We start from the raw sequence: 55,555 nt of genomic DNA, 5'->3' as shown, positions 1-55,555 counted from the left end.
GAACCGATCTGGCTAGGCCCGGCTCTGCAGCTCATCACTGCGTGCTGCACCGCGTCCGGGGCACGAGAAATCATCGCACGGCGCGCGATCGCGCCGACCGCCCGGAGGAACTGACATGACCACGGTCGTATTCAATCGCCGCAATCTCCTCGTCGCCGGTGGCTCCGTTTTGGCGGCCGGCGCATCCGGCCTCCTGCTGCCGGCCCGTGCGGCAGGCCTCGCGCCGACCGAAACGATGTCGGGCGGCGCCAACAACTACCGCAAGGGTGCGGCGATCGTGGATCGGATCGGCAAGGGTGGTTTCTGGATGAGCGGCACCGTGCGCCGCGCCGGCGACGGCGCTCCGCTCGCGGGGCAGCGTATCCAGATCTGGGCGCACACGACCGAAGGCCAGGAGCACGAGCCGCAGAGCCACGGCGCCACGCTCACCGACAAGGACGGCAAGTTCCGGCTCGAGATGCCGCAGATCATTCCGATCTTCGGCCAGCCGCATGGTCACCTCGCCTATGACAGCGGCGAATTCAAAACCGTCTTTCTGCGGCCGGTGATGCGCAGCGCCAAGGAAACCAGCCTCGAGGCGCACTTCGTCCTGCAGCCGGCCTGATCGGGCCAGCGAATGACGGGGTGGAGATCGGCCCGGGCGATCCTGATCTGGGTTGCCCTCGCGCTGGCCATCGGCGTGCCGATCGCTGCCGCTGCGACAAGCGAGCAGCTCGCATGGCGCGGTCCGGTCTACATCCTCGCCGGCTTCGCCGGGATCATCGCGCTCGGTCTCGTGCTGGTTCAGCCTCTGCTGATCGGCGGATATCTGCCTCCACTGTCGGCCTATCGCGGACGGCGTGCCCATCACTGGATCGGCGGCGCACTGGCCTTCGCGGTGCTGATCCACGTCGCCGGCCTCTGGATCACCAGTCCGCCCGACATGATCGACGCGCTGACCTTCTCATCGCCGACGCCATTCTCGCCCTTCGGCGTGACCGCGATGTGGGCCATCTTCATCGTTGCGCTGCTGGCGTCCCTGCGCCGGCGGTTGGAGCTGCGACCGCGCACCTGGCGCATCATTCATATTCCCCTCGCGATCGTCATCGTCGCGGGCAGCGTGGTCCATTGCCTCCTGATCGAGGGAACGATGGAGACGATCTCAAAGGCCGTGCTGTGCGCGGCCATCCTCGCGGCGACGATCAAAGCCATGATCGACCTGCAGGTGTGGCGAAAGCGAAGGGAACTGCGCGGGGAGAGCGCTGCGCGGCAGTGAGCGGCGATTTGCGAGGCATTGCGAGGAGCTCGCGATAAAATTGCGAAGCAATTTTGCGCCGATGCGACCAAGCAATCCAGACTGTCGCTGCGGACCGATTCTGGATTGCTTCGCTAGACTCGCAATGACGGAACACGCCGCTCTGCTTGCCGCAGATAGCGGTGGGGCGTATCCTAGCGCAATGGTTGTCACGGCCCCCGATCTGGAAGCGTTCCTGCTCGCGACGCCGTTCTTCGGCGGCCTTCCGGAGCCAGGTCTCGACCTGCTGATGTCGATGCTGGTCGAGCGCCGCTTCGACGCGGGCGCAACCGTCGTGGCGGAGGGCGAGCCGGGCCGCTCGCTGTTCATCGTCAAATCCGGCCGGCTCGCGGTGAGCAAACGGACGAATGCGGGGAGCGTCATCCCGATTTCCGTGCTGGAGCGCGGCGACTTCTTCGGTGAGATGACGCTGATCGAAATGCAAAACCGCTCGGCAACGGTTGTCGCGGAGGCACCGACGGTGCTGTACGAGCTGACCGCCCAAAATCTCTACGCCTGCTACAAGGCCGACATCCACGCCTATGTGATCGTGCTGCAGAACATCAACCGCGAACTGTGTCGACGGCTGCGTCGGGCAGATGATCGGTTTGCGAGGCGTGCTGCGGGTAACGACAATTGATCGTGCGTAGGATGAGTAGAGCCCTTGCGAAACCCATCATGTTTCGTCACCGCCTCGAAAGGACTTGATGGGTTTCGCTTCCGCCTTCGCTCATTGAGCCACGGCGCCGGCTACAGCAACGCCATCGCGTGCAGCGAGTTTCTATGAAAGCCGAAGGCAACGATGCCGGAGAGAAGCAACGCAATCCCAGTCACGATCAGGCAACACGCAAACACTATCCAAGCCTCTGGTTCGTCATCCACGGCAAACACGATAATAGATAAAACTTTACCGACAATCGAAAGGAAGGATTAACCTTACCTGCGCGCCCAATCGCGACCCGTCGGGCAAAACACCCCAGACCCCGTCAACCCCTCCTCGCAAAAATATTCCACTTTACCGAAATTCGGATTCGCGGCATATTCCCGCCATCCCGGCCCGATGGAGAGGGGCGATCGTACGTCGCAACGAACGTGGGCTGGGGTGCGGTGGACGCGGCTGCGTCGGGCACGGGAAGGCGGGACCAGGGCGGGTGAACCTCGTGAGGTCCTTCTCCGTGTGACGAACGGCGCTGCTGCGTACGGCTAAACCATGTGGTCCTGGCTGTCGTTGCTACAGCCAAGCTTTCGCGAAGATGCATCGGCCAACCGGACGCGGTGCGTCGGTTTTCGCGAGGTGACGGAGGCCAGAGGGAACTCGGCTCCGGGGAGAGCAGGCATAGGCCGTCAACCCATCGCGCAGGGAAGGCCGGGTGTTTTCCGGCCCACCTGTTTTCCGCCTGCGCATTTGCGTGTGCAAATTCTTCGCGCAGCGGGTCATGGGTGCCAGCCGGCACCCGGTCTTCCCTGCGCCCTCTTCAAGGAAGAGGGTCAAGGAATACAGCAAAACTCGGACGCTTCGCGCCGCGAGAACGTTGCTTGATGTGCGAACACTGGAATGACCGAGCGCTCTCGCCTCGCCCGTGTAGATCAGCGGCGGGCGGCGATCGCCGTCAGCTCCAGCCTGACGCCCGGGCCGAGATCCGCAACGCCAATGGCCGCACGCGCTGGCAGATTGTCGGCAATGAAATAGCGCTTCCACACCTGATTGAACGCCGCCTTGTCGGCGAGATCAGCCATAAAGATCGTCACCTGCAGAACGCAGGAGAGATCGGAGCCGGCCCCATCGAGCAGAGTCTTCAACTGGCGCAGCACATCGTCGGCCTGGCCCGCCATATCGAGCCCCGCATTTTCAGGGACGATGCCGCCGAGATAAAGCACGCCATTATGCTCGACGATTTCGTGGAGCAGTCCTTCATAGGGCAGGGAACGTGTGATCACGATCGCATCCGTGGGTGTTGCGGGCTCGCTGCCAAATGGGGCTGCCAAGTGGGGCTACCAAGTGGAGGGCTCGCTTCAATGGGGAAAAATGGTGCTGCCAGACAGGATTGAACTGTCGACCTCTCCATTACCAAAAGTGTGCTTGATCTACTAGTGATTCCGCGCAAGCCCGCGCATCTCCGAAAGCGCTGGGCAATCAGTGACTTCCGTGAGACACTAGCCCGACGTAGCCCGCTTGAGCCCGCAATTGCGTGATTCCGGGGTGCTTCCGGCGGATAGGGGCAAAGAAAATGCAGAACCGCGTGAATCTCACGGAAGAGCGCATCAAGGCGCTCAAGCCAGAAGAGGGCCGGGAAGTCGTTCTTTGGGACTCTGAGGTTCGCGGTTTCGGCGTGCGCTGTTGGCCATCTGGTCGAAAGATTTTCATTTTGCTGTACCGAGCCGGCGGCGGTGGACGAAAGGCGCCTCAACGGCGCATGACGCTGGGTGAGGTCGGCTCCGTGCGATTGGCCGATGCCAGAACGGCGGCGCGCAAGTTTGCCGGCCAGATTGCGGGCGGCCTCGACCCCCAAAGTCAACGTAAAGAGGCCTTGCGCCGCGATGCGGCGCGCCTGGACCGGGCCATCGATGCATACGAAGAGCATCTTAAAGGCCGGCATGTCGTCAACACCGTGCACATAATCTCGCTTCTCCGGCGCGAGCTCCTAGGACCGCTGGGGAAGGTTGACGTCCAGACGATAGATAGACAATCCGTTGCGAACCAGGTTGCCAAGCTCGAGGAGCGAAAGAAGCCCGGGGCCGCGCAAGATCTTCGTTCCAAAGCCGCGACGTTCCTGAACTGGTGCGTCAATCGGGGCCTGCTGCACGCAAACCCGCTGGCCGGGTGGCGCCGCGATCGCAAGACGCGAGCTCAGTTCACGTCGCGGACCGGTCGGGCGATTCCCGAGGCCGAGCTCAAACATATCTGGCGAGGCTGTAGCGCGGTTTCGGCGCCGTACGGTGACTATGTGCGGATCCTGTTGCTGTTGGGCCAGAGGCGGAAAGAAACCGCCTTGATGAGGAGATCCGACGTCGACTTCGTCAAAGGCGTGTGGACCATTCCAGGCCCCCAAACTAAAAACGGTCGAGAGCATCGCGTCCCGCTACCGCCGTTCGCCATGGCGATTCTGCAGCGTCAAAAGAAGTGGGCGAAGAGCGACTACGTTTTTGCGGGCGCCGGCGGCAAGCGCATGACGGGCTGGTCAAAAAGGCAGCCCGACCTAGTCAAAAAGTGCGGGGTGCCGTTTCATCTGCACGATTGCCGGCGCACTTTCCGATCGGGACTTTCCGCCGCCGGCGTAGAGGAGGAGGTCGCTGAAATGATGCTCAACCACACGCGCGAAGAGCTCTTAGAAACATACGATCGCGAACCGCGATGGAAAGAGCGCGTCGATGCGGCAGACCGCTGGGCCAAATACGTCGCGCGAGTTGTTGACGACGCGATGGTCACAGATCTCGCCGCGAGTGCGTGACGTTGAATTCCACGCTCGGGCGCTGAATTCCGAGTTCAAAAGTCCCCTTGTCGATCGTGTTTTGTCGATATTGTCGATTTTAGCGAGGTGACGTTTTCAACATCGCAGGGGATATTCCCGCCATATCACCTCTTTAGGAGAAACTGGCCCCATGGATGCGACAAATGACCCCCGCTTCTGATCCCGTCACTGGAAAGCTGACACTCGAGGCCGCGCGTCGGCTAGGACGCGACGCGCTTTTGACCAGAGTAGAGGCCGCCGAAGTTCTCCGGATAAGTTATCGAACGCTTGAGCGATATGACTCGCTGGGAAGCGGCCCCAAGCCTACCAAGATTGGGCCGCGTCGCGTTGCCTACACCGTCGGCGCCCTGCTTGATTTCGCGGGCGTCGCGGCCTGAGTGGTCGCCGCGATCTGCAACGTAATCTGCCCGCGGCCTCGGTCGCGCTCATTCCAGTCTCACATTTCATTCGGCAGTCCTCCCCAACCAAGTCCCTCGCGGTTCGGTCGAAGCACTTCGGCCCCCGCACAGCGTGTCCAGCGCTGAACGAGGGCCGAAGGAATGCTTTGAATGAGCGTACAGTCTACCACGCGACGCGTGGGTTTTCCAGCGCATCTGATGTCGACGGATGAAGGCAACTACCACGCGCCTTGGCGCGACCAGGCGCCCTGGCCCGGCCGATCAATGCTGAAAGTTTACGAGCCGCCGCCGGACGCATGTTCGTCGGATTTGGACGAGCACGCAAGCAGCGTCATTCTTTACCTGGGACCTGGGGTGCGCGTCACCACTGCGACGAAGCGCCTTTTCCATCAGTACGTCGCCAAGGCGCTTCCCGACCGCGTCGAAATCGAATTCTCGAGCCCAGCCTGCGGGCTATCCACCCCAAGCGCTTTCAAATCGTCGGCCGTAGAGTGGGCTCTTGGCGAATGCGACGAAGTCTTGATTGCTGTCGATCATGAGCGCGGGCTGGCAACGGGCGAGGCGCACCGCGTTCTGGCACTAAAGCAAGTCGTGTTTCGTTGTCGGGAGCGGGAAGTCGACGTCTGGGTCGGCTATCTGAAACCACGCCTTAAGGGAAGGCATCGGCTTACCGTCATCCATCTCGCCGCGGGCCGCGCATGACGGCTGGCAACGTGACGGTTCTAACCTCGCTTAGCCGGCCGCTGACAAAGACGATCGTCAGAGGCAGCGCCGGCGCGATCGAGACGCGCACTCAGCAGAACGTCAAGTTTTATAGGGGCGAGGAGTTCAGCGTTTCGGGCTTGCGCGCTTTGGCCGATCTTCTCGAAAGCGTCTCGGCGGATCCGCACAAGTGCGTTGTCCGTGGGGCAATCGGCCCCGGCATCGACCGCGAGCGGATGCTGCGCCGCAAGTTTCCAAAGGATGATGGGCCAGCAACATTGGTCGAGGAGCCCCGCCGGTGGATCCTGTTCGATATCGATGGCGTTGCATTGCCTGACGATTTCGATCCGTTGGCAAGCCCTGCGGATACCGTGAAATTGGTGCGCGCTAAGCTGCCGCGCTGTTTTCACGATGTTGGTTGTTGGTACCAATTCACTGGCAGCGCGGGCATCAAGCCTGGCCTTCACATTCGGCTAGGTTTTTGGCTCGATCGCCGGCTCGGTGAAACAGAATTGAAGCGCTGGCTCGGTCAAAAAGTGCCAGAGCCCGGGAAGGCCGCAAAAGCATGGTTTCGTGAATTTCCCGTCGATCCGGCGGTATTTACCACCGTTCAGCCGATCTATGTAGCGGCGCCGATAGTTGAGGAAGGCGCTCAAGATCCATTGGCCGGTCGATGTGCGCGATCCGGTCTGATCGAGGGCACTTCGGACACTGTAGCCGTCCCGCGCTTCGACGACGCGCGCCCGGTTGAACGGAACGTTGCCTTGGGCGCGCCGGGCGGGGCCGTCGGTGCGACGTTTTCGGAGTGTTTGGCGGCAATCGGCGACCACGAAGGCGGCGCCGGCTGCCATGGCGCTCTGAAACACTGCGTGGCGGTGTATTGGCGCCGGCACGGGTCCAACGCGAGCGCCGAGAAGCTGAAGCGGCTGCTTTCTGATAGGGTTGCCGCCGCGGAGTGGGACGCTGCAACTCATCCGCCGGCCTATCTCCGAATGGAGCTCGATCGCATCGACACACTTATCGATTCGGTGCGAGGCCAACAGCGCGTGTCGGAAGAAGCCGAGGAGGAGCGCCGCTCGCGAGCGTCGTGTCCTTGGCCGGACAAGGGAATGCCCCTGGCGGAGGCGCAGCCGTCTCTGCAAGCGGCCGTCGCGCGCTTTTTCGACGAGGCCGTGCCAAAGGGGCTCGCCGACGGCGGGGCATACGAAGACGCCCTTGAGGCGCACCGCGCGGCTGCGGGGGAGCTTTCGGCCGAGGTCGATTTTGGTGAATTAGACCCGGAGAGTATCTTTGCATCCGATGCCGAACCCACACCGCCAGAATACGCTCAGTGGGGCATCAAGATAACGCCCGGCGCTGGAAAGACTCACACCACGATCGGGCGGATTGTCCGCTATGTGAAGGAAACCGGCAGCGGCGTTGTTTTTGCCGTGCCGACGCACTCCAAAGCCGAAGAGATCGAAGCCGACATCAACCGGCTCGCAGGAGAAACGTTGGCGGCCACATGGCGCGGCATCGATCGAGAAGATCCAGCGCGGCCCGGCGTGAAGCTCTGTCGGCGCGGCGAATTGGTCAAGGCGGTGGTCAAGTCGTCCGGCTCAATAAACGACGTCTGCGGTTCTCCGAGCCGGGGCTTCTGCCCCTTCCGTGGCGATTGTGGCTACCGACAGCAAGCCGACATGACGCCGCGCGTGTGGGTCACGACGCATGCGGCCCTGGCGACGAAACCTCAAGGTTCGATGAAAGAAGCCGTTGCCTTGATCGTCGACGAGGCTCTGACCTTGGGTAGCGCTCGCGAAGATGACTTGCCGCTCTCCGACTTCTCCACGTCTCGTGCGAAACATGCGCGCCTTGAGGGCTGGTTACAGCGGGCCGTGGCCGCCGTGGAGCGGGTAGCGCCCGGCAGCTACCTGCCGCGGGCCTCGTTCGAGGCCGAAGGGTTTGGTGACGCCACTTGCGCGGCCGTGAGAGCTGGGGAAGCCTACGGTTACACCCCCGTAGCCAAGGCTTTCGACCCTCGCGCGGACGACGACACGATCCAGGCGATTATTGAGCCAGTCACCGCTTCAAACGGATTGGTACGCGTCCGACAGGCCTTCTGGCAAAACCTTGGCGAATTGCTGCGGAGCGAAGGGGCCACGTCGGCGCGCATGAGGCTTCTTGCCGGTGATGAGCCGGCGATCCGCATTACGACACCGGCGCGCCCGCATCCGGATTGGCTCAAGCGTCCGGTTCTCCATTTGGATGCAACGCTTAACGGAATTGTCGTCTCGAATTGGCTCCCGCGGTTCGAATTGATCGCGGACATCCGGGTTGAGCGGGGCGAGAGCGTTTACGTGCACCAGGTAACCGACCAGGCAGTCAGCTACGGAAAAGTGGTGCCTGGCGCCGGTGGTGATCAAAGCCCCCATAAGCGCTCGGCGCAGGAGAATACAGCGCAAGATTTCATGCGAACGATTGAGGTGAAGGCGGCCGAAGACCGAAGGTCGGACGGTATAACTGGCCTGATTGTCCCAAAAAGCCTTGAAGACTACATGGAGGCGACTTGGCGGTCGTGGAAGTCGCGACCTCCAAATCTGATCCTGAATCACCTGGGGAACATCAGGGGCCTGAATAGCCTCGAGGACTGTCTGCGGTTGGTCGCCGCATCGCGTATGCAACCCGCGCCTGCCGAAATCGAACGCGCGGTTAAGGTGGAGTTCGGGCAGCATCCTACCGCTTCGATAGGGACGGACTTCTACCCTACCCGAACCATCGAGTTGCGGAGTCCTGGCAACTCCCTGGCAACCGTGGAGCGGCCGTATCATCCGGACGCCAAAGCTGACGCACTTTTGGAGCAGATCCGAGATGCGGAGCTAACGCAAGCAGTGCACCGCGCGCGACCGGTTAGGCGCGGAAAGGACCGGCCACTACGCATCGAAATTGTGACCGGGGTCGCGATCGATATCACGGTGGACAGCACCGGCACGTTCGAGGAGTGGCTTGATGTGTCTCCCACCGCTGTCCTCTTGGCTCGAGGCATGTGGCCGCTGAGCTGGGAAGACAAGCAACTCGTCATGCCGGACCTTTTCCCGACCGCGGACGCGGCGCGAAAGGGGTTTGGCCGAGATCGACCCGCTTCTGAGATGCGCCGGTGGTTGGATGGGCGGCTCCGCGGCAAAAGCGGACAACGTCCTTATAAGGACTCTCTTATAAGGGGGTTGTCCGCTTTTGAGGATGCTCAGGCATGGCCGGTGTACCGGTACAAGCCAATTGGAGCGGACCGGAGTCATTTGGTCGCCATCGACCCGGTTCTACACCCCCAGCCGCGGGAGGCCTGGGAGGATCGCCTTCGGCGGGCGCTTTTCAGCTTCCAACGGATCGACCGGCCAACCGCAGGGAAGTCGGACGAAGCCTGCCCCCCGCTTGTCCTACGGCTCCCGCGGGCGCCGTCTATCGTGTCCGACATCTTCGGCACCGATCGCCGAGATCCCGCCGCGGCGCCGTTCCCTACGGCACCCTTGCATGTTCGGACGGCCGCCGGAGACGTCCGCTTCTGGCCGGCGGAGAATGAAGGCCGGCCTATCCTAGCGCGCACGCCGCCACCGCCTCCTCAGGCGCCCGCGGTCGAACCGGTGCTCACGGTCGAAAGCATCTGCGATCACCTCGGTATTTCCCGTTTCGCGCTCAAGAACCACATGGGCAAGTCGCGGTTTCGGAAGCTGCCCGGCGCCGAGCGGGAGCGAGCTGCAATCCGGTGGATGACTCTCAAGGTCGGCCACGAGCAATTCATCGGTGCCGTGCGTGCCCTCGCGCAGCAGCTGCGCCAGCCGGAGCGCGAGTGAGTGCGGCCCGCGGAGCACTCCTCCGGTTGCGACTCGGCTGCGGAGGTCGGCAAACTCATGGTGAACGTTGGGGGTGTTCGATGAGAAACGTTGGAATTGGCATTGCCGCTGTTATCGCAGTTTCGTGCGCCAGCGCCCCCGCGACGGCTGGCGAATGGGTGTTCCACCCGATCGAGCAAAGTGCGAGGGTCACAGACGACCACCTCCAAACGCAAGCGGAGCTGGCGACCGCGCAATGCGATTACGAGATCAAGCCTCTGATTGTGATGCGACACCTGGACCGGGAAGACGGGTTTGCGTTGTTCGCGGCTTGCATCAGGTCCAAAGGCTTTCACTTGTACACCCCGCAACAGCACCGATCAGCTGCTGACGCTTGGAACGCCACGCATCCCGGGCAAAAAGCCCGGGGTGTCCTTTTTACATTCAACGATTGAGAGCGGACGGGAAAAGTCACGTTTGCTGCGCCCGACGCAGGACGGTAGCCCGCATCGCCAAACTCCCATCCGCGAATCCAGCCTCAAGCGTCACAGTAAACTCGATCAAATCACCAAAATCGACAAAACGGACCGCCGCCCCATGCCGCCTGACACCTCAGCCGCCGTAATTACGCTCCGCCAAGCGCCGAAGAAGGCCATGACCGGCGCCGAGCGGGCTAAAGCCTACCGGGATCGAAAGAAAGCAAAGGCCGCCACCGAAGCTATCCGGCCGCCGATGGCCGCGCCCACGTTCGGCGATCATTACACTCTCAGTACGGAGCCAAGTCGCGTAGAACCGTCCATGGCGCCAACCCCCGCCGCCCCACCCCCCGCCTGCGCAGAAACCGTCACGCAGACTGATACTCACCGCGCCGCGTCACTCGTCACGCCGACGCCCGCGCCCGTCAACCTCTTGCCCGTGACGCGGCTCATCCCGCTGAGCGTCACGCCGTCACGGCTTAACCTTGCATCCGCAATCCTCATGGTAGCAGCCGTGGCTCTGGCTGGCGTGGGAGTGGCGGTCAACGGATGGTTTGCTCGGTCTCTTGGCTCGAGCGATGCCGCGGGTTGGCTCTTCCTGGCCCTTGGCATGGCCGCCGATCTCATAGCGCTCGGGATGCCGTCTTGTGCCGCCAACCTATGGCAGATCGGGCGCCGCGGGAGCGCACTGCTCGGCTGGGCTCTTTGGCTCCTGACGTTCGTCTTTGTCGTAACGGCGGGCCTCGGCTTCGCGTCGACGAACATCAGTGACGTGACGCTTGCGCGCGCGTCACGCGTCACGCCGGTCGTTACTGGCGCGCAGGCCGCGCTTTCTGATGCGATGGCCGCCCGAGACCGCGAATGCAAAGGTGGGGTGGGGAAGTTTTGCCGCGAGCGCGAAGCGACCGTCTTGGAGCGACGGCAAGCCCTGGAGACCGCGGTCGCAGCCATTGGTCGGGCAGCAGATCCACAAACGGATGCCGCAGTAAAACTCGTCGCCTGGGCAACCTTCGGTTCGCTCCGGCCCGCCTCGGAGGACTTCGCGATGCTTCGGCTCGTGCTCTTGGCGCTACTCCCGCAAGTCGGCGGACTATTGATGCTGGTGGCGCGCGGCTCCGCGAGATGACAACCTACCCTGCAAGAATCGAGGGTGCCCTCCGTATCAGAGGCAAATCAGATCGTACTCGGGTCTGCTGATGCCGTGCGGGAAAGCTCGCAGTAGGTCCCACAGCATGCGTCCTCCACTTGGCCGTCAGTTGGTAGCGCTGAGACAAGACCGCGAATGACCGAAAATTCGGCGAGCTGGCACTGCAGAAGTGCGACCTAGAGGCTTCGAGCATCTCAGAGCTGATGCGCGTCGCCCGGTGCTGTGAAAAGCAAGAGGAAATCACCTCACGGCTATCCTGGCGGGCTCTGGTGATCCTGTCGGGTTCAACGCTCTCGGCGCCAAAAAGGCGGGCCCTCGAAAAGCGCATCCTGGCTGGCGAACGCATCGGGGATGTGTCGTCAAACGGCGGCATGGGCAAATCAGCATAGTCGCTTTGATGATGTGGTGTCCTAATTCCCCTTTGCGGGCATCCTAATTAGGACAGCACCGTCCGGCGCCGCCGCCCCCTTGACCGAATTGCGGCGTGCCGCCCTTAGCGCGGCCCAAGCCCTAGCGGCTTGCCTCTGACCGCCCACCGCGGAATCAATGGGAGCGTACTCCACCGTTGATCTGCATGGTCATGCCCCACCCCGCCCGGCGCCACACGCCCACCCACCCCGATGGCCGGCCGATGAAAATCACTTTCGGCCAGATGCGCGGGATGGGCCTGACCGGCATCCTGGTCTATTGCCACTGCGGCCACCACGTCGCCCTGGAGGGGGCCCCGTGGCCGGACGAAGTGCGGCTTTCGGACATCGAGCCGCGTTTCGTGTGTCAGGGTTGCGGCGCCCGCGGCGCCGATGTCAGGCCCGACTTCGAGCGCGGAGATCCGCGGCTTGCAATCACGGGCCATCGAACACGATAGCCGCAAAAAAAACGGCCCCAGCCATTTGGCGGCGACTGGGGCCGTTGGACTTACTCCGGCGCGCACGGGGGGCATGGAGCCGGAGCACAGCACTAATCAAAGCGCTTGCTACTGGTTCCTAATTGGGGATTGAGGCGGCGTTACTCTTTCGGTGGCTGTAGTTCGCTGTGGATCAGGTTCTGGATGTCCTCGCGCAGCATCGGGTCTTCGGCCGGGAACGGCTCTCGCGTCTTGCGGCCAGCGAATGTGTCCGGCTTAGGCTGGCTAAGCAGCTCCTCGGAGCGCTGCGCCATGTCGCGGGCGCGCCTTATCTGCATAGAGACTTGCTGAGAATGCAACTGATCTGAAGCCATGTCGGGGCTCCTAGTGCCTTGCAGGCGGGAGCGCCATCGGTCTCTCAGCCACCGACGCCTACGGGCAATGCCTCGGCCGGTGATAGAGTGGCAATAAACCTTTCTACGATTGCTTGCTATTGATTCAGTCGTCCCAAACGCGCTCACCGCACTCGCAACGAAAGAGCCGCACGGTACGACCCCTGATCGGGTCCAAGAGGGATTGCGTCAACTGGGGGAAGGCTGCGCAGGTTGGGCATCGTGGGCCATGGTCCTGCGTCTGTTGCTTGGGTAGTTCGGCTTCTTTCTCGTCCGTCACAGCCCCGACTCCTCCAGAGTCGGGCTCTAAAGCGCCAAAGTGCACAATTGTTCCAGTCGCGAATTGCAGTACCTCCGGTTAGGAACGGGCGAGCCCCTCACAGCGCTTTACCTGCACATCTGCCGAAGAACAGGCGAGCTCTCTTGGTTGACGCCCCAGCCGTCCAGACAGCGGCTGAGGCTTTTTCGTCACCCGCCCCTTCGGCGGAGCGCCGCGCCGAAATCCTCTGTCACTTATCGTGATTGAACCTATTAACTATTTAATATATTTAATTTCCGATTAAATATTATATTGGCTGCGGAACTCTGGAGGTGGAAATGACAAAACAAGAAGATGACGATCGGCGGGAATTTCTGAAGACCTGCGGCAAGTTCGCCGTAGTAACTCCGCCTACCATCACAGCATTGCTATCGACGTCCCTGACCAGCACAGCCATCGCGCATTCCGGCGGCGGCTTGAAGCATGGCCCTCGTGGCAACAATGGCTACGGCAATGGCGGGGGTGACGGCACCCCCAACGGCAAACCCGACAAGGACCGGTGACCTGAGGCAGGGCTGGGAACGCTTGGCAGATTGCCTAATCTTCCCGATCCCCTTCCCCAGGGCACCCCGGCAGGCCCCAGCTCCGGCACCCTGCCCCACGGAGCTGGGGCCATTTTTCCCGACCGAATTTAAAGCGCGGCCTCCACCGAGAACTTTGGCTGCGTGCCATGTTTTCCCGGCACGATTCACATACGTGAATGAAGCTACATAGATGAATGCGCTCCCCTGCTAAGGGCTGGGCACCTCGGGAGCACGCTTCATTGACTGACGAAACGCCGTCGCCGAGCCGATTTTTCGTCCGAATCGGAGGCAAGGGCTGGATGGTCTACGATCGCGAACGCAAGGGCCCAGCATTGATCGGGAGAGCTTGGGCGGCCAGCTTGACCAAGGAGCAAGCTGAACAAGCGCTACGTTCGCTTATTTCTTCGCCTGCGGACAAGCCGCCCCTCTGAAACCGACAAAGGCTCGCCGGGCATGAACCGGCGGCAATAATGTACAGTTGGTCCAAGTATTCCTTGCGAATCCGGCCACGGTCGGGAAAAATAAGCACCGCGCGCCTATTTTCGAGGCTGCGCCGAACGGCCTCAGCATCCGAGCCAGCCCCGGAACTGCTCGAGGCCGTTTGCTATTTCCTGTCACAAACCTGTGGCACGGTCATTGCTAGACTAAGTGCAACTGGGATTTCAGCGCTCAGTTCGAGAATAAATGCTGCCGGGACATTCATTTCGAGCCCGGCAGCGTTCTACTTCGAGACGCGCGGGACAATTGCCAGCGTAAACTAATGAACGGCCTCGGCTCGGCGGGAGCTGAGGCCGTTGGGGTCTGCACCGGCTTCAGGGGGCTGTTGGACACCGGAGCGAAGATCCATCTCCGCCAATCCAGTCCCGAACGGGCCGGACTGGATTCATGAGGTGAAGCACTACGGCTACCGGATGCTAATCATCAGGGAGGTCGAACGCGTGCGCCTCCTCTCTCGAAACGGCACGGATTGGACGAAGCGCTATCCCTGGATCGCTGAAGCGGCCTTAAGAACCCGCAGAAGCGCTTCGTGATCGATGGCGAGGCTGTGATCCTTGGGGTGGACGGGGTCTCCGACTTCAACGCACTGCACAGCCGCAAGCATGATCACGAAGCTCAGCTTTACGCCTTCGACATTCTTGCGATGGGGGGCGACGACGTGCGCGGCGAGATCGTGCCCGATCTATTTCGAGCCGCCTGCTTCAAGGGCGTGCGCGAGGACCTGCAAACATCGCCCCGCTCACACCCGCCGAGCAGAACGAGCAGAGCTATGTAGAGGGGTCATCGGGCACTCACTGGCGGTTGATCCGTTCCGATCGCTCTAGCGCACCGACCAGGGCCATGCCAATGATGTTTGCGGCTTTTTGACTTGCGGCAGCGCGGGGGTTGGCGCCGGCTTTTGCGTTTGGGCGACATTGGCCGACTGCCGCGGACGCGGCAGTGGTATTTTGGACATCGTCTTTGGCTCTTCGGGGCTCACCTTTGGCTCTTCAGGCATCACATTTGGCTCTGAGGCGTTGGCGATGACCTGGGCGAGTTGTTCCTGGCTTGCGTTGAGCCGCTCGGTGAGCGTTTGGCTGTCGCGCGACGTCTGAATCTGGGTCGCCTTGATCTGGTCGATGGTAGCGTTGTTACGCGCCATTTCTTCCCGGCTCGCCTTGATTTGGCTCACGAGATTTTCATTGTCGCGTACCAATTGCTCTTGTCTCACCTCGAGCTGTTCGACCGTTTGCCTCAAGGCAGCGAAATCGCGCGCCATCGGTTGGAGCTGCCGCGCAAGTTCGGAAGACAGGGCAACTGCAGTCGGCGCGGCGGCGTGCGGCGCGGCCTGTGTCAAAGGTGCCGGGTCTGAGGGGGGCACCATCGCCTTATCAACGGAGGGTGACCACCGCCAGGCAGCCGCACCGATGGATGCCGCCAATAGAGAACCGAAAACCAAGTAGCGCCAACCCGCCGAGCGATGAATCGTTGCTGGCGTGGCGCGAGACATCTTCCTCTTGGTCGGCGGGGCCAAAGGACCGACTTCCTCTTCGCGCGCTGGGTTGACCAGTGTAGAAAACTGCTCCTCCAAGCTTTTTGTGATCTGCTCTTCCGCGAGCTTGTCGCCCAGCGTGGAATCCATTTGACGCTCCATATCAAATGCAATGGCACCCGCCTGAGAGCGATCCGCATCTGCGCTAGGGCGAGCTAACATTCAACGGGACTGAGATGGCTTTTGAGCCTGCGAAGCTTTGCTATAGGTGAGCATGGAGCAGCACGTCACGTCGTCTTGTTACCAGCTGACCCAGAACTCTAATGGCGTGTTTAACGCAGTCGTGGAGGCGGAAGTATGTTCAGAACTCAGGGAACGACAAGGACGATGACCAGAGTGGCGTGCTTTTTGCGATGATAGCCGGATAAGCTTTTGGAGCCGGCCCAAAGCCTCAGGCGCGACCGGTGGATGCCTCCAGGGCGAGAAGGTTCCGCACCCGCGCCCGCGGCTGCGCCGCGACAGTCCGCACGATCGGCGCGGCACGTCCAGGCCAGCACAGAGGCCCGGCGGCGTGAAACTGGCGGGCCTGTTCGCTCATTGCGCGCGCCTCATCCATCCATACATCGGCACTTCGTCCCAAATAACGCCGGTTGCGCGGTCAGCTAGGGTTGCCGCGCCATCGTCAAAGATCGCCGCGTCGAGTGACCATGGCGCCTTTGATGTCCCCGTACGACTTAACGGATTCTCGCGATAGGAAGGCAACTAACGCAGAGTGCGCCCCAGTTCATGCACGGCCTCGACGACCTCCTCGTCATCCAGCACAGTAAGCAAGGCGTCGATCGTAGCTCTTTCGTCGAGGCCGCCCGGCTCGACGTGGCGTGCCAGGATGTTCTGCGCACCCCGCATGGCGAGCAACACCCGCTTCTCCGAGCGAAGCTTGGGGCCGACGCGGGTCATAAGTCCTCCCGGAGGCCCTTGAAGAAGGGATGCCGCACCTTGCCTTCGGCTGATTTGGCGCGGTACTCGATCTCAGCGAGCAGCTTCGGTTCGACCCAAATGCCTTTGTGAGCAATGCGCTTTGTGTAGGGTTGGGTTTTACGGACCAGCGGCTGCAGTCGCTTGCGCAGTTCGTCGGCTGATGTCTTGTCGAAGCCGTGGTCGACCTTGCCAGCATAGATCAGATCGTCGCCCTTGCGGCGTCCGAGATACACGCCGTCCCATTTGCCTTCGTCCAGTGCGAAGCCGGCGATGGTTAGCGTCTCTCGCTGCGCGCAGGTCGTCTTGACCCAGTTGTGGCCCCGACCGCTGTTGTAAACGCTGTCGCGAACCTTGGAGACGACACCCTCAAGCCCAACCTTGCAGGCATGCGCGAACATCTCGCGCCCTTCCATCTCGAAGCTCTCGCTGAACTGCACGTCGGTGCCGGAAATAATCCGCTTCAGCTCAAGCTTGCGCCGATGGAGCGGCAGTCTCCGTAGGTCTCGTCCATTCAGATAGAGCAGGTCAAAGGCGACCAACACGATCTTAGATGAGGTGCCTTTGAGCTCGTTCTGAAGCACCGAGAAATCAGTCGTCCCGTCAGCAGCGGGGACGACAACTTCGCCATCAATGATCGCCGAGCCCGCCTTGATGTGCCAAGCGTCATCGGCGACTTTCTTGAAGCGCCTGGTCCAGTCGTGGCCGCGGCGCGTGTAAATCGTCACGGCCTCATTCGCGAGGTGCACCTGAACACGATAGCCGTCGAATTTGATCTCGTGAATCCACCGCTCCCCGGATGGCACTCTCTCGACGGAGGACGCCAGGGCCGGTTCGATAAAGCCCGGGAAGGGCGCCTTCACGCCGATTGCCACCGACTTCCGCTGCCGCTGCGACGCCACAGAACACTCCACGCAACTCACACTTTGACTCGAATCTTTGTGCGCGGATTCGTTCCGGTCCTGCCCGGTAGTGGATGGCCGATCAGGAACCAACTGAATCTCCATGCGTTTCAGCAGCGCATGGAGGTGCAACATGGCTAAGGCGAAGAAGCAGACCGCTCGCGGTCGTAAGCAAGACCGCGCTCGCGTGGCGGGTGGACAGAAATACGAAGTCGGCTACGAGGCAAAGAAGATGGGGCGCTCCGCATCCGCGGTTAAGAAGGCGGTCAAGAAGGTCGGCAGCAGCCGCAAGAAAGTAGAGGGGCGGTTGCGGTCTAAATAGCTACTTCGCGCTCATTCCAGGCTGCTCGCTCGGGCCATTGGCAGGGTTGGGCCTGTCCGCGATACCGCAGCGTGCAAAAGGCTACCTCGCTGGTGCGGGATCCTCCTTCACGCCGCGGGCAACAATGCGCAGTGCGCCGTCAGGAAGCGGCCGTTGTAGCTTTAGCGCTTCATCCGCAGGCGCGTTCATCCAGATCTCCACCTCATCAGCGGTCGTCAGGATCACGGGCATAGCCTTCGGATGGACGGCACCGACTTCGGCATTAGGCTCCGTCGTCAGGAATGCGTAGAGGTCGTTGGTGGTTTCGCCCTCCTTGACCTTCCGGACGGACGTCCAGTTGGTCCAAATGCCGGCAAAGCAAAGGAGGGGCCGGGCCTCGTTCAACGCGAACCAGATGTCGCCGCCTTCGGCCTTGTTGAACTCACTGAACGAATTGAATCGTACCACGCAGCGGTTTTCGACACCGAGCCAACGCGTCCAATGCTTGGAGTTCACATTGCGAATGTTGGTGGTGCCGGAGTCCGGCTCCATCCGGAGCAGTTCTTTGAAATCCACCGCCTTACCCTTGGCTTGCAGCTTCTCAGCTCTCTTCTTGGTGGCGTCCATGAGCGCTTTAGAGGACGACGGCATGCCCCAGCGAGCAAGCGCAAGCTCGCGACCGTCGGCGCCTGTCCGGACGATCGGAGCCTTGTAGTCAGGAAAAACGCCCGGCATCGGCGGTAGGTTGCCGGCATATTGGTTGACGACGCGGAACAGCGCCAGGATGGCGGCCTGGTTGGTGGTGATGCTGTAAAGATTGCACATTCTTCAAAAGGCCATTCGTGTGCTTCTACGATGGATGACGGCTTTGAGATTGACGCGTTAGGCACCGATACTTGATCCCTGCGCGTGAAGCTTGGTACGGTCGCCGGTCATTTCTTCCACATAGTCATCGATGGCCCTCATCAGCTTATCGCGGTCGGCGCGGACGTCTTTCCTGCCGAAAACAAGATAGTGGCGTAGCCGGCCCAGCTCGGCGAGGTCTGCTGCAACTGCCTCGGCCCGAGCGTCATCCGCGCGCTGGCGCATGCGTTCCTTGTGCCATGCCTTCGCTGCCGTTCTGTTCTCCGCCTTGGTCATGGTCCGAAAATAGATGCGAGTTGGAGACGTGACCAGCCGCTGAGGCTTGTGGGTCCGAGGAGATTAATCGCAACCGATTGGTCAATACTAACCAAAGGCTCATCTTGTAAAATTTTGAAATACCGAAATTCCGCTTGCTCCGTCGGGCAAAACAGTGGTTCATAAGGCGCTGGCTTTAATAGTGAGGACCAGCGTCAATGGCCGATGAGATCCAGACATCTTCCGAGCTGTCAAAGATTGCAAAGCTCAATGGTGACTTTAAGAGGAACTACGGCACACTGCTCGGTGCGTTTCTTTATCTGCGGTCTATTAGCGTTGTACGTGGCCGCTCTTGGATTTGGGCTGGCTTACTCTCGGTTGCTTGCTCATCGGCGCTGGTGTGGCTCGGGAAGGCGTTTTCCTGGTTAACCTCCTGGTGATCGCGCGAACGAGGGCGTCAGCCGTTTTGAAGCAAGTGATTTCGTGACGTTCGCGGGCCGCCTCTGAGAACCTTATGGTTCTCTTGACCTTGCCATCGGTAGGCAACAACACGTAATCGAGGATATCCTTGTTGTGTTCCGATAGTCGTATCGCGGCAATCCATCCTGCGGGCACATGCGAGTCGCACTGAATGGTCCAGTGTGGAGAATGCGTTTCCTCCTTTCGCGGTGTCCAGCGCGCCGCTCTGACAGAAACGCACGTGGTGCCGTTGACGCGCAATGAGTCTGTCCATCCCCCGGTGCTCGTGCGGCAGCCTGCGCGTCTAGCGGCGCTTCTGATGCGAGACGCGAGCATCGTCTTTTGCTCAGACCAAAGCGGACGTGATTCCAGAAATTCGTAGTTCCGTTTCGGAGTGTAGCCGAGCAACCGGTAAAGGTTGCGAATGCTGCCGAAATGGGTCTGACACGTTGCAACACAGGGTAAACCCGGCGTGCGGTCTATGATGCTTATGCTCAAGCGACCCTTTTCAAGCAGGGTTCGACGCAAGCGAACAATCATTTCTTCTTCAGATAAATCAACACGCCGTTCGTCGATGAATTTGTTGGCTCGCAAAAAGAGGTCGCGATCAACTGTCGGCTCAAGGCAACCTTCCGCCCGAATCCACTCTCCAGGGGGATTATAGGTGCGGGTCTGCCGCAGCTTCCACGATCGCCGGTTGAAGACCAGATTGCCTATGTAAGTTTCGTCCCTGAGAATTGCGCCAACCATGACACGCGTCCACGGTTTCCCCGTTCTGGTCGGCACCGCATTCTTGTTGAGCTCCCATGCCACCACGGTTTCGCATTTCACCTCCAGGAAGCGAGTGAATATCCATCTTACGATTGCTGCTTCGCGCGGATCGCCTGGGCGAACCCGGATGTGGTCGGTCGTAAGATACTTGCGGTCACCGTTCTTCATGATGCCCTTTGATTGGTCCTTCTCGTCAACTAGCTCTCGGACCAGCCCATAACCAACCTTGCCGCAAGGCTTGTAGCCGAGACGTGCATACCGACACTGTCCGGCGTAGACCTTTGCGGAAAGCTCTCGGCTGTACTCGGCAGCCATAACTCTTTTGATGTTTTTGACGATGCTCGCCAGCATACTGCCGTCGTTATCGAATTGTTCGGCACAGTAAGCGATCTTGATGCCGCTACGCTTGCAGACAAATTCGTAATGTGCGCTTTCGTCCACGTCCTGAAATCGACCCCAGCGGCTCACATCATAAACCAGGACATGGCCAAAGTCCGCTTCACCTGCCTGAACGTCTTCGAGGAGCTGAATGAGGCCAGCTCGATTCTTGATGAGAAGGCCACTCTCTCCTTCATCCCGATAGGTGCGGACGATCGTCAAATTGTGCGCGTGGGCATAGGCGGCAATGACCGCAGCCTGGTTCTGAATTGAGTATTGCTGCCGTTCTGTAGACATCCGAACGTATTGGGCAGCTCGGCGCATCTTCTGAACTGTCGGAAACGTCGACTTTCGGACGATCAGCTCGTTGCCCATGCTGGCTCTCGGGCGGTACCGACCACGTCATCAAATGCCACCTTCCGCCTATAGGCAAGAGCGTGGATGCGGGTATTATGTTGTTCTACAACTAACGCTTGCTATCAAGCAGGAGTTGCGTCAAACGTTGGTCCTCATGCTTTGCCTGGGGTGGGCGACCGTTGAAAACATCAAGTTTTCGCAGTGCGTTACTAGGACTGACTGTTGCGGCTGGCTCAGTCGCTGTGCTGGCGCATGGCCTGCTCGGCCTCGGCACCAAGTTCACGGGGCTCGCCTTGGTTGTGCCGGTAGGGCTACTGATCGCGATGGCGCCCTGGCGTGAGATTCGACCCAATCTTTGCGACGGGCTTGCCGCTGCGCTGGCGGTCTGTATCGCGGTGTCGTGCCTCCTGAATGGTTTTTCGGACTTGAAGGAATTGGTCCTCCTCAGCGTGACACTGACGCAATATGCCGCGGGCCGACTTGCGCCGGTGCGCGATGCGCGTCGAGGTGTGCTGACAGTCGGCGCGATTGTCGTCGCGATCGGGGCGCTTGCGACGACGGTTGCACTCACTGAGCAATGGTCGGACCATCACGGCAAGCCCTATGTGTTCGGCGAGTTCGATGCGGCGCCGGCGCAGTTCGCCATGCTGCTTGGCGTCGTCGTGATCGCCGCCGTGACGTCCGACCGGCTGCCGCGCATGGCGTTCGCTGGGATTAGTCTGCTTGCGGTGCTGGCTGCGGCAGTGTTCGCAGCGTCCATGGTGCGGTTCTCGCTGCTCGCCCTTGAGCTGGCTGCGCTCGCCGCCGCGCTTCTGTGCGAGGGCGCGGCGCGGCGGCGTGGTCTGGTGTTAGTGGCGTTGCTCGCCGTTGCGATAGGCGCGGGTGCCGCCGCCCGCTGGAGTGCGGCCTCAGTCTATGGGCGGCATCTTTTGACCGCAACGGGCGTTACCGCGGTTGCGCCGGACGCCCGAATGCTGGCTCCGGTGGCAGTTGGCTGCCCTGCGGTCGATTTCGACAACTCGATCGCGATCCGTAAGCAGTTGCTGGCCGACGCTTTGCGGATCTTGCCTGACGCAGGGCCATTCGGCATGGGCGCCGGAAGCTTTGCCATGCGCAGCTGCGTGCCGGGCCTCGGCGCGCATAATAGCTTCGTCGAGGTCGCCATCGAGTTCGGCTGGCTCGCGGGCGTGGTCCTCATCGCGTCGGTCGCAGCCGCCTGGCGCTCAGTGACTCCACTCGCCCGCGTGCTCGCGGATTACCGCTTCGTGGCCTGCATGACGTTGTTCGTTGTGCTGCTGAGCCTGGCGCATGGACGTATCAGTCACGATTTCGTTCTGCTGCTCACGCTCGGCCTCGCCGGGCATCTGCGGGCCACCAGGAGCGCCGTCGCGCAAACTTGGATGCTGCGCGGCCTTGTAACGTGGCCATTGCGGAGGCCGGTCGGTTGAGGCGTGTGGACCCTGCGGCCGAGGTTGCTCTGGTTATCTTGTTCGCTTGTCACCTCCTGTTTACGCCAATTGCAGTCTGGGCTGCGCTGAGCGCTTCCGGCCCGCGCCCGCATGGGCGTATTGTCGAGATGCTTGATTTCGAACCGGTCGACGGCAAGCTGAGGGCGCAGACCTTTCGGCTGATGCGCAGCAACTCGCGAGCGGCGGATGACGATCGGGCCATCCTCGTCGAATTGTCTGGAGGTCGGTTACGCCAGCTCGAACGGTCGCTCTGGTCGCTCAACGAGCGTGCATCTCACAACCTCTATCGCTTTGTCATCATGACGCCGCCGCAGGACGGCATTGTCGGCAAGCGCTACTGGATCGTGGTGCCGGATTCCGGGAAACCCTGGGGATGAGCAGATTACTCTTGGCAAATTCAATCGTCGATTACCAACGATGGCGTGTCAGCCTTCCGCCGCGGATGTGATCGGTATGAGCGAGCGGCATCGACCTCTTTGAGTCTCAGCTTTTCAAGAGACCTTGGCGGCCCAACTGGGCACTTTCGCGCCCTTCTTCATGATCCCGATAAAATAGAACACGCTCTCCCGTGTAGGCTCTTTGTGGTCGCCGTGAGTGAACACAATTTCAAGGCCCGCTACGTCGATCATCTCGCCGAAGGTCTCAACGGTCGAACCGCGATTGTTCTCCTGAAGAACGATCACGCCGTCGTCGGCTAGGTACGGGTGTATCGTGTTGAAGAACTCCCGGTGGATGGCCCAATCAGGGTCGTGAGCGCGGATATCGCCTTCATACTGGTCAATGAAGTGGGGCGGATTGCTCACCACCAAATTCCAGCGTTCGCTTTTGGGGATGTTCCGAAGATTGTTGGATTCGTAAACCGAGACCCGATCTTCCAGATGGTTTAGCCTGACGGTGCTTTTGCAACGATTCACCGCCGCGGGATTGATGTCAGCCAGGCATAGCGTTTCGCACAACTCGTGGCCCAGCATCGAAAAGCCAATAAATGCCGGCCCAGCGCACCACTCGAAGAGGCGAGGCTGTTTAGGCATTCCGCGGGAGCGCAAAAATGGAATGAAGTCTTGGCCGAACTCGATGCCGCCTCCATCGAGCTCACTCTTATAATCGACTGTAATCCCGCCTAGGACGACGCGCTTTGAGGGCCTTATTCGACGTAATGCAGGCCGCACCAAGCCATGCTCGATTTTGTGCAGAACGCCCATTGCTATCCGCCAACTGAAGAGAGCCCCGACATGCTGCCCGAGGTTTGGTCGCATGTCGCACGAGTTGATTGAAAAAAGTCCTCGCCTTCTGGCTGTACATTTCTAAATGTTTCTGATTGTGTCAACTGGGTATCCTGCCAAGCACCGGGTCGATCATGAGTTTAATCGAGAGGCTCCGAAGGCGGCTCGCTCCACCGCGCGGCGCGATCGAAGGCTACGAAAGCGAGGAGTTGGTCGACACCATCTATCGTAAAACCGTCGCTTATCAGGGACAGGCCAATTGGCCGTTGGTCGAAGGTTTGGAAACGGTGCTGGATTTCGGTGGAGGCGCCGGCGTTCACTACAAGACCGCCCGCCGGCAATCGCCAGATATCCGATGGGCGGTTGTCGAGACGCCGGCCATGGTGCAGCGCGCCAAGGAGCTCGCGACTGACAGGCTCAAGTTTTTCGAACGCATTGATGAAGCGGCCGAATGGCTCCGCAATGTCGATCTTGTCCACTCGAACGGAGCCATACAGTACGTGCCTGACGCTTTTGGGACCATTCAGGCGCTTTGCGCAGTTAGGGCGGCCAAGTTGGTCTGGCATCGCGTTCCTATCAGCGACGGTGACGCCAGGCGAGAGGTCCAGACGTCGTACTTGAGCGATAACGGACCGGGGAAGGTATACTCATCCGCGGAAAAGCTAGTGAGATACGAGAGGACCTGGTTTTCCGAACGGGCATTCATCGAGGCTCACAACGGCTACCGGATAGCTGAACGCAGCCCTGACCCTGGTGAGCACGGGACCCAGCAATTTAGATTTGTGCCGCGCTAGCGAGCCAAAATGGCTAGGTCTAGACCCGACTGGTGTCCACGAAAAAAGACCCTCTCCGTATGTCGGAACTTGGGCTCCCCGTTCGTCTTGAATCGGAGCAAACTAAACGGAGTACCGCGTAAATGGCCCCTCGCGCCAACTGGAAAGGCTTTCTGCGCCTATCTCTGGTGACTTGCCCCGTCGCGCTCTACCCAGCGACGTCGGAGAGCGAAAAGATAGCGTTTAACCAGCTCAACCGGTCGACCGGACATCGCATAAAGTACCTGAAAGTCGACGCTGACACCGGCGACGAGGTGCCCAACGAAGACATCGTCAAGGGCTATGAGCTCGAAAAGGGACAGTACATCGAAGTCTCGAAAGAGGAGCTCGAGGAGATCGCGCTGGAGTCCACGCGGACCATCGAGATCGACGAGTTCGTCGACAGGTCGGACATCGATCCGCGTTATTTGATCCGCCCCTATTACATCCGGCCCGACGGCAAGGTCGGCCACGACGCCTTTGCAGTCATCCGGGAGACAATCCGGGAGATGAACAAAGTTGCGATCGGCCGGGTTGTGCTGACCAACCGCGAGCACATCATCGCGTTGGAGCCGATGGACAAGGGTCTTGTCGGCACCCTGCTGCGTTACCCCTACGAGGTCCGCGGCGAACAGGAGTACTTTGACGAGATCCAGGACGTGAAGGTCACCAAGGACATGCTGGACCTCGCCAAGCACATCGTGAACCAGAAGGCGGGGCGTTTCGATCCTGAGAAGTTCGAGGACCATTACGAAACAGCGCTGATCGACCTCATCAACCAGAAACGTGCCGGGAAGGTCATCCGGCCGAAGGAGCGGCCGAAGGGCGAGAATGTGGTCGACCTGATGGAAGCGCTGCGGCAGAGCGTCGGTCGGGAAGCTGCGCCGGCGAAGGAGGCAAAGCCCGCCAAGAAGCCAAAGAGGGCGTCAGCTGGCCAGAAGGAAATGCTGATGCCCATCGCCGGCAAGAAGCCTGCGAAGGAAGCGGCGGCGAAGAAGCCTGCAGCAGGGGCGCGGCGGAAGTCGGCTTAAGCGTGAAGCATCCAGTGACGCCCGATAGCCGGTACTTCGTCGGCCCGCAGTTCAATGCAGCCTCACCCCCTCCATCCGGCCTTACCCAGACCGTCGACGAGATGCGCGTGGTCTTCTGGACGAAACCACGGAGCTCTGTTGCGGACATACATATCTAATGCCCCCGGTGCGCGCGAGACGGCCTTTTCCAGTTCTTCCTTCGCTTCCGCTATGCGCCCAAGCTGGCCCAGCGCCGCCGCGGACCAGCGGTAGATCATCGGAAAATTCGGATACGACCGGATCAGGCGTTTTGCGGCCTCGATCGAAGCTTCGTATTCGCCGCAGAAATATAAACCGCACGCAATGTGCAACAAGCGGACTGCCAGATAGGGATCGCGGGGATCGAGCCTGATACACACGTTGAGAGACGTGACCCCCTCCTTGTGCCGTCCGGCAAAGATCAGCGTCGCGCCTCGATGGCCGTGCGCGATCGCCAGATTTGGACTCATAGAGAGAGCTCGCTCGATCTCCGCCAACGCATCGTCAGCCTCGCCGCGTGCTTGCAAGGCCCAGCCAAGGCACGAACGGGCTTCGGCATCGGCACCATCGAGCGCGACCGCCCGGCGGGCCAGGGCCTCCGCCGAATGTTGCGCGTCTCGCAGGCCTATCTTCTGGAAGAGCGCGGCCGCTTGCAGCTGGTACAGAGCGAGCGCGCTGTAGCTGCCGCTGAAGGTCGGGTCGAGATCGATCGCCTGTCTGAAGAATTTCTCGGCGCTCTCATCGTCCTCTGCGGTCGCTTTGCTCAGATCCCACAGGCCGCGCTGATAGGCGGCCCAGGCATCAAGGCTGCCCGGCGGCCTGCGCATGGCGCGTCGGAGCTCGGCGTCTGCAATGGCGGGGGCGAGCGCAGTCGTCAACGCCTCGGTGAGTTCATCCTGCACGGCGAAAATATCTGCGAGATCGCGGTCGTAGCGCTCGGCCCATACATGATTGCTGGTCGCCGCCTCTATGAGCTGCGCGGTCACGCGGATCCGGCTGCCGGCCTTGCGCACGCTACCTTCAAGCACGTAGCGGACGCCGAGCTCGCGCCCGACCTGTCTCACATCAACCGCTCGCCCTTTGTAAGTGAACGACGAGTTCCGTGCGATGACGAACAATGAGGGATAACGCGATAACGCCGTGATCACATCTTCGGCGATGCCGTCGGAGACGAATTCCTGCTCGGGGTCGCCGCTCATATTGGTCAGCGGCAAAACGGCGACGGATGGCTTGTCAGGCAACGCGAGCGCCGGAATCTCGCGTTTGGGCGTCGTAGTCCGCAGGCCCGGGTCGATGATGATGCGGTAAACGTGGACGGGCCGGGCGATGTTCTTCAGAGTTTGCTCACCCGCTTCCTCAACGTCGAACGGCACCTTGTCGCGCGCGTGATTGAAGACAGTCTGAGAGATACAGATGCCGCCGGGTTCGGCGATGCTCTCGAGCCGGGCCGCAATGTTGACGCCGTCTCCAAAGATGTCATGGGCTTCGACGATGATATCACCGATATTGAGCCCCACACGGAAGAGAATGCGCCTGTCTTCCGCGTCGTCGCAGGTAAGTTCGTTGATGCGGGACTGAAACTGCATGGCAGCCCGCACCGCTTCGACCGCACTTGGAAACTCAGCCAAAAACCCGTCGCCGGTGTTCTTTACGATGCGGCCGCCGTGCTGCGCAATTGCGGGCTCGACGCCCCCGGCGAGAAGGGCCGTCAGCTTGGCGTGTGTCGCCTCTTCGTCATTGTGCATGAGCCGAGAATAGCCGGCCACGTCGGCGGCCAAGATCGCTGATAATCTTCGCTCGACCCGGACCCGCTCTTGCACCATGGCCGCACCAGGCCCCACCAACCCACCATACTCTAAACGGATCAGAGCGCAGCGCCAAACGCGCTTTGACTTTTGAGGTATGCGCTAAGTTGAAACGTCAACTGTGCTGACCCGGGGTGCGCCTGAGCTGACCCGCGGTGCGCACCAAATAGAGATCGAGTCCGGACCGCCAATGTCGCCTTCTGGCCCATAGCCGACCTCGCAAGTGCCTGCCGCTGAGGTCCGCTTCTGACCCTAAGCTGACATTTTTTTGGATTGCTTTTTGAATGCCCAGAGCGCCGGGTGCTGGCCTGTTTCCGACCTAAGTAGCCTAGTTCGAATTTGCGAGTGGCTCAGTTTGAGTAGGTTCCGATGATTAATTATTTCCCGCTTCGTATCAAAAGATACAGAACCAACCCCGGGGGTGAGTCATTGTCGCTTCATCACGGAGCGGATCTCGGCTTTTGTCCGTGATGAGAACGCCCCTTGCGCTCCCGCCTTCCTCAAACGGAAAGGAGCGCGCTATGACGATCATTCCTCGGCGTCGTTTCAAACAAACAAAATCACTCAAGGAACGGCTTCTCCAAGAAGCCCACAAGCTTTTGGAGGAGGCCAGATTGCTGCCGCACGGACCAGTGCGCGACGCGGCATTATTAAGAGCGAGGCAAGCAGAGACAGCCGCTCATTTGGACGACTGGCTCAGCTCGCCCGGCCTAAAGCCGCCGAAGAAGGACGATCTCCCGGGGCCGAAATAAGGCCGCCTCAGTGGGCGGCCTCTTTTCAAAGGATGCTGAGCAGGTAGGCGAATTCATGATACCTCACCTACCAAGCGCACCCCACGCTACCCCACTTGCACTATGAACCATGTCGCTTAGTGGCCCAAAGCAGAGATGTGTCTTTGCGGCCTTTACTTCGGCAATTAAGTCACAAGCGGACGAGGCTGGTTGCCTCTAGGGCCCCGCTTTTGCTAACGCTCCTCGTCAGGCAGGCACTCGGGACAAGTATCGCCGGTCTCATCAAGAATTTCGGCTACAGCCACAGTTGCTGCCTCCGGTGAAACTCCCGCCGGAGGATGTTGGCGAGCTACGGCGAACGCTCGGTCGCGAGCGTGTGGGTCCGCCCGGTCCTTCGCCCAGCCGTGCTCCTCGCATTCGTGGATGGCGCCGACTTCCTGCAGCACGCTCAGTGCCCATCCGCGCAACGTGCGGACCGCCGGCCGTCTTTCCTTCGTCATCAGCATCGAGATCGCTCCTGCCGGGACGAATCCTTCCGCCCTCCTGCTCGTTCCGAGCGGTTAGCACAGGGCAGGGATTCGCAAATGTGCAGGGTCGATCTTGTCCACCTGTTCCAGGGCGGTCGGTGGACAGCTACCGGTTGGATTTTAGCAGCTGCCGCGCAATCAGGGGAGAGGGGCATCTAGGAACTAGCTTCGATACGTAACCTGCATTTCCTTAGGAGAGATTGCTGCTTTTGCCATGAGACGGCGCGGCGACCACCTCGACCGTTGCGGAAACGGTCATGGTCGGCACTGATCGATCAGCTAGGCTGATAATAGCTCGGGACAAGCTCGACATCGACCGCTTCGGGTCATTTGCGGACGTGACGACGGCCGGTCTGAGTGCGGCTGGAGTCCGCTAAGGGCTGTTATCGGACTCCAGGATTAGAGGGGGAGCTGAGATTAACAACGGTCGCTGGGAGGCAGGACGCGCTTCAGCGTAATGACATCTGGACTATCGGAGTTTCCGTTTTCAACCACTATGATCTCGTCCCCGTTCTGGCTGAGTATCATGTACGCGAGACCCTCGTCAGAGCTTCCCAATAGAGTGGTGCCTTCCCGCCCTCGGTTTACTTTTCCGATTACAGCCAGTCCCTGCACCAGGCCGGAGTAGCGAATCGTGTGCTTGGTTTTCGTCGCGGAAGCTGCGCCTAGCCCGCCCAACCCCACCGGTTTTGTCACCAGAGCAGCGAGAAGGCCTCCAACGGCGGCTTCGTAATGCCCATGCAAGGAAATCTTGTTGCCGTCCTGCTCAAGTTTAAATGCGCAGTCCGGACCTTGCCATTCCTCTGCGATGTCTTGAGGAGTTTCGAGTGTCGCGGCGTGACCCAACTGGCGCAAATAAGCAAGCCGGCTCTCGATCCCCTTAAGAATCTCATCCTGATGCAATCGTTCCTTCTGTTCGACAGATGCCAGTGACGCGATCAAATGTCCCACGTTGGGGTGAGGGTCAGTATCTTGGCGAGCTTGGGCGCACTGTTCGCGAGCCAGTTCCAGAAACCCGCTCTTCAGGAGCTTGTTGCCCAAATTGCTCATCGCGAGAGTGCTGTTCATCGCTGCAGCTTTCTTATAAGCCGCAACAGATTTTATCGGCATTTCCAACTCGTCTAGTGTCGCGCCAATATTGTTCCAGGCTGCTGGCTGCCGGTCACCTTGCGGAATCTTCAGATAGTGATGCAAGGCAATAGCTTTGTTGCCTACCTCGCTTTGCTTGTATGCGAGGTCGAAGCGAATGCTATGGTCGTCGGGTGTCAATTCGATCTGTCGTTCAAGAAGGGGAATGGTGAACGAAATCGGTGTTTCGCTAGCGTTTAGCCGTTGAATTGCCTCCAGCAATACGACTTCTAGATCCGGCTCGCCACGAACCACTGCGCGCAGCCGCCGCAATGCATCCGTCATGCCCGGTTCATTGTTGTCTTTTTTGAATTGCTCGGCGGCGAGCGAGGCAAATCGTGCGATTTGTTCGCTGTCCTTTGATACATCCGTTGCGGCCAGATATGAGTTCGCCGCTTGGCCGTGCCTGTCAAACTTCGCGTAAGCAGAAGCAAGATAGAAAATGGTTTGAGCGCTTTCGGGATTAGCGCTGGCGAGCTTCTGTAGGCTTTTTAATTGACCGCCTTTGCCGAAATAAATGCGCGCCCACTCAATATAAGCTTCCCATGAGGAGCTGTGGTCCCCAACTGCGTAGTCCTCAGTCTTTCTGTATGCCGCATCGATGGCCTTTATTCTATCCCCGTCGTGTTTTCGGATAGCCGAAAAGATCTCGCGTTCGTAGTCTTGGCGAACCCACGTCTCGTCCGGTGTCGATACCTCTGAGTCTTCCCTAATCGCGGGCTCGGGAGGATACGCCGCGGTGACGTTGGGCGCGCCAACGGCCTCTCGAGAGCTGCGCAATTGAAAGGATCGGACCTCCGCTACCAGCGCCCGGTTTATAAGTTGTCGCAAGGTTTCGAGCGAATTGAAGGTGAAAGTAAGTGCATTTTTGTTGGTCGTTTCTTTGAACTCTTTCAGTCGGCGATTCTGCTTGTGGTCAAAGGCTTCGGGTTCGATCGGTCGGTTGGAGAAATAGAGCAGGGCTGACTTTCCCGCAGCGACAAATCGATCAATTTCTTCGACTGTGCCGGACTCCGCGACCCCGGTCGATGTTCCCAATCGCGTCCAGAACATTCCGATGAGAAGGTCGGATTTGTCAACCAACTGCTCATTGATGGCTTGCTGTGGTCGTACATTCGAGCGTGGAGTGGCGTGAGTTTCCCAGGCAATGGGAAGAAGTACCACTGCCTCTGCTTCTGAGTGTTGGGCATTCCAATCGTATATTGCCTCGGTGACGACCGCACGTTCTTGGGGGAGGTCGGAAGGCGAAGCTAGCAGGACGCGAATAATTTTTGCGGTAAATGACATCAGAGGCACTCTTGTTGTTCGACAGGCTGAAGCTAAGGATCGGCGCAGTAGCTCAGCCCTCGACGTCATCGGTATGCCAGCTATTGACCTGTTGGGTTTTTCTCGAGTCCGCTAAGGGCTCTTATCGGACTCTAGACCTATGCGAACCATGGCATGCCAGTTGACTCGACGTACTTCTTGAGATGCTCTGCGCGAGCCTCCGTTTGGAGCGTGACGTACTGCGGGTCGGATTCGGCGGTTTTGAACTTTCCTTCTCTGGCGGCGGAAATCAACATCTGTAGATGGCCACGAGCGGGCGCTGGCACCGGGACATTCGGGTGAATTTCAGCCAGCAGGCATGCAGCTTGATAGAGCCGAAGTGTGGTAGCTCTGCTCCATGGCGACAAATCTGGTCTCTCGAACGTTTTGGTTGCGAAGAGCGTCCTCAGAAGGCGGGGCAATAAGGCCACATAAATCGAAGCTACGATTGAGCTGAAAGTGGTGATCACCAAGACCGGAAGCGGGGCGCTGGATAGCCAGGTCCACACTGTTGCTCCCGTGGCGATCGCAAAGGCGATTGCTATAGGCCAGAAGCCTATGAAATCGAGCACGTGCTTGACCGCTTGCACGACAAACATTCCACTTAGCTTTTTCAGCATAGATTGCCCTCGGCGGAAATGAGCAACTCTTCGTTGTGGGCCATGTAAGGGAAACGGCCATCAGTTTGAAAGGCGTTGTCATGGGTCCTCCCCAGCCGAGATGCAAAACCGGTGGCCTGGCCCCAATTTTTCGCTAGCGGCAGGGGTCGAATCTGATGCAACGCCTTTGGAGCTGTTTTCGATCAGCGAGGCGGTCCTGGCTTATCGGGATCAACAACCCCACTTTGAGCCGGCAGGTCGACAGCGGTTAATGCTAATCGAGCCACGCGATGCGGCCTCCAAGCGTCTCTGCTAAGCCCCAGCTGGGCCTTGAGCGACATCGATCACGTGGCGGTCCGGGCCTACAGTGATCACGATCGTGTAGCTCTTCTGAGCTCCGCCTTGGTCGGTCGGCGGCGCAAGGTGCAGTTGGCCTCCGTACCATTCGCCGGGCAGCAGGGTGTTGTCTTTGATTACGGCCTGCTCGAGCACTGCCATATTGCGCTGGCCTGTCTCGATCGTCGTGGCAATCATCGCCTCGTTCTGCGCGGCCGCATTGTTTTGTGCAATCGCCGCTGCTGTGGGACTGTAGAAGGTGCCCGTTCGACCGCTCGGCGTCGTGTAGCTGCCGTAGCCGGCGCGTGAGGCGCTATATGCGTTTGCGCCGGCTGCGACGCCGGTCAATAGCGCAGCGGCAACCTGCCGGTTCTTTTCTTCCTGGACCAGCATCTCGTAGGTGACGATCTTCATTTCGAAGTCGGAGCCCGCGGCATGTTGCACTGCCTCCACTTGACCCACCCGAAACTCAACGGGCTGTCGGCCCAGGTTATTGATGCCGACGACGAACACGGGCCGGCCGTTAGCTTGGAGCTGTCGGGCTGCCGGCCGAACGAGGACAACGGAGCTCTTCTGTCGAGAGACGAGGGCAGGCTGCCCGTCTCTCATGAGAGCTTGTTGCTGCGGATTGGAGGCCTTGAATGAGACCGTCTCGCCCGCCGTCATGCAGCCGGCCAGGGCGGCGCAAGCCGCCGCCACAATGAAAATGCGCATACTGAAATCCCCCCGTCGAAGGGGCCTAAGCAAGCGCAACTTGCGCGCGAGATCAATAGGCCCTTCGCCGAGCCGGTAAAAATACGGATGAACGGTGACCGGCGAGCGAACGCAAGCGCGGTCTGACCATAACCCGCTTCGGGTTAATGGTGCCTCGGATTTTTCTCAGCGAGCTGAACCTCCTCTCTCAACCTCTCAAGGACCGCCATTGCTTCAAGCAATCTCACCAGATCGGCGACCATGTGTTTCAGAGTGGGCTTGCGCGGCTTTAGGACTCGAGATTTCTGTTTCATCGCGAAACGTCTCCCTGCCAGGACTGACGGATCCGCAAGAACCATGCCGGCAGATTGCAACTGGGGTTTCAGGCAGAGGGCGCTGAACGCGCCAGGGCTATGGGGTGGGCGACCCCTTCCATCCATAGGACTGGCGCGGGATCTGGCCAGTGATGTAGACGTCCTTTTCATCAGAGAGGCGCCAGGCCGCCACTCCGAAGCAGATGGTCAGAACTACGGCTGTTGTTAGCAGCAGCATCGACAGAAACTGGCTCACACCTACACCCCTGAACGCGACGCATGGGCCAGCGACCATGGAACGTCGATTCGGAAAATGCAGATGCGTTGACCTAACGCCGGAATGTCCCCAAGCCTCTGCAGGATTGCGCAAATAACCAGGGTCGCATTCGCTATCCGTCAAAACCACGCCGCCGGCCGCGGTAAACTGGTATTCGGCTTCGCCTGAGAACTTGCAAGCAACCGCCCTGGCTCATCCGGCCGCGGCCGGCGGGCCTAGGTGCTAGGGGGGACCTTTATTGCCGGTGCGAACCGTTCTGAAAAGTTGCGGCCTTCGCATCTCGTGCTGCAGAAAGCGCCGCCGAAATAAACGATGAAGATCCGATAGTCGCCAGAGCTACGAGCAACACGCCGAAAATCAGGCTACGCATTCAACCCTCCCTCAGGGCGATAAACCTGCTCAATATCGGATCGCATTGTTTCAACACCGCTTCGTGCGACGACCAAAATGGCTTCGTGTGGGGCGGTCGGCAAAAGGGGGTGGGAATTTCATGGATCGTCTAAAACAGGCCCGCAACGCGGGGCCCAGCGTTTGCGCATTGCAGCAAAATATCTTGCTATTTTAACAATGGATTGCCTTGTCCGGTGATCGGATTCCATCCGGTCAGCATCTCGCGCGTCCAATTGAGGATTTCGAGTGCACCGGTCACCGGTCGCGGCTTGCCATCGGATCCTGCGGCCGCAGAGTCGTCACGGAAGTGGTAGTAGGCCTGCTCCAAGTTCTTTAGAAACCTCTCCTGAAAAGTCGAATCCGACTCTCCAATCGTCTTGACCAGACAAGTAGCAAGCGCGGCCGCCCCGGCGCGCACGTTCCATTCCTCGTCAGTCATCGCCATGGATCCCCTCCGACGTACTGCAATAGTCGTCATCAACGCGACAGCCGTATCGGGCACCGCCTCCTAAGGACGTGTTAAACCAAATGCAGTCAAGGACGGCACGCCGAACCTTAGGTCGGCGCGCATCTAACCTTTGGTACTTCGGGGATCGGCGCCGTACGTTCGCTCCTCCCGGATGGTACCATCGGCCTTATGCAATACTGCTTGTCCGAGGCCCCCTTGGTCTTCAGCTTTGTGCCCCGCACGGATGGCGGCACCCTCCGCCGCTTTCTGAGTTCGATGGTTTGAAACCAGTTCACCCTTGTGTTTGACAGCCCAGCCTTCCTTCGAAGGAACGGAGTGAAAGACTTGTCGCTTAGCCATGGGTGGGCTCAATACCGAGGCGTACGATGGCCGGTCTGGCCAGAATACGGATTGACGTTTCCGCTCGTGCCGAAATTATCCCGTTGTGTGCCGTTCGGATTGGTCGCGACATAGGGCGCCACGTAAGTGCCGTTGCTGCGGGTGTAGCCGGATGACGAGTGGGTGCTCGGGTTGGAGCCGGTCCCCGTCAGATACTGCGCGTTGGCCGTCGATGCCGCCAGCACAAAGGCCGCAACTAGAAGAAGCTGCTTCATTTCCATTGTCCTCCCCCAAATGACTTTATCAATGTGAGGACGCAACCACAGCAGCGATCAACAGTCCAGTCCAACCTATGGATGAGGTCCACTATCTTACCGGCGGGCCTAGTGAAGGATTGGCCAAAAGCAGCGGCGCTCTAAGCTGCGCTCGGTTACGTGATCACTTCACAGCCCGTTGTCAGACATACAAACCCGACAGCTCAAGGGCCGCCTTGAAGAGGCACAGGTCTTTTGCCCCAACTGACTTGCAACTCCCACAATTTGACAGACAGTATTCGACCGTGGCCGGCTCCCTCTCCAACGAGGAGCCGCTATGTCAGATCCGCCGCTGTACGAAGAGCATCAGGTGCTCAGGCGCTTGAAGCTGAGAGCCTCCGAGCTGGAGGAGCTCCTCAACATCGGCATGGTGGCGCCCGTTGCGCGCAGGGGACGTGACCCGCTGTACTGGGCGATCGACGCTTTGACGACGGACTACCACAACAAGCGCATGGGCTGCGCCCTCTGGTGGGACTTCGATCTCAGAAAGCCCCGCTTGCTTCCGGATCACGCTGAGTGGGCACCGCCGGACGTCCCCTTCTATCCCTTCGACAATGAAGAGCAGCAGTCCTGGACCCGACGATACTTCAAGCTAAAGAGGGCGTGCGCGCCGTTTCCGTACCCGTATCCAGAGCGCCTGGCGCGCCGGCGAGCGAAACTGGAGGCCAAGGCCACGAAGGCGTTCGAGCGGAAGCACGGCATCAAGCGGCCGCGGAAGAGCAGGAAACTCTCGATCGGCAGAGCCCAACTTCGTCGGCAAATGACCCGCGCCGAGCTCCGGGATCTCGTTTGGAGCAAGACACTTATCCGAGCCGGCGCTGATCTCGGCATTTCAGAGTTCGCCCTTCGCCAGCTATGCAAACGTCTGCTGATCCAACTCCCGACCCGCGGACACTTCAATCACAAGGATCCGAAAACGCGGCCGCCGAGGCCGGCGCTGCCGCCGTTAAAGTAATTTTTTACAACGCTGAGCTTGCGCCGGGTCACGCGCGGAGAGGAAGAGCGGTCGTGGCGAGGCTAGTTTGCTTGCTCTGCCTCAGTACTCGCGCGATCAAGGACAAGTTTACCCCACTCGTCAGCTTCATTTTCCAAATATGCGGTCGTTGCAGCTTCCATCATGGGCGATGGTGGGTCAGTCATGTAGGGCAAAGCTTTGCCGTCTCGCTTTCGCTTGCCACGCTGGAAGATATCGCGATATCGAACAGGAGAAATCCCGAGGAACGGCAAAAAGGAAACCTTCCCCTCCGAGATTTTCTCGATATCGATTTCATCTTTGTGCAGTTGCCTTGCTCGGCTTTTTGGATAGGGCTCGATGTAGACAACACACTTAATCCCCGCGGCAAGAATATGCTTGGTGCAATTGTGGCACGGGAACGTTGTTACATAGAGCGTTGCACCTTTCAGGCTCCGCCCCAATCGCGCAGCGTCGCATATTGCGCACATTTCGGCGTGTACCACACGACCAAACTCCGTGAGGTCCAGCACGGCGCAGTTTGCTAGTGGCGCGTCGTTCTCAGCCGAGCCCTTTGATCGCTTTTTTGTGAACGCCTCGACCATGTCAGCTGGACTGCCGAAACTCTTCGCGTGATCAGATAGAAGGTTGCTTTCCTTCATCTTGTCGAAGAACTCCCGCAATAGCTCCAGCTTTATGACGTCGTTGGGATCATAACCGAGCTTAACGTCGCGGTTGTCTGGAAGTTCTGTGTCCCAATATGTGCCTCCGTGAGCTTTCGGCACCTCGTTGCAGCCTTGAGTTATTAGTTCCCCGTCATCTGTAAACGCAGCTGCCCCGACTTGGCGCGACAGATCAGCTGACCGCAATGCGGCCGACTTTGCCGCGTACATGCCGTATTCGGATTTTGTGGGAGAGATATTCGTCTTTCCGAAAAACGCTTGAATGAACCTGGTGAGTTTGGCGTCCATTTCAGCCCGAGCAAGACCATCAATAAAGACGTCGGCCAGGTGAAAGGTCTCGCGAACGTTTTGGCCGAGATCCTCTCCGTCTTCACGAGAGTCCTTATCGATAAGTTGCAGGGCCTTGTGCGAGATTTCATGCTCCGCAGTGCCGGGCGATAAGGTCAGCCGGAGGCGGTCTTCCAACAATTGCCTTCGTTCCTCAACAGGGCCGTATGCAGACACCAAGATGAACTGACGCCCATAAACGCGCCGGAATAGGATTGCTTCGTCGGGCCTTTTCAGCTGCCGGACGATGTATGCGGTAGGTTTTTCTGGAATAGTCCCCGGATCTCCGGAAATGCTTCGGCGTTTGCCCGCGATGGCCCGCATTGCGATCCGTGCCATCGTCGCAGCGTCGTCGAATTCCTTGCAGAGCGCGTTGGCGTAGGCGATCTTGTGGGTCACCTCAGAAAAGAAATTTCGCTCGGAAGGAATTTCGACAGGAAATCTCTGCAGCTGGTACTGATGTGCCTTGAGCATCTCCTTGGTCAGGTGTATCGGAAAGGCCTCGTAGCTAACGGCGCGCAGCGCAGCAGTCAGGCTCTCGCATATCGCGTCCATGTTCACGCCGATAGGACCCACAATGCCAAAGACCAACTCTGGCAAAAGTGTCGGTTTGGTCGCTGGCGGCATCGGGAACCCTATCTTATTAATTGAATTCTATTGGTATATCGCGAGATTCAGTGCAATCTGATTCGTGTCAAATCAGGAGGGGGAAAAGTGGCCAAAGTCACTATCCGGAAGGAAGAGCTGGAACGGGTAAGGCAGGTTGCCGAGCGTACAGCCAGGCGGACAAATGAGCGCGTCATCGTCGCGCATGATCGCGTCGAATTGCAGGATGATGAGCAGGCGGGCTCATGCCAAGTTCAGGAAGCTGGAATGGTTAATTTCCGTTAGTACCTTGATTTGCGTCGACAGGCCAGGGTCCGCATTGCGGGCCCTTTTTTGTGTTGCATCAGGCTATTAGCCGCCACCCAGCGGCGTCAAAGGTATCTCCGTCGTCCGGTAACGCCTGGTCTGGCGGGCTTATGCCAGGTACGGTGACACGTCCGTTGCCCTAGAGGCCAGCTCTCCCTCGACCTTGTCGATCTGCGCCTGATTAGTCTCGATAAATGAGGCGAGTTCGTCTCGCGTCATCTCCGATAGCGACTTTCGTTGCGGCGCAAGATCCTTCTTCGTTGGCACGATATGTCCGGCGCGGTCCAGGACCTTCATGGACAAATCTGCTCGGACGCGCGCACTGACGCGTTCATCCTGGAGCAGCGACTTCGCCACCCGGTAAGCGAGCGGCGCGCCGACGGCGGCGAGGTCGAGCTGGATCGATGCCGAGATGGCTTCGGCGACCGTCGGCAAGCGTAGGGCCCGATAGACCGACTTCGGGTGATAGCCGGCCATCACCGCTGCTTCCTCCGGGGGCTTTCCTTCGATCACGATGCAGCGCACGAGTTCGCGCTGCTGATCACTCAATTCCGTGGATGCTACCAAGGCCACCATTGCTTTGCTCTCCGATTACTGGTCGCGCGACGCGTTCGCTGCCGCGATGAGCCGGCGCAGATCCAAGTTGTATCGCGGCACGTCGTAGTTCTTTACCGGCCGCTCCAGCAGGTAGGCGGCGAGGTTCGGGTCGAACCATGCGGCGTTGACGATCTCGTCGACGTTCTGCCGTCCCGAAGGCAGCATCTCCATAAGCAGCTTCATACGCTTGATGATGCCACCGCCCTTGAGGTCGCCATAGAGGTGACGGAAACCGAGCTGAACGGCTGTTGGGATGCCGATCTTTTCAGCCGTGTCCGAGCCAACAGTCGCTCGCTTCTCCGCCTCTTTGAAGTACGACAGGATCTTGTGGGCCTGCCGGAGATTGTTCATCTCCTCCGGCGAGAAGGTCTTGGCGAGCAGTGTCTCGTTATCCTTGAATTCCTTCGCGAGCCGAGCGAACTGCACCTCGAGCGTTTCGCCGACTTGCCGCGTGCTTTGCACCTTGTCTGCTAAGACCTCCGACATCGCAGCTTTCCAGCCGCGTTGTGCCTGCGCGTCGTGACGGACAAGGGCGTTGATCTCGTCGAGCTTGCGAGAAGAATCGTACCCACCACCCAAGATTTTGGTGGCGGCGTCTCGCGGATCCTCGCGAAGCAGTGTTCCGATCACCGATCGGTCGATCTCGGCCTCTGTGGCCTTCCGCGAGGTCCGAGCTGCTTCTAGATCGGCTCGCGCTTGCGAGGATAGCTGCTCGCCGCGACGCGCCTGGGTGACGATGTCGTCGAACTCCCGCCGGATCGCCGGAAATTGCGTCAGGATTTCCGCGTGGCTGTTCGCCCACGCCGCTGCACGGGCCGGGTTGATCGTGCCATCCGGGTTCAGCGCGGACATAGCCAGGCTCGAGCGGTAGTGGTCACGGAGCGCGGTCTCGCCGGCCGTCATGGCCGGAGACCCTTGGAGAGCGCGCGGCACTGTTGCCGCACTCTCCGGCGTCGCCAAGAACCTGCCCGCCGTCTCGCTGGGCGGCGTGGCGCCGCGGTTGAGCTCGCCGTCGGCATTCTGACCGCCGCGATCGATCGCCCGGGTAAACTTCGCCATCGCGTCGTTCGGCTCCGGACGGAAACGCTCGGCAAAGCCCCGATAATTCGTGTTGGCCTCGGCGTAGCCGGGCGCGTCCTCGATCGTGCGATTGATCGAGCGCCGGAGGGCGGCCAGGTTGTCCGCGAGGTCGAAGTTGCCGCGTGCCTGCGCCTGCTGCTGCGCGGGACCGATGAACTTGCGGAGGTCGGCCAGATCGCCGCCGTTGGCCGTGCCGGGGCCGCCGAGGTTTGTTCCCGTTTCGGGATCTATGACCGGACGCAACGCATCGAGGCGCCGCATGAAGTCCTCCGGCAGCGTACCGGGCGCGAGATCGTTCGCCTGACGGCGGATGCGGTCGATCGCGCCAAACACGTCGTCGGCCGGCAATTCGTCGTTGCGGCCCGGCGCGGTGTCGAACTGGCGGTTTTTCTCGGCTCGGGCCGGGAGATAGGTGTCTTCGACGAGAGCACGGTCGAACCTGCGAGAGGCGTTCGCCCTTGCTTCCGTATTGGCGACGGCGCCGAGCGGTTGCCCCTGATCGCGTCGGATCCGATCGACCGAGTTGACGGCGTCCTCCCGCTGTAGAATATCGCCTTTCGCGGCGTTCATGCGCTCCGCGCGCGCTTCGGCTGCGCGGCGCATCACTGAGCCGAGATCTGCCTCCGGATCCCGCATCGCCTCTACACGCTCGGCGGCAGCAGCCTTGACGTTCTGATCGCGCTTGACGAAATCGGGTGACGATTTGAGACGCGCGCCCTGCTCGGCAGCGATCAAGCCGGGATCTCGCGAGAGCAGTGCAGACGTCGGCATGGCCGAAGCTTGAAGCGGCACTGCGCCATCTTCAGGCCTCTCAAGCGCGGCCGCGTTCTCACGGATGTCCTGAGCCAGAGCTCGAGGCGAGCCGGTCGTCGCTGATTGGAGCTTTGCTGCAGCCCGGTCGACATCGGACTGGCTGTACGGCGCCTTTGTCGACGGGTTGAGCGGGATCGGTGCAGGTGCGGTCGATAATGTCTTCGACGCGATGTTGCGGATCAGGCCGCCTAGGCCTTCGACGCTCGCTTGCAAGGTGTTCGCGCCCGAAGCTCCTGCCAGTGGAGCAAGCAGGTTTGTAACGTCCTTGAGGCCATGCCCGACATAGTGGCCAAAGACGCTGGCGTCATTGGGAACGTAGTTGTCGGAAGCGTTGACCGCGACGCCGGCGCCAATGCCGCCGATCGCATCGCCAACGTGCGCGCGCGTGGGGGTCTCGACATACGGGCGCGCGAAGGCGTCCCCTACCCGGCCGAGGAAGGTTTCCGACGGGACGACGGCTTCGGCCACTTGCGGCGCGCGCTGCGCCAGCATGGCGCCGGTGCCGACGGCTTGCGTGCCGAAGCGGTTGGCGTCGTAGGCGAGCTTTTCGCTCCGCGACATTGTGGCCGGGTCGATGCCCGGAAGGACCGAGGTGGCCTTCTCGAGGAGCTTAGACGCCGGAATGGCGTACGGGATGTTGGTGTCGAAGACACGATTGATCCCGCCCGTGACGAGGTTCTGCGCGCCGGCCACAAGGTCGAGAGGCCCGGTGGCGATGTCCGCGAGACCCTTGCCGACGCCCTGTGCGCCGACCGTGAAGTCGCGTACAGCGCCGCCGACGCTGCTCGGAAGGAGCGACGCGGGGCGATCGACCGGCTTTGGTTGCTGCGGCACATCCGCTGGCGCCACGTAGATGCGGCCCTGCGGCGTCGTGACGGGCACGGCCATTTGCGGCGTAGCGGGCGCACCGGGTTGGTCGAGCGAGAACCCAGGAGGAAGCGGCGGCAGGGCCGGCGCCGCGGATTGCGGCGGCGCGTCGAGCTGGAAGCCCGGCGGGAGCGGCGGGATGAGGTCCTCAAACGAGATCTTAGGCGAGACCTTTTCCGCCGACGGCTTAGAGCCCGGAATCGAGCTCAACGCGCGCTGAATATCCGCCCGCGTGAAGTCGTCGGGGAATTCGTGCTGTTTGCCTTCGAAGTCGATGATTTGCGGCATCGTCAGTGCGCCTCGAAGGCCAAGTTGAAATCCTCCAAGACCAAATTCGATCGGCCCGCGCTCCGTGCATGCGCCGTGAGTTCGCCGAACGACGTTTCTACGTCGACGGGCGCGGGAATCCGCAGTCCTATGTTGAGGTCGGTCACCGCTGCACCCATCAACTCAGCCCCGTTCCGGAGATAATCCACTTCGTCGAGGAAATCTTCATGGCAGTAGCGATGCCCGCAGCCGAGAGCGACCGGCTGCCCGTCGCGCCCGTGCCGGCGAGCATGAGCGTGTCGGAGGTGATCGCGATCGTAAGATTGCCAGAGCCGGTCTCGTTCACGAACGTCACCGTCGTCCCGATCGGGTACGCCACGCTCGCGTTCGCCGGGATCGTGTAGGTGTGGGCGCCTATGGCGTTATGATAGATGTGCTTCTGCGCGTCCGATGCGACCAGAGTGTAAGTGCCGCTTTGCGCGTTCTGCGGAATGTTGCTGAACAATTGCGCGTCAGCATTGACCACGCCCCCGGTAACTTGGATCGTTCCGTTCAAGCTATTGGAACGTTTCGCCGCCTTGCCGGTCGTGCCGCTGAACAACATGAGCTCGCTATCAACCGACGCCGCCGCACCGACGACCGCATTGGCCAGGGTACTCGCAGCGTTGCTTGCGGACGTCGCTGCCGCGGTCGCGGATCCGGACGCCGCCGTGGCGCTCGAAGCCGCATTCGTCGCCGAAGTGGCAGCCGCCGTCGCGCTGGTCGCCGCATTCGTAGCGGAGGTTGATGCCGCGCCGGCAGCCGCTTCGGCGTCGTCCTTCGCGGCCAGAATGGCGTCAACCGACGTCGTGTCGCCGATGCTGGCCTTGACGTCGAGCGCGAGCTGGTCCCATCCGATTGCTTCGTTTGCAACCTGTCCGTCCGATCGAATCGCCGTCTTGATGAAATCGATCGTTTCAGCCAGAGATGCCGCCACCAAATTGAGGTCGGAATGGAGTTGCCCGGCCGGCAGCGGACGCGTCGGGTTCGCGTTCTGGTAGCTGACGTAATCATACTGGCGCGTGTATTTGGTCGGATAGCTCATCAGTGCGCCTTGATGATGTAGTTGAGCACGATGCCCGGCGGAGGCGTCTGGATCGGAGTGCTGGTGCCGCCTTGTGGATTCATCGCGATACTCGCGGTACCGTTGGAAACCACACTGGCTGGGCGGTTTCGCGGGAAGTCGGTCGACCCGCCCGGAGGATTCAGGGAAGCCGTGCCGAAGTCGTTGACCTGAACGAGACTGCTCGTGGACGTCACAGACACTGTCGCCGAAGCAACCGATGGCGTGTACGGCGGCAAGTTTGCCGTCAAGAGCGTACGGCTTTGTTGGCCACCAGACGCGCCAAGGGTTGTGCTGTCGATGCCGCCCCCCGCCGCCGTCAATCGGCCCGTGCTGCCCTGATCGAGCCCAAATGGTGTCCGGCCTCGCATATCGGGCAGACTGAAATGCGTTGCATCCGCAGCGCCATGCGTCGTTCCGATCGCAGCAAACAGCCCCGGATAGTCCGTTCGCACCAAAGATTGGCCATTGCAGAGTAACCAACCGGTGGGCGCGGTGCTGCCGGCAAAAGGCACAACCATGCCAGCCGGAAACAGCAAATTGGCTAGGGGGCTGGCGATGCCAGCGGCATCGAGTTTCTGATACGTTACGTTAGAGTCCGCCAGCTTGTTCGTCGTCACAGCGCCTGTCGCGAGTTTCGAATTGGCGACCACGCCATCGGCAAGCTTGTTGCCGGCGACGGCGCCATCGGCCAGCTTCGCCGAGGTGATCGAGCCGTCGGTGATCGCTACCGCCGCACTGAAGTCGGCGATCGCGTCCCATTTCGCTGGCTCGAAGTCTGCGCCCGAGGTGTGGGTGATATTGGCTACGCAGAAGATAGAGTTGCGGAAGATTGTGTCCACATCGGCCGTGTAGAGGACGCCGCTTCGCCATTGTTTCGGGGCGCTGAAGCCAATCCTCACGCTGCTATCGAACTGCGCTTGGCCGACGCTACCTCGCTTCAAAACGCCATCGGCATCTTGTATCTTCGCGAGATTCTGCTGCGTATCGTCGAGGGCGACTTTGACTGCATTGAACTCAGCATCGAGTGAGCTACCTGACTGCTGAGAGTTCGGGTTTTCAGCGCTGAACAGCGCAAAGGACGACTGACGGTCGTAGGGCGTGGATGACATTGCTCGCCGACGGGGTGAGAGGAGGTGCGCGGGATTGCGCGGTGGGTGCCGTCGGCGAAGCGGCGTTGCGTCCGTGGGATGAAGTGTAACTCAGACGCGGTTATTGGAAAGTGAATACTAGCGGGCGCGTTCGTTTCTTAAATCTTGGATCGCCTTGCGTCTCTTCTCGTCTTCAGCATTGAGGGCGCTCCATTCACCGCACCACTGGCTGTACGCTGTCGCGGGCCACCGGTGGATCGGAAGCCAAGCGTGATCTGGTATGTAGGCGTTCTCGAACTGACGCTCTTTATGAGCGAGTTGTAGGTGTTCGTTCGTCGGAATGACATTCGGTGGAAAGCGTCGGCATACTCCCTCTGTCGAGCCAGGAGTTATCCCAGCTGGGTAGCCGTCACTCTCCGTCCAGAATCTACAATTCGCACACCATTTGACGGCTTCTTCTTTGCTGCGTTTAAACATGAAGAACCCCGAAAATGACCGTTTTCAAAAGACCCTGAACTTCTCAAGAATCTGAAATTTAGTCGAGCGGCTTTGCGGCCTTTGGACTGCGAACGGCGGGCTCCCCCCCGGGGGTCGGAAGCGGGCCGGGGGTGTAGGTCGGCTGGGACCGGCGCTTGCGCATCGCCTCGCGCGTCAATCGCGCCAGTCCGTCGTCGATCGTGTGCGCCAGGTGCTCCATCATCATGCGCCCTTGCGCGGTGAGGGCGTCGCCCCGATTCAAGGTCGCCATGCGTGACCGCTCGAGATTGCGTTTCGCTCTCACACCTTGAGCTGTCAACGCACGACAAGTTTCGAACTCAACTATTGCAGCGAGGTATTTGCTGTCGTCTTCTCCGGCGGCAGCAACTCGATTCAACGCGATCACTGCGGAATCTTGTGAAGGTGTAACTTGCTTCTTCATGCGTGCTCCCCTTGGTCGCGTCTCATCCTAGCTAAGTCATTGACGCAACGCGAATCTCGGAGTCACAAACACACCTGCGAGATAGCCATTTCTTGTATGGTGATGCGCGATTTCAAAACCCGACAGAAGCGCGCAAATCGATAAATGCGCAAAACCATCAACGTCTAAGCTGTCGGGTTTTACGTATTAGACTTTTATCGACAAAATATTCGTTGCTGAATTTTCAACAGAGCGCATCCTGATCGCGGGTCGAAAGCCCGAAACATCAGCCGATAGCCATTCCGGTCAGCGGCGATCACAAATCTTGTCCAGGGGCCGCGCGCGTATGTCCAAGGCGCACGCCCAAAGGTGCGCGGGGCCGTCTGATGTCGGTCATTTCGCCCCTGGACTTTGGCTCTTGCTCGAAAGGCAAAACATCATGACCGCTTCGCTTGCTCTCCGCTCGACCGTCACCCCCTCCGAAACCGATATTGGCCGCACGCTCGCCGGAAAGAACGTTGACCTCCTCTTCATCATCGATGGGCCGTACGCACTTATTCAGTGCCAAGTGAGTTCGGCTGTTGCGGCCGCTATGCTGGCTCCCCTCAAGGGTAAGGCCGCCGGCCAATTCCGCGCCTTGGCGGGAAACTTAGTCGAGATCGACGCCGCGGTGACATTGCCGATGGCTGAGCGGATGCTCAAGGCGAGGGACGCGACGGAGGCTCGCTTGCAGCTGCACTGATGGTGTAAGCGCGACGGCGGGTGGCCAACAGCTGCCCGCCGTGCTTCCGCGGTGCTTCCGGCGGGATTCTGCGAAAGAGCACGATGGGGCTAAGCGATTGAGTTAAATGGTGCTGCCAGACAGGATTGAACTGTCGACCTCTCCATTACCAATGGAGTGCTCTACCACTGAGCTACGGCAGCATGTGCTGGTGAAGAATCGGGCGCCCGAGGGGCGCTACCAAGCGGGCCGATATCTGCCACAAGCCCCCCTCCTGTGCAAGCTTGCTCGGCCCGTCAAAACGAGAAAATCGGGCCGATATCAGGGCCAAACTGCTCGTTTTTGCGCGAAACGGTCGACTTTCCGGCGATTCGGGCCCCGATATCCCCCGCCAACTGGCCAGTTGCCCCAGGCACCGGATTCGATCCATTTCGCGTTTCGCACGAATGGATCGCGCCGGCCTCTTGAGCTGTCGCCATTCGGTGGCATCCTGCGCCGACCGTTGTGATGGATCCGTGATGGCCGACGAGACCGACAAGAGCACGAACCAGGCGAGGACGTCCCGCGACGACCGCTTGAAATCGGCGCTGCGCGAAAACCTGAAGCGGCGGAAAGTGCAGGCGCGCGAACGCGCCGCAAGCACCGACCCCTCGCAGGATGACGATGGTTCCCTAAATGAGGGGGCCGCCGCAAAGCCGGCACCTAAGAATTTGGAATGAGCGAGAATGACGATGGGGCAGAACGGGCAGCAACCAACCGGTGACGAGGCGCTGATGTCGCGCTTCACCCGCCCCGAGCAGACCTTTCCGACGCTGACGCCGGCCGAGATCGAGCGTGTCAGGCATTTCGGCGAGGCCCGCAGCTACGCGGACGGCGAGTTCCTGTTCGAGACCGGCAAGCCCGGGCCCGGCATGTTCGTGGTGCTGAAGGGCCATGTCGCCATCACCCAGCGCGATGGCCTCGGTCACGTCACCCCTGTGATCGACCAGGGGCCGGGGCAATTTCTGGCCGAGCTCAGCCAGCTCTCCGGACAGCCGGCGCTGGTCGACGGCCGCGCCGAGGGCGATGTCGAGACGCTGCTGTTGCCGCCGGAGCGGCTGCGCGCGCTGCTGGTCGCCGAGGCCGAGCTTGGCGAGCGCATCATGCGCGCGCTGATCCTGCGCCGGGTCAATCTGATTCAGGGCGGCATCGGCGGTCCGGTGCTGATCGGTCCGTCGAACTCCGCCGGCGTGGTGCGGTTGCAGGGTTTTCTCACCCGCAACGGTCAGCCGCATCATCTGCTCGATCCCGATCGTGATCCCGACGCGGGCGAATTGATCGCGCGTTATACGCCGAAGCCCGAGGACTGGCCGCTGGTCGTCGCCGCGAGCGGCGCGGTGCTGCGCAACCCCAGCGAGACCGAGCTTGCTCGCGCCATCGGCATGATCGGCGGGGCCAAGGACGGCCGCATCTACGACGTTGCGGTCGTCGGCTGCGGACCGGCCGGGCTCGCCACCGCCGTGTATGCGGCGTCCGAAGGGCTGTCCGTCGCGGTGCTCGACATCCGTGCCTTCGGCGGCCAGGCCGGCGCCAGCGCGCGCATCGAAAATTATCTGGGCTTTCCGACCGGTATCTCGGGCCAGGCCCTGACCGCGCGCGCGTTCACCCAGGCGCAGAAGTTCGGCGCCGACATCATGATTCCGGTGACGGTGAAGTCGCTCGACTGCACGCGCAAGGACGGCGCATTCGCGGTGGCGCTCGACGGCTGCGATCCCTTGCGCTCGCGCGCGGTCGTGGTTGCGAGCGGCGCGCGCTATCGCCGGCCGGAGATCGCGAACCTCGACAAGTTCGAGGGACGCGGCGTCTGGTACTGGGCCTCGCCGGTCGAGGCGCGGCTCTGCGCCGGCGAGGAGGTGGCCCTCGTCGGTGCCGGCAATTCGGCAGGCCAGGCGGCCGTGTTCCTGTCGGGGCACGCCAAGAAGGTCTTGATGATCATCCGCGGCGGCGGCCTGGGGGCCAGCATGTCGCGCTATCTCATCGAGCGCATCGAAGCGACCCCGAACATCGAATTGATGTTCAACACAGAGATATCAGCGCTCGAGGGCGACGAGGCCGCGCTGCTGCGGCGCATCCGCTGGAAGAGCCGGCTGTCCGATGACGAGGATTCTGCCGACATCCGCAATCTCTTTCTGTTCGTCGGCGCCGATCCCGCCACCGCCTGGCTCGACGGCTGCGGCGTGACGCTCGATCGCGGCGGCTTCGTCGTGACGGGCGCGCAGTCCGAGCAGAACCAGGGCAGGCTGGTGGCGCCGCTGGAGACCTCCGTGCCCGGCGTCTATGCCGTCGGCGACGTCCGCTCCGGTTCGGTCAAGCGCGTCGGCGGTGCCATCGGCGAGGGCGCGCAGGTGGTGGCCTCCCTGCACGGCTATCTCGGCGACGCCGCAAAACCGGCGCTTTAGTCGAGCAGAAGACAAGCAGATGGCAAGACGAATGGGACTTGCCATTGCGCCGCGTCATGCGTGACTATCTTCCCTCATCCTGAGGAGCGCGCAGCGCGTCTCGAAGGATGCAGGCCCGGCTGCATCCGGGCCTGCATGGTTCGAGACGCGTGCTTCGCACGCTCCTCACCATGAGGATCTAACAGAACAGTTTAAAAGGGAGGACTAAATGGCTGAAGTCGTCGTGCTCTACAAGACACCCAAGGATGCTGCCGCCTTCGACAAGTACTACGCCGAGACGCACATTCCGCTCGCCAAAAAACTTCCCGGCCTGAAAAAATACGCCGTCAGCAAGGGGCCGGTCGCGTCTCCCGCGGGTCCTTCCGGAATCCATCTCGTTGCCATTCTCACCTTCGACAGCGTGGGCGACATCCAGGCGGCCTTCGGCAGTCCGGAAGGCAAGGCCACCGGCGCCGACGTGCCGAAATTCGCCAGCGGTGGCGCCGACCTCTTGATCTTCGACACCAAGGAAGTGTGAGGCTCGATTCGACTTTCGTCGAAAATCTGCCGTCGTTTGTGACAGCGGTGCAAAAAAATAAGCCATGCGTTTGTCGATTCGCACGATGACGCATGGCTTCGCACATGCATGTGACGACAACGCAGGTGGCAATCCCATGAGGACCGTAATACTACTCTCGTGACCTCGATGCGTAGGAGAGATGTCATGGTCCTTGGCTTGAGCCTGTCCGCCTTCACGATGGTCCATGTCGTCATCAGCCTGATCGCCATCGCCGCCGGCCTCGTCGTGATGTTCGGCCTGCTCGGGTCGAAGTCGATGCCGGGCCTTACCGCGATCTTCTTGGCTTTCACGATCCTGACCAGCGCCACCGGCTTCCTGTTTCCGTTCGAGAAGCTGCTGCCCTCGCACATCATCGGCATCATCTCGCTGGTGCTGCTCGCCATCGCCTGCTTCGCGCTGTACGGTATGAAGCTCACCGGCGTCTGGCGTCCGGTCTACGTCGTGACCGCGATGATCTCGCTGTATTTCAACGTCTTCGTGCTGGTGATCCAGTCGTTCCTCAAGGTCCCGGCGCTTGCCGCGCTCGCGCCGGCCGTGGCGCCGGCGCCGCCGTCGGGTCCCGTGTTCGCGGCGGTGCAGGGCATCGTGCTGGTGTTCTTCGTCGTGCTCACCATCGGCGCCTGGCGCCGCTTCAAGCCGATGGCGTTTGCCTGATCGGTCTCCCCCTCGTCATTCCGGGGCGATGCGAAGCATCGAACCCGGAATCTCGAGATTCCGGGTTCACGCTTCGCGTGCCCCGGAATGACGTTCCACTTAAGGAGTCCCCCCATGCCCATCATCACCACCAAGGACGGCGTCGAGATCTTCTACAAGGATTGGGGCAGTGGCCAGCCGATCGTGTTCAGCCATGGTTGGCCGTTGTCGGCCGACGACTGGGACGCGCAGATGATTTTCTTCGTCAACAACGGCTATCGCGTCATCGCCCATGACCGCCGCGGCCATGGCCGCTCGTCGCAGGTTTCCGACGGCCACGACATGGATCATTATGCCGACGACCTCGCGGCCGTGACCGCGCATCTCGACCTCAAGAATGCCATCCATGTCGGCCATTCCACCGGCGGCGGCGAAGTCGTGCACTACATCGCGCGCCACGGCGAGAGCCGGGTGGCGAAGGCGGCGATCCTGTCCGCGGTGCCGCCGCTGATGCTGCAGACCGCGGCCAATCCCGGCGGCCTGCCGAAGAGCGTGTTCGACGATCTCCAGAAGCAGCTCGCGGCCAGCCGCACGCAATTCTATCGCGACCTCCCTGCCGGCCCGTTCTACGGCTACAACCGTCCCGGCGCAAAGCCGTCGGAAGCGGTGATCCAGAACTGGTGGCGCCAGGGCATGATGGGCGGCGCCAAGGCCCATTACGACGGCATCGTCGCGTTCTCGCAGACCGACTTCACCGAGGATCTGAAGAAGATCAACGTGCCGGTTCTGGTCATGCACGGCGACGACGACCAGATCGTGCCCTACGCCGATTCCGCGCCGCTCTCGGCCAAGCTGCTGAAGAAGGGCATCCTGAAAACCTACAAGGGTTTCCCGCACGGCATGCCGACCACGCACGCCGAAACCATCAACGCGGACCTGCTGGCATTCTTCAGGGAGTGAGGCGCCTCACCTCAAGATCGCCCTGATCGCATCGAAGGTGCGCTTGACGAACGCCTCCGGCTTCTCACGCGCGCCTTCGCCGATCCAGCTCTCGCCGCCGACGCGCATCGCGCCGGTGGCGATCATGGCGACGAGCCGCGCCTGCAACCGGTCGGATTTGGTTCGTGCGCGCTGGGCGAGGCCCTCGGCCAGCGCGCGCTCGAGCTTCTCGTATTTGAGCTGGTCGCGCGCCTGCAGCGCGGGATTGTCGCGCTTGAGCCGCGACATGGCCGCGGCTTCCGCCGGATCGAGCCGCTTGACCGCGGCCGCGATCGCATTCTCCGCCGCCGTCAGCATGGATTCGTCCGCGGGCCGCGCGACGACCTCGGCGACCAGCGCGCTGGCGGCATTTTCCTGCCAGGCCGCCACCACGTCCTCCTTGGACGCGAAATAGTGGAAGAAGCTGCGCCGCGACACCTCCGCCGCCGCCGCGATGTCGTCGATGGTCGTGGCTTCGAAGCCGCGCTCCAGGAACAGCGTCATCGCCGCCCGGGTCAGCCGCGCGCGGGTCTCCTGCTGCTTGCGCTGGCGCAAGCCGGTGACAACAGGGGATTTTCCGTCCGCGGGCAATTTCCGGGCAACGTTCGAAGCCTTCAAATCGTTTCACCTCTTGCAAAGTTGCACTCAGTGCACATTTAGACAGGCCGCGGGCCTCATTCCAGCCCCGAACGGAGACATGGCATGACCGACTGGACCACGGCAGACATCCCCTCTCTCGCCGGCAAGACGGCCGTCGTGACGGGGGCGACGGGTGGCCTCGGGTACGAGACGGCGATGGCGCTGGCGGGCGCCGGTGCCATTGTCATACTCACCGGACGCAATGACGCAAAGGGCCTGCGGGCCATCGAAGGCATCTGCGAGCGGTTTCCCAATGCGCTGATCGCCTACGAGCCTCTCGATCTCGCCAGCCTGTCCTCCGTCGCCGATTTCGCCAGGCGCTTCGCCGCCGGCAACGAGCAGCTCGATCTTCTCGTCAACAATGCCGGCGTGATGGCGCTGCCGAAACGCCAGCAGACCGAGGACGGTTTCGAGATGCAATTCGGCACCAATTATCTAGGCCACTACGCACTGACGGCCCACCTGTTGCCGCAGCTTCGCCGCGCGAAGGCGCCGCGTGTCGTCAATCTCTCGAGCCTTGCGCACCGCTCCGGCACGATCAATTTCGACGATCTGCAAGGCAAGCATTCCTATCGTCCGTGGCGCGCCTATTGCCAGTCCAAGCTGGCGATGCTGATGTTTTCGCTCGAATTGCAGCGTCGCAGCGACGCGGCCGGCTGGGGTGTGAGCAGCATTGCCGCGCATCCCGGCTTTGCGCGCACCGACCTCATTGCGAACGGGCCGGGCGCCAACACGTTCCAGTCGCGGATCGGCCGGCTGCTCCAGCCGCTGTTCAGCCAGTCCGCGGCGGAGGGCGCACTGCCAACGCTGCTCGCCGCAACTTCGCCCGCGGCAGAGCCTGGCAGCTATTACGGCCCGAACGGATTCTACGAAATGAAGGGGGCGCCCGCGGCGGCGAAGATCATGCCACACGCGAAGGATTTCGCCACCGCTGCCATGCTGTGGGATGTCTCGGCGACGCTGACCGGTGTATCCTTCGACGAGATCGCGGCCGCGGCGTGAGCCGCGAACCCGCCAGGAACATCCCGATGCAAGTCATCATCTTCGGCGCCACCGGCATGGTCGGGCAGGGCGTTTTGCGCGAATGCCTGGTCGACACCGGCATCGCCCGTGTGCTCGTGGTCGGCCGCAGCCCGACCGGGGTGCGCAACGCCAAGCTCACCGAGATCATCCACGACAATTTTCTGGACTATTCAACGATCGAGGCCCAGCTCACCGGCTTCGATGCCTGCTTTTTCTGCCTCGGCGTCTCCTCCATCGGCATGAGCGAGCAGCGCTACCGCCACCTCACCTGTGACCTCACGCTCGCGGCTGCGACGACGCTGGCGCGCCTCAATCCGCAGATGGTCTTCACCTACGTCACCGGCGCCGGCACCGATTCCACCGAGCAGGGTTCGCGGATGTGGGCGCGGATCAAGGGCAAGACCGAGAACGATCTGCTCAAGCTGCCGTTCAGGGCCGCCTACATGTTCCGGCCCGGCGCGATCCAGCCGCTGCACGGCGCCCGTTCCAAGACCGTCTGGGTGCAGGCGGTCTATTCCGCAACCGGGCCGCTTTGGTCCGTGCTGCGCCGGCTCTCGCCGCGGCTCGTTACTTCGACCGAGCAGATCGGCCGCGCCATGATCCGCGTCGCCCGGGAGGGGTATCCGCGGAAGGTGCTGGAGATGGAGGATATCAATAGCCTCTAGCCTGCCGGCCCGTTAGTTTGAGCGGAAATTTCTGGGCCTGTGCGCGTTGAGCCCTGTCCATTCCGAAGGAGAAGCGTCGGCGATGTCGCCCCAGCTCAAACTGATCGCACTCGACGCCGACGATCTCGCCGTGATCTCGACCCATGTCCAGGACGCCCGTGTGCAGGCCTCCGACATCATCTGGCGACAAAGCGAGAAGCGGCTTGTGGTCGGGATGAGCCGGCTGGACTGGGAGCAGACGCTGGAGGGCGAGGCCGAGCCGCGCCGGCTGGTCGCCGCGCTCCGCTTCGACCGCGTGCTCGCCTGCAAGTCGCGCAACATCGAGCTCGCGGCTCCCGACAAGGTCCTGGACCTCGTCGGTATCGAATTTCATCCCCGGGACGGGCGCGACGAGGAGCCCGGCGGCAGCGCCCTGCTCTTGTTCGCCGAGGGCGGGGCTATCCGGCTCGACGTCGAATGCCTGGAATGTGAGCTGACCGACCTCGGGGCCGACGCATTGGGAACGGGGTTGGAGATCGAAGGGGAGGGATGAGGTCACCTGTATACCAGCCGCACCGGCTCAGGCCTGCGCCAGAACGGCGGCTTGCGAGGGTTGACGCCGCTTCCCCGCCGCGCCATTGAGCAGGGGACCTGGTGCGCCAATCCGCCCCAAAGACCAGCCAGAAGCCAAGCCAGACATGCCCGTTCGCCTCGACCGCAGCAGCGCCGATTTTGACCAGCGATTCGCGGCCTTCCTCGCCGCCAAACGCGAGGTCTCGGCCGACGTCGAAGCCGCCGCACGCGCCATCGTCGACGACGTGGCCAAGCGGGGCGATGCCGCGCTGCTCGAGGCCACCGCAAAGTTCGACCGGTTGACGCTGGATGCGGCCTCCTTGCGCGTTTCGGCCGCCGAAATCGAGGCCGCGAACAAGGCCTGCGATGCCGCGACGCTGGATGCGCTCAAGCTCGCGCGGGACCGCATCGAGATCTATCACCGCCGGCAGTTGCCGCAGGACGAGCGCTTCACCGACCCGCTCGGCGTCGAGCTCGGCTGGCGCTACACTGCGATCGAATCCGCCGGCCTCTACGTGCCAGGCGGCACTGCGGCCTATCCGTCCTCGGTGCTGATGAACGCGGTGCCTGCAAAGGTCGCCGGCGTCTCGCGCCTGGTGATGGTGGTGCCCTCGCCGGACGGCAAGCTCAATCCGCTGGTGCTGGCGGCGGCCTCGCTCGGCGGCGTCACCGAGATCTACCGCGTCGGCGGCGCGCAGGCCGTGGCGGCGCTGGCGCACGGCACAGCGACGATCGCGCCGGTCGCCAAGATCGTCGGCCCCGGCAATGCCTATGTCGCCGCCGCCAAGCGGCTGGTGTTCGGCAAGGTCGGCATCGACATGATCGCCGGCCCGTCCGAGGTGCTGGTGATTGCCGACGACACCGGCAATGCCGACTGGATCGCCGCCGATCTCCTGGCGCAGGCCGAGCACGATGCCAGCGCGCAGTCGATCCTGATCACCGACTCGGCCCGCCTTGCCGCCGACGTCGAAAAGGCGGTCGAGGCGCAATTGAAGACGCTGCCGCGCGCCGCAATCGCCAGCGCGTCCTGGGCCGATTTTGGCGCCATCATCATGGTGAAGAACTTAGGCGATAGCATTCCGCTCGCGGACGCGATCGCCGCGGAGCATCTCGAGATCATGACGGCTGATCCCGATGCGCTCGCTGCGAAGATCCGCAATGCCGGCGCGGTGTTCCTCGGGCCCCATACGCCGGAGGCGATCGGCGACTATGTCGGCGGCTCCAATCATGTGCTGCCGACGGCGCGCTCGGCGCGATTCTCCTCAGGGCTGTCGGTGCACGACTTCATGAAGCGCACCTCGATCCTGAAATGCGGCCCGGATCAGCTGCGTGCGCTCGGTCCTGCCGCGATGACGCTCGGACAAGCGGAGGGGCTGGACGCCCATTCGCGTTCGATTGGATTGCGCCTCAATCTGTCATGACAGAGCTGCCCGAACAGGACGACTCGGCCAATCGCATCGTCGGCGTCACGCTCGACGAAGAATCGATCGGCCGTTCCGGGCCTGATATCGAGCATGAGCGCGCGATCGCGATCTACGATCTGATCGAGCAGAACCTGTTCGCGCCCGATGGCGCCGACGGGAAGGGCCCGTTCACGCTGCATATCGGCATCACTGGCAACCGCCTGATGTTCGACATCCGCCGCGAGGACGGCACGCCCGTCGTCGCGCATCTGTTGTCGCTGACGCCGTTCCGGCGGATCGTGAAGGACTATTTCATGATCTGCGACAGCTACTACCAGGCGATCCGCACCGCGACCCCCGACAAGATCGAGGCCATCGACATGGGCCGGCGCGGCATCCATGACGAGGGATCGCGAACGCTGCAGGAGCGGCTGAAGGGCAAGGTGCGGGTCGACTTCGAGACCTCGCGCCGGCTGTTCACGCTCATCACCGTCCTTCATTGGAAAGGCTGATCACGGATGGCTGCGCCCTCACGCGCACGCGATCCGCAATCGGTGCTGTTCGCCTGCGCGATGAACAGCGTGCGCTCGCCGATGGCCGAGAGCCTGTTGCAACACATGTTTCCGCAGGGCCTCTACGTGAAATCGGCCGGCGCGAGGCGCGGCGAGCTCGATCCGTTCGCGGTGTCCGTGATGGCCGAGCTCGGCCAGGACATCTCCGCCCACAAGCCGCAGACCTTCGAGGAGCTGGAGGATTGGGAGGGGCTGAATTTCGACCTCATCATCACGCTCTCGCCCGAGGCGCACCACAAGGCGCTGGAGCTGACGCGGACGCTGGCGGCCGACGTCGAATATTGGCCGACGCAGGACCCGACCACCATCGAGGGCAGCCGCGACCAGAAGCTGGCCGCCTATCGCGACGTCTGCGACCAGCTGTTGATGCGCATCCGCCGGCGTTTTGCCAAGGTGGGCGCGGCGTCAGGTTGATCTCGTGCCGCGGACGCCTCTTTCCCCTCGCCCCTCGTGGGGAGAGAGGCGGAGAAGGCGTAACACCGGCGTCACAGACTGGGGGCACACGCATCTCGGCATCCCCTCGAATCACCAAAGCTGGGGTTCCCGGGTTGTGAAATCAGCCCCCTTCCGATAGGTTCCGCGCGCAATTCACCCCCTGCTCATCCCCCAAATCACCTGATGCTTGGCCGCCCCAAATTCGTACTTGCCTCCGGTTCGCCGCGGCGCCTTTCGCTGCTCAACCAGGCCGGCATCGAGCCGGACGCGCTCCGGCCGGCCGACGTCGACGAGACGCCGAAGCGGGGCGAGCTGCCGCGCGCCTGTGCCAATCGCCTCGCAAGGGCCAAGGCGGACGCAGCGCTGAAATCGGTGCAACTCGACGACGAGTTGCGTGGCGCCTTCATCCTCTCCGCCGACACCGTGGTCGCGGTCGGCCGCCGCATCCTGCCCAAGGCGAATCTGGTGGACGAGGCGGCGCAGTGCCTGCGGCTGCTGTCGGGCCGCAACCACCGCGTCTACACCGCGATCACCCTGGTGACGCCGCGCGAGGCGTTCCGCCAGCGGCTGGTCGAGACCCGCGTCCGGTTCAAGCGCCTCTCGGAAGATGACATCCAGGCCTATATCGGGTCCGGCGAATGGCGCGGCAAAGCCGGCGGCTACGCCGTGCAGGGCATCGCCGGCTCCTTCGTGGTGAAGATGGTGGGGTCCTACACCAACGTCGTCGGCCTGCCGCTCTACGAGACCACCACGCTGCTCGGCGGCGAGGGCTTTCCGATCCGCTTCGGCTGGCTCAACGCCACCGCGGTGTGAGCCGGCAAGCCGCGGCTCAACAAAATCGCGAAAGCAACCCCATGCACGGTAGAATGGCCTGATGGGGCGCACGCGCCGCCGGTACGAGGAACCCGTTTGCCGACAGGCTCTTGAACCCCTTCACTCCGTGCAAGCCGCCGACATCATGGACGCCCCCATCAAAAAGCCCGCCAGCCCGCTCAAGACCTGCCCGATCT

At 61.2% G+C, this 55,555-nt stretch carries 58 protein-coding genes and 1 tRNA gene (1 of these 59 running past the window's edge); 32 read left to right on the top strand and 27 right to left on the bottom strand.

Annotation, left to right across the window (positions count from 1 at the left end; genetic code table 11):
* The first annotated feature begins 115 nt into the window (after positions 1-115).
* From XI03_RS27065 to XI03_RS27055, 3 genes are all read left to right on the top strand, one after another.
* Entirely contained in the window at positions 116-604 is a 489-nt protein-coding gene (locus XI03_RS27065) for a twin-arginine translocation pathway signal (protein ID WP_028140748.1), read from the top strand.
* 12 nt (positions 605-616) lie between these two features.
* Positions 617-1,255 carry a ferric reductase-like transmembrane domain-containing protein gene (locus tag XI03_RS27060; RefSeq protein WP_028140747.1) on the top strand — a complete coding sequence of 213 codons (639 nt, stop codon included), beginning with the start codon at positions 617-619 and terminating at the stop codon, positions 1,253-1,255.
* Between the two features lie 181 nt (positions 1,256-1,436).
* On the top strand, positions 1,437-1,913 hold the full coding sequence (locus XI03_RS27055; protein WP_095426820.1) for a cyclic nucleotide-binding domain-containing protein: 477 nt from the start codon (positions 1,437-1,439) through the stop codon (positions 1,911-1,913).
* A gap of 947 nt (positions 1,914-2,860) precedes the next feature.
* Here XI03_RS27055 and XI03_RS27050 read toward each other — a convergent pair.
* Positions 2,861-3,211, bottom strand: a complete 351-nt coding sequence (locus XI03_RS27050) for a RidA family protein (RefSeq protein WP_271593809.1) — start codon at positions 3,209-3,211, stop codon at positions 2,861-2,863.
* Positions 3,212-3,501: 290 nt separating this feature from the next.
* Here XI03_RS27050 and XI03_RS27045 point away from each other — a divergent pair, with 290 nt between their 5' ends.
* From XI03_RS27045 to XI03_RS27025, 5 genes are all read left to right on the top strand, one after another.
* The gene (locus XI03_RS27045) at positions 3,502-4,722 is read left to right on the top strand and encodes a tyrosine-type recombinase/integrase (protein WP_271593808.1); all 1,221 of its coding nucleotides are present in this window, start codon (positions 3,502-3,504) and stop codon (positions 4,720-4,722) included.
* A 569-nt stretch (positions 4,723-5,291) separates the two neighbouring features.
* On the top strand, positions 5,292-5,843 hold the full coding sequence (locus XI03_RS27040; protein ID WP_271593807.1) for a hypothetical protein: 552 nt from the start codon (positions 5,292-5,294) through the stop codon (positions 5,841-5,843).
* Complete coding sequence (locus XI03_RS27035) at positions 5,840-9,667, top strand: hypothetical protein (RefSeq protein WP_271593806.1); 3,828 nt, start codon at positions 5,840-5,842, stop codon at positions 9,665-9,667. Before XI03_RS27040 ends, XI03_RS27035 begins: the two co-directional genes overlap by 4 nt.
* Before the next feature lie 456 nt (positions 9,668-10,123).
* Entirely contained in the window at positions 10,124-11,248 is a 1,125-nt protein-coding gene (locus XI03_RS27030; RefSeq protein WP_271593805.1) for a hypothetical protein, read from the top strand.
* A gap of 601 nt (positions 11,249-11,849) precedes the next feature.
* Positions 11,850-12,134, top strand: coding sequence for a hypothetical protein (locus XI03_RS27025; RefSeq protein WP_271593823.1), 285 nt, complete (start codon positions 11,850-11,852; stop codon positions 12,132-12,134).
* A gap of 140 nt (positions 12,135-12,274) precedes the next feature.
* Here the strand turns inward: XI03_RS27025 and XI03_RS27020 are convergent, their stop codons facing one another.
* Positions 12,275-12,487, bottom strand: coding sequence for a hypothetical protein (locus XI03_RS27020; protein ID WP_271593804.1), 213 nt, complete (start codon positions 12,485-12,487; stop codon positions 12,275-12,277).
* A 615-nt stretch (positions 12,488-13,102) separates the two neighbouring features.
* Between XI03_RS27020 and XI03_RS27015 the strand changes: the two genes are divergently transcribed.
* A complete protein-coding gene (locus XI03_RS27015) occupies positions 13,103-13,327 on the top strand; it encodes a hypothetical protein (protein ID WP_271593803.1) in 225 nt (74 codons plus the stop codon).
* Positions 13,328-14,375: 1,048 nt separating this feature from the next.
* Entirely contained in the window at positions 14,376-14,621 is a 246-nt protein-coding gene (locus XI03_RS27010; protein WP_271593802.1) for a hypothetical protein, read from the top strand.
* A gap of 45 nt (positions 14,622-14,666) precedes the next feature.
* Here XI03_RS27010 and XI03_RS27005 read toward each other — a convergent pair whose 3' ends face one another.
* The 3 genes from XI03_RS27005 to ligD all read right to left on the bottom strand — a co-directional run bounded on the left by XI03_RS27005 (position 14,667) and on the right by ligD (position 17,194).
* Positions 14,667-15,467, bottom strand: coding sequence for a hypothetical protein (locus XI03_RS27005; protein WP_271593801.1), 801 nt, complete (start codon positions 15,465-15,467; stop codon positions 14,667-14,669).
* A gap of 612 nt (positions 15,468-16,079) precedes the next feature.
* Positions 16,080-16,274 (bottom strand): hypothetical protein, encoded by a 195-nt coding sequence (locus XI03_RS27000; RefSeq protein ID WP_271593800.1) that lies wholly within the window; start codon positions 16,272-16,274, stop codon positions 16,080-16,082.
* On the bottom strand, positions 16,271-17,194 hold the full coding sequence (gene ligD, locus XI03_RS26995) for a non-homologous end-joining DNA ligase (protein ID WP_271593799.1): 924 nt from the start codon (positions 17,192-17,194) through the stop codon (positions 16,271-16,273). The genes XI03_RS27000 and ligD overlap by 4 nt, the downstream gene beginning before the upstream one ends.
* Positions 17,195-17,327: 133 nt before the next feature.
* Between ligD and XI03_RS26990 the strand changes: the two genes are divergently transcribed.
* Positions 17,328-17,516, top strand: a complete 189-nt coding sequence (locus XI03_RS26990) for a DUF3606 domain-containing protein (RefSeq protein WP_271593798.1) — start codon at positions 17,328-17,330, stop codon at positions 17,514-17,516.
* Positions 17,517-17,597: 81 nt separating this feature from the next.
* On the opposite strand, the gene XI03_RS26985 is transcribed toward XI03_RS26990, so the two are convergent.
* From XI03_RS26985 to XI03_RS26975, 3 genes are all read right to left on the bottom strand, one after another.
* Entirely contained in the window at positions 17,598-18,320 is a 723-nt protein-coding gene (locus XI03_RS26985; RefSeq protein WP_271593797.1) for an SOS response-associated peptidase, read from the bottom strand.
* Between the two features lie 57 nt (positions 18,321-18,377).
* A complete protein-coding gene (locus XI03_RS26980) occupies positions 18,378-18,635 on the bottom strand; it encodes a hypothetical protein (protein WP_271593796.1) in 258 nt (85 codons plus the stop codon).
* 309 nt (positions 18,636-18,944) lie between these two features.
* Positions 18,945-20,597, bottom strand: coding sequence for a recombinase family protein (locus XI03_RS26975; protein WP_271593795.1), 1,653 nt, complete (start codon positions 20,595-20,597; stop codon positions 18,945-18,947).
* A 224-nt stretch (positions 20,598-20,821) separates the two neighbouring features.
* On the opposite strand from XI03_RS26975, the gene XI03_RS26970 reads away from it, so the two are divergent.
* Together XI03_RS26970 and XI03_RS26965 are read left to right on the top strand one after the other, a co-directional pair.
* Positions 20,822-22,027: a hypothetical protein gene (locus XI03_RS26970; RefSeq protein WP_271593794.1), complete on the top strand. Its 1,206-nt coding sequence runs from the start codon at positions 20,822-20,824 to the stop codon at positions 22,025-22,027.
* 128 nt (positions 22,028-22,155) lie between these two features.
* Positions 22,156-22,425 carry a hypothetical protein gene (locus tag XI03_RS26965; RefSeq protein ID WP_271593793.1) on the top strand — a complete coding sequence of 90 codons (270 nt, stop codon included), beginning with the start codon at positions 22,156-22,158 and terminating at the stop codon, positions 22,423-22,425.
* 114 nt (positions 22,426-22,539) lie between these two features.
* Here the strand turns inward: XI03_RS26965 and XI03_RS26960 are convergent, their stop codons facing one another.
* Positions 22,540-23,250 carry a methyltransferase gene (locus XI03_RS26960; RefSeq protein ID WP_271593792.1) on the bottom strand — a complete coding sequence of 237 codons (711 nt, stop codon included), beginning with the start codon at positions 23,248-23,250 and terminating at the stop codon, positions 22,540-22,542.
* Positions 23,251-23,405: 155 nt separating this feature from the next.
* On the opposite strand from XI03_RS26960, the gene XI03_RS26955 reads away from it, so the two are divergent.
* Both XI03_RS26955 and ku read left to right on the top strand, forming a co-directional pair.
* Positions 23,406-24,065, top strand: coding sequence for a methyltransferase, TIGR04325 family (locus XI03_RS26955; protein WP_271593791.1), 660 nt, complete (start codon positions 23,406-23,408; stop codon positions 24,063-24,065).
* Between the two features lie 122 nt (positions 24,066-24,187).
* The gene (gene ku / locus XI03_RS26950) at positions 24,188-25,114 is read left to right on the top strand and encodes a non-homologous end joining protein Ku (protein WP_271593790.1); all 927 of its coding nucleotides are present in this window, start codon (positions 24,188-24,190) and stop codon (positions 25,112-25,114) included.
* A 62-nt stretch (positions 25,115-25,176) separates the two neighbouring features.
* On the opposite strand, the gene XI03_RS26945 is transcribed toward ku, so the two are convergent.
* Complete coding sequence (locus tag XI03_RS26945; protein WP_271593789.1) at positions 25,177-26,910, bottom strand: adenylate/guanylate cyclase domain-containing protein; 1,734 nt, start codon at positions 26,908-26,910, stop codon at positions 25,177-25,179.
* A gap of 548 nt (positions 26,911-27,458) precedes the next feature.
* Here XI03_RS26945 and XI03_RS26940 point away from each other — a divergent pair.
* Positions 27,459-27,689 carry a hypothetical protein gene (locus XI03_RS26940; RefSeq protein ID WP_333936305.1) on the top strand — a complete coding sequence of 77 codons (231 nt, stop codon included), beginning with the start codon at positions 27,459-27,461 and terminating at the stop codon, positions 27,687-27,689.
* A gap of 212 nt (positions 27,690-27,901) precedes the next feature.
* Here the strand turns inward: XI03_RS26940 and XI03_RS26935 are convergent, their stop codons facing one another.
* From XI03_RS26935 to XI03_RS26905, 8 genes are all read right to left on the bottom strand, one after another.
* Positions 27,902-28,174: a hypothetical protein gene (locus tag XI03_RS26935; RefSeq protein WP_271593788.1), complete on the bottom strand. Its 273-nt coding sequence runs from the start codon at positions 28,172-28,174 to the stop codon at positions 27,902-27,904.
* 438 nt (positions 28,175-28,612) lie between these two features.
* Positions 28,613-30,610, bottom strand: coding sequence for a hypothetical protein (locus XI03_RS26930; RefSeq protein WP_271593787.1), 1,998 nt, complete (start codon positions 30,608-30,610; stop codon positions 28,613-28,615).
* 137 nt (positions 30,611-30,747) lie between these two features.
* Entirely contained in the window at positions 30,748-31,248 is a 501-nt protein-coding gene (locus XI03_RS26925; protein WP_271593786.1) for a hypothetical protein, read from the bottom strand.
* A 291-nt stretch (positions 31,249-31,539) separates the two neighbouring features.
* A complete protein-coding gene (locus XI03_RS26920; protein ID WP_271593785.1) occupies positions 31,540-32,277 on the bottom strand; it encodes a hypothetical protein in 738 nt (245 codons plus the stop codon).
* A gap of 805 nt (positions 32,278-33,082) precedes the next feature.
* On the bottom strand, positions 33,083-33,217 hold the full coding sequence (locus XI03_RS26915) for a hypothetical protein (protein ID WP_271593784.1): 135 nt from the start codon (positions 33,215-33,217) through the stop codon (positions 33,083-33,085).
* 186 nt (positions 33,218-33,403) lie between these two features.
* Complete coding sequence (locus tag XI03_RS26910) at positions 33,404-33,682, bottom strand: hypothetical protein (protein WP_271593783.1); 279 nt, start codon at positions 33,680-33,682, stop codon at positions 33,404-33,406.
* Between the two features lie 126 nt (positions 33,683-33,808).
* Positions 33,809-34,045, bottom strand: coding sequence for a DUF2188 domain-containing protein (locus XI03_RS40590; protein ID WP_442869745.1), 237 nt, complete (start codon positions 34,043-34,045; stop codon positions 33,809-33,811).
* An 8-nt stretch (positions 34,046-34,053) separates the two neighbouring features.
* On the bottom strand, positions 34,054-34,299 hold the full coding sequence (locus XI03_RS26905) for a hypothetical protein (RefSeq protein ID WP_271593782.1): 246 nt from the start codon (positions 34,297-34,299) through the stop codon (positions 34,054-34,056).
* A 316-nt stretch (positions 34,300-34,615) separates the two neighbouring features.
* On the opposite strand from XI03_RS26905, the gene XI03_RS26900 reads away from it, so the two are divergent.
* Positions 34,616-35,293 carry a hypothetical protein gene (locus XI03_RS26900; RefSeq protein ID WP_271593781.1) on the top strand — a complete coding sequence of 226 codons (678 nt, stop codon included), beginning with the start codon at positions 34,616-34,618 and terminating at the stop codon, positions 35,291-35,293.
* Positions 35,294-35,355: 62 nt separating this feature from the next.
* On the opposite strand, the gene XI03_RS26895 is transcribed toward XI03_RS26900, so the two are convergent.
* On the bottom strand, positions 35,356-36,927 hold the full coding sequence (locus tag XI03_RS26895) for an anti-phage dCTP deaminase (RefSeq protein ID WP_271593780.1): 1,572 nt from the start codon (positions 36,925-36,927) through the stop codon (positions 35,356-35,358).
* An 87-nt stretch (positions 36,928-37,014) separates the two neighbouring features.
* On the opposite strand from XI03_RS26895, the gene XI03_RS26890 reads away from it, so the two are divergent.
* Positions 37,015-37,191: a hypothetical protein gene (locus tag XI03_RS26890; protein ID WP_271593779.1), complete on the top strand. Its 177-nt coding sequence runs from the start codon at positions 37,015-37,017 to the stop codon at positions 37,189-37,191.
* Positions 37,192-37,320: 129 nt separating this feature from the next.
* On the opposite strand, the gene XI03_RS26885 is transcribed toward XI03_RS26890, so the two are convergent.
* The 5 genes from XI03_RS26885 to XI03_RS26865 all read right to left on the bottom strand — a co-directional run bounded on the left by XI03_RS26885 (position 37,321) and on the right by XI03_RS26865 (position 43,948).
* On the bottom strand, positions 37,321-37,788 hold the full coding sequence (locus XI03_RS26885; RefSeq protein WP_271593778.1) for a hypothetical protein: 468 nt from the start codon (positions 37,786-37,788) through the stop codon (positions 37,321-37,323).
* A gap of 15 nt (positions 37,789-37,803) precedes the next feature.
* Positions 37,804-40,857 (bottom strand): hypothetical protein, encoded by a 3,054-nt coding sequence (locus tag XI03_RS26880; RefSeq protein ID WP_271593777.1) that lies wholly within the window; start codon positions 40,855-40,857, stop codon positions 37,804-37,806.
* A 157-nt stretch (positions 40,858-41,014) separates the two neighbouring features.
* The gene (locus XI03_RS26875; RefSeq protein WP_271593776.1) at positions 41,015-41,920 is read right to left on the bottom strand and encodes a hypothetical protein; all 906 of its coding nucleotides are present in this window, start codon (positions 41,918-41,920) and stop codon (positions 41,015-41,017) included.
* Positions 41,920-43,050 (bottom strand): phage tail protein, encoded by a 1,131-nt coding sequence (locus XI03_RS26870; protein ID WP_271593775.1) that lies wholly within the window; start codon positions 43,048-43,050, stop codon positions 41,920-41,922. The genes XI03_RS26875 and XI03_RS26870 overlap by 1 nt, the downstream gene beginning before the upstream one ends.
* 514 nt (positions 43,051-43,564) lie before the next feature.
* Complete coding sequence (locus tag XI03_RS26865; RefSeq protein ID WP_271593774.1) at positions 43,565-43,948, bottom strand: hypothetical protein; 384 nt, start codon at positions 43,946-43,948, stop codon at positions 43,565-43,567.
* Between the two features lie 418 nt (positions 43,949-44,366).
* Between XI03_RS26865 and XI03_RS26860 the strand changes: the two genes are divergently transcribed.
* The gene (locus tag XI03_RS26860; RefSeq protein ID WP_271593773.1) at positions 44,367-44,669 is read left to right on the top strand and encodes a hypothetical protein; all 303 of its coding nucleotides are present in this window, start codon (positions 44,367-44,369) and stop codon (positions 44,667-44,669) included.
* Between the two features lie 107 nt (positions 44,670-44,776).
* Here XI03_RS26860 and XI03_RS26855 read toward each other — a convergent pair.
* Together XI03_RS26855 and XI03_RS26850 are read right to left on the bottom strand one after the other, a co-directional pair.
* Positions 44,777-44,851, bottom strand: a tRNA-Thr gene (locus XI03_RS26855).
* A gap of 93 nt (positions 44,852-44,944) precedes the next feature.
* A complete protein-coding gene (locus XI03_RS26850) occupies positions 44,945-45,127 on the bottom strand; it encodes a hypothetical protein (RefSeq protein ID WP_271593772.1) in 183 nt (60 codons plus the stop codon).
* A gap of 39 nt (positions 45,128-45,166) precedes the next feature.
* Between XI03_RS26850 and XI03_RS26845 the strand changes: the two genes are divergently transcribed.
* The 5 genes from XI03_RS26845 to XI03_RS26825 all read left to right on the top strand — a co-directional run bounded on the left by XI03_RS26845 (position 45,167) and on the right by XI03_RS26825 (position 49,238).
* Positions 45,167-45,367: a hypothetical protein gene (locus tag XI03_RS26845; protein WP_271593771.1), complete on the top strand. Its 201-nt coding sequence runs from the start codon at positions 45,167-45,169 to the stop codon at positions 45,365-45,367.
* A 6-nt stretch (positions 45,368-45,373) separates the two neighbouring features.
* Complete coding sequence (locus XI03_RS26840; RefSeq protein WP_442869744.1) at positions 45,374-47,086, top strand: FAD-dependent oxidoreductase; 1,713 nt, start codon at positions 45,374-45,376, stop codon at positions 47,084-47,086.
* 208 nt (positions 47,087-47,294) lie between these two features.
* Positions 47,295-47,603, top strand: a complete 309-nt coding sequence (locus XI03_RS26835) for an EthD family reductase (RefSeq protein WP_026202518.1) — start codon at positions 47,295-47,297, stop codon at positions 47,601-47,603.
* 186 nt (positions 47,604-47,789) lie between these two features.
* Entirely contained in the window at positions 47,790-48,299 is a 510-nt protein-coding gene (locus XI03_RS26830; RefSeq protein ID WP_028140742.1) for a hypothetical protein, read from the top strand.
* 114 nt (positions 48,300-48,413) lie between these two features.
* Complete coding sequence (locus XI03_RS26825; RefSeq protein ID WP_271593770.1) at positions 48,414-49,238, top strand: alpha/beta fold hydrolase; 825 nt, start codon at positions 48,414-48,416, stop codon at positions 49,236-49,238.
* A gap of 6 nt (positions 49,239-49,244) precedes the next feature.
* Here XI03_RS26825 and XI03_RS26820 read toward each other — a convergent pair whose 3' ends face one another.
* Entirely contained in the window at positions 49,245-49,874 is a 630-nt protein-coding gene (locus XI03_RS26820) for a TetR/AcrR family transcriptional regulator (protein ID WP_271593769.1), read from the bottom strand.
* An 84-nt stretch (positions 49,875-49,958) separates the two neighbouring features.
* Between XI03_RS26820 and XI03_RS26815 the strand changes: the two genes are divergently transcribed.
* The 8 genes from XI03_RS26815 to yacG form a co-directional block, all read left to right on the top strand.
* Positions 49,959-50,897 (top strand): SDR family oxidoreductase, encoded by a 939-nt coding sequence (locus tag XI03_RS26815; RefSeq protein WP_271593768.1) that lies wholly within the window; start codon positions 49,959-49,961, stop codon positions 50,895-50,897.
* A gap of 26 nt (positions 50,898-50,923) precedes the next feature.
* The gene (locus XI03_RS26810; RefSeq protein WP_271593767.1) at positions 50,924-51,583 is read left to right on the top strand and encodes an epimerase; all 660 of its coding nucleotides are present in this window, start codon (positions 50,924-50,926) and stop codon (positions 51,581-51,583) included.
* Positions 51,584-51,665: 82 nt separating this feature from the next.
* Complete coding sequence (locus tag XI03_RS26805; RefSeq protein ID WP_018321264.1) at positions 51,666-52,115, top strand: DUF2948 family protein; 450 nt, start codon at positions 51,666-51,668, stop codon at positions 52,113-52,115.
* A gap of 145 nt (positions 52,116-52,260) precedes the next feature.
* Positions 52,261-53,556: a histidinol dehydrogenase gene (gene hisD / locus XI03_RS26800; protein ID WP_028140737.1), complete on the top strand. Its 1,296-nt coding sequence runs from the start codon at positions 52,261-52,263 to the stop codon at positions 53,554-53,556.
* Complete coding sequence (locus XI03_RS26795; RefSeq protein ID WP_271593766.1) at positions 53,553-54,050, top strand: UPF0262 family protein; 498 nt, start codon at positions 53,553-53,555, stop codon at positions 54,048-54,050. The genes hisD and XI03_RS26795 overlap by 4 nt, the downstream gene beginning before the upstream one ends.
* 6 nt (positions 54,051-54,056) lie before the next feature.
* Positions 54,057-54,524, top strand: coding sequence for an arsenate-mycothiol transferase ArsC (locus tag XI03_RS26790; protein ID WP_028140735.1), 468 nt, complete (start codon positions 54,057-54,059; stop codon positions 54,522-54,524).
* Positions 54,525-54,728: 204 nt separating this feature from the next.
* Positions 54,729-55,358 (top strand): Maf-like protein, encoded by a 630-nt coding sequence (locus XI03_RS26785; RefSeq protein WP_007597557.1) that lies wholly within the window; start codon positions 54,729-54,731, stop codon positions 55,356-55,358.
* A gap of 145 nt (positions 55,359-55,503) precedes the next feature.
* Positions 55,504-55,555 carry the 5' end (the start) of a DNA gyrase inhibitor YacG gene (gene yacG, locus XI03_RS26780; protein WP_038972203.1) on the top strand. The gene runs 131 nt beyond the window's last position, so only the first 52 of its 183 coding nucleotides appear in the window; it begins with the start codon at positions 55,504-55,506; its stop codon lies beyond the right edge, outside the window.

It is taken from the genome of Bradyrhizobium sp. CCBAU 65884, assembly GCF_028128835.1.
Classification (GTDB): Bacteria; Pseudomonadota; Alphaproteobacteria; order Rhizobiales; family Xanthobacteraceae; genus Bradyrhizobium; species Bradyrhizobium ottawaense.
Note: the sequence above shows the minus strand (reverse complement) of the source record. Positions and strands in the feature narration are given on the sequence as shown.

Excerpts from the sequence above, each read along its gene's own strand:
- XI03_RS27065 (WP_028140748.1), top strand. The coding sequence starts at position 116 with ATGACCACGGTCGTATTCAATCGCCGCAATCTCCTCGTCGCCGGTGGC.
- XI03_RS27060 (WP_028140747.1), top strand. The coding sequence starts at position 617 with ATGACGGGGTGGAGATCGGCCCGGGCGATCCTGATCTGGGTTGCCCTC.
- XI03_RS27055 (WP_095426820.1), top strand. The coding sequence starts at position 1,437 with ATGGTTGTCACGGCCCCCGATCTGGAAGCGTTCCTGCTCGCGACGCCG.
- XI03_RS27045 (WP_271593808.1), top strand. The coding sequence starts at position 3,502 with ATGCAGAACCGCGTGAATCTCACGGAAGAGCGCATCAAGGCGCTCAAG.
- XI03_RS27040 (WP_271593807.1), top strand. The coding sequence starts at position 5,292 with ATGAGCGTACAGTCTACCACGCGACGCGTGGGTTTTCCAGCGCATCTG.
- XI03_RS27035 (WP_271593806.1), top strand. The coding sequence starts at position 5,840 with ATGACGGCTGGCAACGTGACGGTTCTAACCTCGCTTAGCCGGCCGCTG.
- XI03_RS27025 (WP_271593823.1), top strand. The coding sequence starts at position 11,850 with ATGCCCCACCCCGCCCGGCGCCACACGCCCACCCACCCCGATGGCCGG.
- XI03_RS27020 (WP_271593804.1), bottom strand. The coding sequence starts at position 12,487 with ATGGCTTCAGATCAGTTGCATTCTCAGCAAGTCTCTATGCAGATAAGG.
- XI03_RS27015 (WP_271593803.1), top strand. The coding sequence starts at position 13,103 with ATGACAAAACAAGAAGATGACGATCGGCGGGAATTTCTGAAGACCTGC.
- XI03_RS27005 (WP_271593801.1), bottom strand. The coding sequence starts at position 15,467 with ATGGATTCCACGCTGGGCGACAAGCTCGCGGAAGAGCAGATCACAAAA.
- XI03_RS27000 (WP_271593800.1), bottom strand. The coding sequence starts at position 16,274 with ATGACCCGCGTCGGCCCCAAGCTTCGCTCGGAGAAGCGGGTGTTGCTC.
- XI03_RS26990 (WP_271593798.1), top strand. The coding sequence starts at position 17,328 with ATGGCTAAGGCGAAGAAGCAGACCGCTCGCGGTCGTAAGCAAGACCGC.
- XI03_RS26985 (WP_271593797.1), bottom strand. The coding sequence starts at position 18,320 with ATGTGCAATCTTTACAGCATCACCACCAACCAGGCCGCCATCCTGGCG.
- XI03_RS26980 (WP_271593796.1), bottom strand. The coding sequence starts at position 18,635 with ATGACCAAGGCGGAGAACAGAACGGCAGCGAAGGCATGGCACAAGGAA.
- XI03_RS26975 (WP_271593795.1), bottom strand. The coding sequence starts at position 20,597 with ATGGGCAACGAGCTGATCGTCCGAAAGTCGACGTTTCCGACAGTTCAG.
- XI03_RS26965 (WP_271593793.1), top strand. The coding sequence starts at position 22,156 with ATGCTTGATTTCGAACCGGTCGACGGCAAGCTGAGGGCGCAGACCTTT.
- XI03_RS26960 (WP_271593792.1), bottom strand. The coding sequence starts at position 23,250 with ATGGGCGTTCTGCACAAAATCGAGCATGGCTTGGTGCGGCCTGCATTA.
- XI03_RS26955 (WP_271593791.1), top strand. The coding sequence starts at position 23,406 with ATGAGTTTAATCGAGAGGCTCCGAAGGCGGCTCGCTCCACCGCGCGGC.
- ku (WP_271593790.1), top strand. The coding sequence starts at position 24,188 with ATGGCCCCTCGCGCCAACTGGAAAGGCTTTCTGCGCCTATCTCTGGTG.
- XI03_RS26940 (WP_333936305.1), top strand. The coding sequence starts at position 27,459 with ATGACGATCATTCCTCGGCGTCGTTTCAAACAAACAAAATCACTCAAG.
- XI03_RS26935 (WP_271593788.1), bottom strand. The coding sequence starts at position 28,174 with ATGCTGATGACGAAGGAAAGACGGCCGGCGGTCCGCACGTTGCGCGGA.
- XI03_RS26930 (WP_271593787.1), bottom strand. The coding sequence starts at position 30,610 with ATGTCATTTACCGCAAAAATTATTCGCGTCCTGCTAGCTTCGCCTTCC.
- XI03_RS26925 (WP_271593786.1), bottom strand. The coding sequence starts at position 31,248 with ATGCTGAAAAAGCTAAGTGGAATGTTTGTCGTGCAAGCGGTCAAGCAC.
- XI03_RS26920 (WP_271593785.1), bottom strand. The coding sequence starts at position 32,277 with ATGCGCATTTTCATTGTGGCGGCGGCTTGCGCCGCCCTGGCCGGCTGC.
- XI03_RS26915 (WP_271593784.1), bottom strand. The coding sequence starts at position 33,217 with ATGCGTAGCCTGATTTTCGGCGTGTTGCTCGTAGCTCTGGCGACTATC.
- XI03_RS26910 (WP_271593783.1), bottom strand. The coding sequence starts at position 33,682 with ATGGCGATGACTGACGAGGAATGGAACGTGCGCGCCGGGGCGGCCGCG.
- XI03_RS40590 (WP_442869745.1), bottom strand. The coding sequence starts at position 34,045 with ATGGCTAAGCGACAAGTCTTTCACTCCGTTCCTTCGAAGGAAGGCTGG.
- XI03_RS26905 (WP_271593782.1), bottom strand. The coding sequence starts at position 34,299 with ATGAAGCAGCTTCTTCTAGTTGCGGCCTTTGTGCTGGCGGCATCGACG.
- XI03_RS26900 (WP_271593781.1), top strand. The coding sequence starts at position 34,616 with ATGTCAGATCCGCCGCTGTACGAAGAGCATCAGGTGCTCAGGCGCTTG.
- XI03_RS26895 (WP_271593780.1), bottom strand. The coding sequence starts at position 36,927 with ATGCCGCCAGCGACCAAACCGACACTTTTGCCAGAGTTGGTCTTTGGC.
- XI03_RS26885 (WP_271593778.1), bottom strand. The coding sequence starts at position 37,788 with ATGGTGGCCTTGGTAGCATCCACGGAATTGAGTGATCAGCAGCGCGAA.
- XI03_RS26880 (WP_271593777.1), bottom strand. The coding sequence starts at position 40,857 with ATGCCGCAAATCATCGACTTCGAAGGCAAACAGCACGAATTCCCCGAC.
- XI03_RS26875 (WP_271593776.1), bottom strand. The coding sequence starts at position 41,920 with ATGAGCTATCCGACCAAATACACGCGCCAGTATGATTACGTCAGCTAC.
- XI03_RS26870 (WP_271593775.1), bottom strand. The coding sequence starts at position 43,050 with ATGTCATCCACGCCCTACGACCGTCAGTCGTCCTTTGCGCTGTTCAGC.
- XI03_RS26865 (WP_271593774.1), bottom strand. The coding sequence starts at position 43,948 with ATGAAGAAGCAAGTTACACCTTCACAAGATTCCGCAGTGATCGCGTTG.
- XI03_RS26860 (WP_271593773.1), top strand. The coding sequence starts at position 44,367 with ATGACCGCTTCGCTTGCTCTCCGCTCGACCGTCACCCCCTCCGAAACC.
- XI03_RS26850 (WP_271593772.1), bottom strand. The coding sequence starts at position 45,127 with ATGGCGACAGCTCAAGAGGCCGGCGCGATCCATTCGTGCGAAACGCGA.
- XI03_RS26845 (WP_271593771.1), top strand. The coding sequence starts at position 45,167 with ATGGCCGACGAGACCGACAAGAGCACGAACCAGGCGAGGACGTCCCGC.
- XI03_RS26840 (WP_442869744.1), top strand. The coding sequence starts at position 45,374 with ATGACGATGGGGCAGAACGGGCAGCAACCAACCGGTGACGAGGCGCTG.
- XI03_RS26835 (WP_026202518.1), top strand. The coding sequence starts at position 47,295 with ATGGCTGAAGTCGTCGTGCTCTACAAGACACCCAAGGATGCTGCCGCC.
- XI03_RS26830 (WP_028140742.1), top strand. The coding sequence starts at position 47,790 with ATGGTCCTTGGCTTGAGCCTGTCCGCCTTCACGATGGTCCATGTCGTC.
- XI03_RS26825 (WP_271593770.1), top strand. The coding sequence starts at position 48,414 with ATGCCCATCATCACCACCAAGGACGGCGTCGAGATCTTCTACAAGGAT.
- XI03_RS26815 (WP_271593768.1), top strand. The coding sequence starts at position 49,959 with ATGACCGACTGGACCACGGCAGACATCCCCTCTCTCGCCGGCAAGACG.
- XI03_RS26810 (WP_271593767.1), top strand. The coding sequence starts at position 50,924 with ATGCAAGTCATCATCTTCGGCGCCACCGGCATGGTCGGGCAGGGCGTT.
- XI03_RS26805 (WP_018321264.1), top strand. The coding sequence starts at position 51,666 with ATGTCGCCCCAGCTCAAACTGATCGCACTCGACGCCGACGATCTCGCC.
- hisD (WP_028140737.1), top strand. The coding sequence starts at position 52,261 with ATGCCCGTTCGCCTCGACCGCAGCAGCGCCGATTTTGACCAGCGATTC.
- XI03_RS26795 (WP_271593766.1), top strand. The coding sequence starts at position 53,553 with ATGACAGAGCTGCCCGAACAGGACGACTCGGCCAATCGCATCGTCGGC.
- XI03_RS26790 (WP_028140735.1), top strand. The coding sequence starts at position 54,057 with ATGGCTGCGCCCTCACGCGCACGCGATCCGCAATCGGTGCTGTTCGCC.
- XI03_RS26785 (WP_007597557.1), top strand. The coding sequence starts at position 54,729 with ATGCTTGGCCGCCCCAAATTCGTACTTGCCTCCGGTTCGCCGCGGCGC.